The organism is Pseudonocardia yunnanensis (assembly GCF_039534065.1).
Taxonomy (GTDB): Bacteria; Actinomycetota; Actinomycetes; order Mycobacteriales; family Pseudonocardiaceae; genus Pseudonocardia; species Pseudonocardia yunnanensis.
In genome coordinates, this window is sequence record NZ_BAAAUS010000047.1 from 1 (window position 1) to 56,839 (window position 56,839).

General features: G+C 71.3%; 52 protein-coding genes and 1 tRNA gene (1 of these 53 cut by a window edge). 36 read left to right on the top strand and 17 right to left on the bottom strand.

The window, feature by feature from the left end; translation table 11 throughout:
* Positions 1-189: 189 nt before the first annotated feature.
* Both ABD743_RS36010 and ABD743_RS36015 read right to left on the bottom strand, forming a co-directional pair.
* Entirely contained in the window at positions 190-1,404 is a 1,215-nt protein-coding gene (locus ABD743_RS36010) for an NADP-dependent isocitrate dehydrogenase (protein WP_344727820.1), read from the bottom strand.
* A 36-nt stretch (positions 1,405-1,440) separates the two neighbouring features.
* Positions 1,441-2,703, bottom strand: a complete 1,263-nt coding sequence (locus ABD743_RS36015; protein WP_344727822.1) for a citrate/2-methylcitrate synthase — start codon at positions 2,701-2,703, stop codon at positions 1,441-1,443.
* Positions 2,704-2,857: 154 nt separating this feature from the next.
* Here ABD743_RS36015 and ABD743_RS36020 point away from each other — a divergent pair, with 154 nt between their 5' ends.
* The 7 genes from ABD743_RS36020 (at position 2,858) to ilvD (ending at position 11,187) form a co-directional block, all read left to right on the top strand.
* The gene (locus ABD743_RS36020) at positions 2,858-3,931 is read left to right on the top strand and encodes an isocitrate/isopropylmalate dehydrogenase family protein (RefSeq protein ID WP_344727823.1); all 1,074 of its coding nucleotides are present in this window, start codon (positions 2,858-2,860) and stop codon (positions 3,929-3,931) included.
* A gap of 58 nt (positions 3,932-3,989) precedes the next feature.
* A complete protein-coding gene (locus ABD743_RS36025; RefSeq protein WP_344727824.1) occupies positions 3,990-5,354 on the top strand; it encodes an MFS transporter in 1,365 nt (454 codons plus the stop codon).
* Complete coding sequence (locus ABD743_RS36030; protein ID WP_344727826.1) at positions 5,351-6,136, top strand: MBL fold metallo-hydrolase; 786 nt, start codon at positions 5,351-5,353, stop codon at positions 6,134-6,136. The genes ABD743_RS36025 and ABD743_RS36030 overlap by 4 nt, the downstream gene beginning before the upstream one ends.
* Positions 6,136-7,173, top strand: a complete 1,038-nt coding sequence (locus ABD743_RS36035; RefSeq protein WP_344727827.1) for an Ldh family oxidoreductase — start codon at positions 6,136-6,138, stop codon at positions 7,171-7,173. Before ABD743_RS36030 ends, ABD743_RS36035 begins: the two co-directional genes overlap by 1 nt.
* The gene (locus ABD743_RS36040; RefSeq protein ID WP_344727829.1) at positions 7,170-8,024 is read left to right on the top strand and encodes an amidohydrolase family protein; all 855 of its coding nucleotides are present in this window, start codon (positions 7,170-7,172) and stop codon (positions 8,022-8,024) included. The genes ABD743_RS36035 and ABD743_RS36040 overlap by 4 nt, the downstream gene beginning before the upstream one ends.
* A 90-nt stretch (positions 8,025-8,114) precedes the next feature.
* Positions 8,115-9,464, top strand: coding sequence for an MFS transporter (locus ABD743_RS36045; protein ID WP_344727830.1), 1,350 nt, complete (start codon positions 8,115-8,117; stop codon positions 9,462-9,464).
* A gap of 40 nt (positions 9,465-9,504) precedes the next feature.
* Positions 9,505-11,187, top strand: a complete 1,683-nt coding sequence (gene ilvD / locus ABD743_RS36050; RefSeq protein ID WP_344727831.1) for a dihydroxy-acid dehydratase — start codon at positions 9,505-9,507, stop codon at positions 11,185-11,187.
* A 72-nt stretch (positions 11,188-11,259) separates the two neighbouring features.
* On the opposite strand, the gene ABD743_RS36055 is transcribed toward ilvD, so the two are convergent.
* Together ABD743_RS36055 and ABD743_RS36060 are read right to left on the bottom strand one after the other, a co-directional pair.
* Complete coding sequence (locus tag ABD743_RS36055; RefSeq protein ID WP_344727833.1) at positions 11,260-11,967, bottom strand: DsbA family oxidoreductase; 708 nt, start codon at positions 11,965-11,967, stop codon at positions 11,260-11,262.
* A 7-nt stretch (positions 11,968-11,974) separates the two neighbouring features.
* A complete protein-coding gene (locus tag ABD743_RS36060) occupies positions 11,975-13,348 on the bottom strand; it encodes a PLP-dependent cysteine synthase family protein (protein WP_344727834.1) in 1,374 nt (457 codons plus the stop codon).
* 54 nt (positions 13,349-13,402) lie between these two features.
* Between ABD743_RS36060 and ABD743_RS36065 the strand changes: the two genes are divergently transcribed.
* Complete coding sequence (locus tag ABD743_RS36065; protein WP_344727835.1) at positions 13,403-13,984, top strand: class I SAM-dependent methyltransferase; 582 nt, start codon at positions 13,403-13,405, stop codon at positions 13,982-13,984.
* 1,614 nt (positions 13,985-15,598) lie between these two features.
* Here ABD743_RS36065 and ABD743_RS36070 read toward each other — a convergent pair.
* Positions 15,599-16,429 carry a shikimate dehydrogenase gene (locus tag ABD743_RS36070; protein WP_344727837.1) on the bottom strand — a complete coding sequence of 277 codons (831 nt, stop codon included), beginning with the start codon at positions 16,427-16,429 and terminating at the stop codon, positions 15,599-15,601.
* 252 nt (positions 16,430-16,681) lie between these two features.
* Here ABD743_RS36070 and dprE2 point away from each other — a divergent pair, with 252 nt between their 5' ends.
* From dprE2 to ABD743_RS36115, 9 genes are all read left to right on the top strand, one after another.
* Positions 16,682-17,419 carry a decaprenylphospho-beta-D-erythro-pentofuranosid-2-ulose 2-reductase gene (gene dprE2 / locus ABD743_RS36075; RefSeq protein WP_344727902.1) on the top strand — a complete coding sequence of 246 codons (738 nt, stop codon included), beginning with the start codon at positions 16,682-16,684 and terminating at the stop codon, positions 17,417-17,419.
* Positions 17,420-17,485: 66 nt separating this feature from the next.
* Positions 17,486-18,694, top strand: a complete 1,209-nt coding sequence (locus ABD743_RS36080) for a PucR family transcriptional regulator (RefSeq protein WP_344727838.1) — start codon at positions 17,486-17,488, stop codon at positions 18,692-18,694.
* A 119-nt stretch (positions 18,695-18,813) separates the two neighbouring features.
* On the top strand, positions 18,814-19,884 hold the full coding sequence (gene pdhA / locus ABD743_RS36085) for a pyruvate dehydrogenase (acetyl-transferring) E1 component subunit alpha (RefSeq protein WP_344727839.1): 1,071 nt from the start codon (positions 18,814-18,816) through the stop codon (positions 19,882-19,884).
* A 13-nt stretch (positions 19,885-19,897) separates the two neighbouring features.
* Positions 19,898-20,890, top strand: a complete 993-nt coding sequence (locus ABD743_RS36090; protein ID WP_344727841.1) for an alpha-ketoacid dehydrogenase subunit beta — start codon at positions 19,898-19,900, stop codon at positions 20,888-20,890.
* 34 nt (positions 20,891-20,924) lie between these two features.
* Positions 20,925-22,226: a dihydrolipoamide acetyltransferase family protein gene (locus ABD743_RS36095; RefSeq protein ID WP_344727842.1), complete on the top strand. Its 1,302-nt coding sequence runs from the start codon at positions 20,925-20,927 to the stop codon at positions 22,224-22,226.
* Between the two features lie 142 nt (positions 22,227-22,368).
* Positions 22,369-23,238 (top strand): ABC transporter permease, encoded by an 870-nt coding sequence (locus ABD743_RS36100; RefSeq protein WP_344727843.1) that lies wholly within the window; start codon positions 22,369-22,371, stop codon positions 23,236-23,238.
* The gene (locus ABD743_RS36105) at positions 23,235-24,020 is read left to right on the top strand and encodes an ABC transporter ATP-binding protein (RefSeq protein WP_344727845.1); all 786 of its coding nucleotides are present in this window, start codon (positions 23,235-23,237) and stop codon (positions 24,018-24,020) included. The genes ABD743_RS36100 and ABD743_RS36105 overlap by 4 nt, the downstream gene beginning before the upstream one ends.
* A complete protein-coding gene (locus ABD743_RS36110) occupies positions 24,017-24,835 on the top strand; it encodes an ABC transporter permease (protein ID WP_344727846.1) in 819 nt (272 codons plus the stop codon). The genes ABD743_RS36105 and ABD743_RS36110 overlap by 4 nt, the downstream gene beginning before the upstream one ends.
* Before the next feature lie 22 nt (positions 24,836-24,857).
* The gene (locus ABD743_RS36115; protein ID WP_344727847.1) at positions 24,858-26,024 is read left to right on the top strand and encodes an ABC transporter substrate-binding protein; all 1,167 of its coding nucleotides are present in this window, start codon (positions 24,858-24,860) and stop codon (positions 26,022-26,024) included.
* Here the strand turns inward: ABD743_RS36115 and ABD743_RS36120 are convergent.
* Positions 26,005-27,162 carry a GNAT family N-acetyltransferase gene (locus ABD743_RS36120; protein ID WP_344727849.1) on the bottom strand — a complete coding sequence of 386 codons (1,158 nt, stop codon included), beginning with the start codon at positions 27,160-27,162 and terminating at the stop codon, positions 26,005-26,007. The two genes, ABD743_RS36115 and ABD743_RS36120, sit on opposite strands and share 20 nt — an antisense overlap.
* A 40-nt stretch (positions 27,163-27,202) precedes the next feature.
* Positions 27,203-27,697: a DUF309 domain-containing protein gene (locus ABD743_RS36125; RefSeq protein WP_344727850.1), complete on the bottom strand. Its 495-nt coding sequence runs from the start codon at positions 27,695-27,697 to the stop codon at positions 27,203-27,205.
* Between the two features lie 56 nt (positions 27,698-27,753).
* Here ABD743_RS36125 and ABD743_RS36130 point away from each other — a divergent pair, with 56 nt between their 5' ends.
* Positions 27,754-28,884, top strand: coding sequence for a dipeptidase (locus ABD743_RS36130; RefSeq protein WP_344727852.1), 1,131 nt, complete (start codon positions 27,754-27,756; stop codon positions 28,882-28,884).
* 10 nt (positions 28,885-28,894) lie between these two features.
* Here ABD743_RS36130 and ABD743_RS36135 read toward each other — a convergent pair whose 3' ends face one another.
* Positions 28,895-30,226: a protein-glutamine glutaminase family protein gene (locus ABD743_RS36135; protein WP_344727854.1), complete on the bottom strand. Its 1,332-nt coding sequence runs from the start codon at positions 30,224-30,226 to the stop codon at positions 28,895-28,897.
* Positions 30,227-30,431: 205 nt separating this feature from the next.
* Positions 30,432-30,830, bottom strand: a complete 399-nt coding sequence (locus ABD743_RS36140; protein WP_344727856.1) for an OsmC family protein — start codon at positions 30,828-30,830, stop codon at positions 30,432-30,434.
* 113 nt (positions 30,831-30,943) lie between these two features.
* Here ABD743_RS36140 and ABD743_RS36145 point away from each other — a divergent pair, with 113 nt between their 5' ends.
* From ABD743_RS36145 to argH, 6 genes are all read left to right on the top strand, one after another.
* Complete coding sequence (locus tag ABD743_RS36145) at positions 30,944-31,291, top strand: hypothetical protein (protein WP_344727858.1); 348 nt, start codon at positions 30,944-30,946, stop codon at positions 31,289-31,291.
* Between the two features lie 66 nt (positions 31,292-31,357).
* Positions 31,358-32,143, top strand: a complete 786-nt coding sequence (locus ABD743_RS36150; protein ID WP_344727860.1) for a phosphosulfolactate synthase — start codon at positions 31,358-31,360, stop codon at positions 32,141-32,143.
* Complete coding sequence (locus ABD743_RS36155) at positions 32,140-33,069, top strand: XcbA family protein (RefSeq protein ID WP_344727862.1); 930 nt, start codon at positions 32,140-32,142, stop codon at positions 33,067-33,069. The genes ABD743_RS36150 and ABD743_RS36155 overlap by 4 nt, the downstream gene beginning before the upstream one ends.
* The gene (locus tag ABD743_RS36160; protein WP_344727864.1) at positions 33,054-34,415 is read left to right on the top strand and encodes a class-II fumarase/aspartase family protein; all 1,362 of its coding nucleotides are present in this window, start codon (positions 33,054-33,056) and stop codon (positions 34,413-34,415) included. The genes ABD743_RS36155 and ABD743_RS36160 overlap by 16 nt, the downstream gene beginning before the upstream one ends.
* Positions 34,412-35,437, top strand: a complete 1,026-nt coding sequence (locus ABD743_RS36165) for a 1-aminocyclopropane-1-carboxylate deaminase/D-cysteine desulfhydrase (protein ID WP_344727866.1) — start codon at positions 34,412-34,414, stop codon at positions 35,435-35,437. Before ABD743_RS36160 ends, ABD743_RS36165 begins: the two co-directional genes overlap by 4 nt.
* The gene (argH, locus tag ABD743_RS36170; protein WP_344727868.1) at positions 35,434-36,957 is read left to right on the top strand and encodes an argininosuccinate lyase; all 1,524 of its coding nucleotides are present in this window, start codon (positions 35,434-35,436) and stop codon (positions 36,955-36,957) included. The genes ABD743_RS36165 and argH overlap by 4 nt, the downstream gene beginning before the upstream one ends.
* A 4-nt stretch (positions 36,958-36,961) precedes the next feature.
* Here the strand turns inward: argH and ABD743_RS36175 are convergent, their stop codons facing one another.
* On the bottom strand, positions 36,962-37,549 hold the full coding sequence (locus ABD743_RS36175; RefSeq protein ID WP_344727870.1) for a helix-turn-helix domain-containing protein: 588 nt from the start codon (positions 37,547-37,549) through the stop codon (positions 36,962-36,964).
* A 116-nt stretch (positions 37,550-37,665) separates the two neighbouring features.
* On the opposite strand from ABD743_RS36175, the gene ABD743_RS36180 reads away from it, so the two are divergent.
* The 5 genes from ABD743_RS36180 (at position 37,666) to ABD743_RS36200 (ending at position 41,035) form a co-directional block, all read left to right on the top strand.
* A complete protein-coding gene (locus tag ABD743_RS36180; RefSeq protein ID WP_344727872.1) occupies positions 37,666-39,015 on the top strand; it encodes an FAD-dependent oxidoreductase in 1,350 nt (449 codons plus the stop codon).
* 6 nt (positions 39,016-39,021) lie between these two features.
* Positions 39,022-39,282: a hypothetical protein gene (locus ABD743_RS36185; RefSeq protein ID WP_344727874.1), complete on the top strand. Its 261-nt coding sequence runs from the start codon at positions 39,022-39,024 to the stop codon at positions 39,280-39,282.
* A 36-nt stretch (positions 39,283-39,318) separates the two neighbouring features.
* Positions 39,319-39,804, top strand: a complete 486-nt coding sequence (locus tag ABD743_RS36190; RefSeq protein WP_241041215.1) for an MSMEG_0572/Sll0783 family nitrogen starvation response protein — start codon at positions 39,319-39,321, stop codon at positions 39,802-39,804.
* Between the two features lie 110 nt (positions 39,805-39,914).
* The gene (locus ABD743_RS36195; RefSeq protein ID WP_344727876.1) at positions 39,915-40,556 is read left to right on the top strand and encodes a hypothetical protein; all 642 of its coding nucleotides are present in this window, start codon (positions 39,915-39,917) and stop codon (positions 40,554-40,556) included.
* Positions 40,553-41,035 carry an MSMEG_0567/Sll0786 family nitrogen starvation N-acetyltransferase gene (locus ABD743_RS36200; protein WP_344727878.1) on the top strand — a complete coding sequence of 161 codons (483 nt, stop codon included), beginning with the start codon at positions 40,553-40,555 and terminating at the stop codon, positions 41,033-41,035. The genes ABD743_RS36195 and ABD743_RS36200 overlap by 4 nt, the downstream gene beginning before the upstream one ends.
* 310 nt (positions 41,036-41,345) lie before the next feature.
* On the opposite strand, the gene ABD743_RS36205 is transcribed toward ABD743_RS36200, so the two are convergent.
* Positions 41,346-42,527 carry a nitroreductase family protein gene (locus ABD743_RS36205; protein WP_344727880.1) on the bottom strand — a complete coding sequence of 394 codons (1,182 nt, stop codon included), beginning with the start codon at positions 42,525-42,527 and terminating at the stop codon, positions 41,346-41,348.
* Between the two features lie 165 nt (positions 42,528-42,692).
* A complete protein-coding gene (locus ABD743_RS36210) occupies positions 42,693-45,869 on the bottom strand; it encodes an ATP-binding protein (RefSeq protein ID WP_344727882.1) in 3,177 nt (1,058 codons plus the stop codon).
* Positions 45,870-45,989: 120 nt separating this feature from the next.
* On the opposite strand from ABD743_RS36210, the gene ABD743_RS36215 reads away from it, so the two are divergent.
* Genes ABD743_RS36215 through ABD743_RS36225 form a run of 3 tightly spaced genes read left to right on the top strand, consistent with a single transcriptional unit; the run spans position 45,990 to position 49,653 of the window.
* The gene (locus tag ABD743_RS36215) at positions 45,990-46,964 is read left to right on the top strand and encodes a carbamate kinase (protein WP_344727883.1); all 975 of its coding nucleotides are present in this window, start codon (positions 45,990-45,992) and stop codon (positions 46,962-46,964) included.
* Positions 46,961-48,496 carry an AllF/FdrA family protein gene (locus tag ABD743_RS36220; protein ID WP_344727884.1) on the top strand — a complete coding sequence of 512 codons (1,536 nt, stop codon included), beginning with the start codon at positions 46,961-46,963 and terminating at the stop codon, positions 48,494-48,496. The genes ABD743_RS36215 and ABD743_RS36220 overlap by 4 nt, the downstream gene beginning before the upstream one ends.
* Complete coding sequence (locus tag ABD743_RS36225; protein ID WP_344727886.1) at positions 48,493-49,653, top strand: MSMEG_0565 family glycosyltransferase; 1,161 nt, start codon at positions 48,493-48,495, stop codon at positions 49,651-49,653. Before ABD743_RS36220 ends, ABD743_RS36225 begins: the two co-directional genes overlap by 4 nt.
* A 54-nt stretch (positions 49,654-49,707) precedes the next feature.
* On the opposite strand, the gene ABD743_RS36230 is transcribed toward ABD743_RS36225, so the two are convergent.
* From ABD743_RS36230 to ABD743_RS36245, 4 genes are read right to left on the bottom strand one after another with little or no spacing between them, the layout of a single operon-like run.
* Complete coding sequence (locus ABD743_RS36230; protein WP_344727888.1) at positions 49,708-50,088, bottom strand: nitrile hydratase accessory protein; 381 nt, start codon at positions 50,086-50,088, stop codon at positions 49,708-49,710.
* Positions 50,085-50,675 carry a nitrile hydratase subunit alpha gene (gene nthA, locus ABD743_RS36235; RefSeq protein ID WP_344727889.1) on the bottom strand — a complete coding sequence of 197 codons (591 nt, stop codon included), beginning with the start codon at positions 50,673-50,675 and terminating at the stop codon, positions 50,085-50,087. The genes ABD743_RS36230 and nthA overlap by 4 nt, the downstream gene beginning before the upstream one ends.
* Entirely contained in the window at positions 50,672-51,340 is a 669-nt protein-coding gene (gene nthB / locus ABD743_RS36240; RefSeq protein ID WP_344727890.1) for a nitrile hydratase subunit beta, read from the bottom strand. The genes nthA and nthB overlap by 4 nt, the downstream gene beginning before the upstream one ends.
* A 59-nt stretch (positions 51,341-51,399) precedes the next feature.
* The gene (locus tag ABD743_RS36245; protein ID WP_344727891.1) at positions 51,400-52,806 is read right to left on the bottom strand and encodes a YlbE family protein; all 1,407 of its coding nucleotides are present in this window, start codon (positions 52,804-52,806) and stop codon (positions 51,400-51,402) included.
* 109 nt (positions 52,807-52,915) lie between these two features.
* On the opposite strand from ABD743_RS36245, the gene ABD743_RS36250 reads away from it, so the two are divergent.
* Complete coding sequence (locus ABD743_RS36250) at positions 52,916-54,109, top strand: MSMEG_0568 family radical SAM protein (RefSeq protein ID WP_344727893.1); 1,194 nt, start codon at positions 52,916-52,918, stop codon at positions 54,107-54,109.
* A gap of 36 nt (positions 54,110-54,145) precedes the next feature.
* Here the strand turns inward: ABD743_RS36250 and ABD743_RS36255 are convergent.
* A tRNA-Leu gene (locus tag ABD743_RS36255) sits at positions 54,146-54,219 on the bottom strand.
* Between the two features lie 146 nt (positions 54,220-54,365).
* Here ABD743_RS36255 and ABD743_RS36260 point away from each other — a divergent pair.
* The 3 genes from ABD743_RS36260 to ABD743_RS36270 form a co-directional block, all read left to right on the top strand.
* The gene (locus ABD743_RS36260; RefSeq protein ID WP_379659487.1) at positions 54,366-55,001 is read left to right on the top strand and encodes an ANTAR domain-containing response regulator; all 636 of its coding nucleotides are present in this window, start codon (positions 54,366-54,368) and stop codon (positions 54,999-55,001) included.
* Between the two features lie 183 nt (positions 55,002-55,184).
* A complete protein-coding gene (locus tag ABD743_RS36265; RefSeq protein WP_344727894.1) occupies positions 55,185-56,420 on the top strand; it encodes a branched-chain amino acid ABC transporter substrate-binding protein in 1,236 nt (411 codons plus the stop codon).
* A gap of 76 nt (positions 56,421-56,496) precedes the next feature.
* On the top strand, positions 56,497-56,839 hold the 5' end (the start) of the coding sequence (locus ABD743_RS36270; RefSeq protein ID WP_344727895.1) for a branched-chain amino acid ABC transporter permease. It continues 587 nt past the right edge of the window; 343 of the gene's 930 nt are visible here — the first part of the coding sequence; its start codon is at positions 56,497-56,499; its stop codon lies off the right edge, out of view.

Here is a 56,839-nt window from a genome sequence, read left to right on the forward strand (position 1 = left end):
TGGTGGTCAAGTGGGCACCGCTCCACCCTGCCCACTTGACAACCACGGCTACATATCAGGTCTGGATGGGCGGGCCGTTCGTCCAGCAGGGCCCGGGTCCCGTCCGCATCGCAGGCTTGCTCGTGGATCGCACCAACGGCGCGTTGGTCCGGATCGGCGGGGCCGTTCGTCGCGGGTGCGGTGTGCCGTTCAGGCCAGTGTGCTCCGGAGGTTGTCCGCCACCGTGGCCAGGAACTCCTCCGTGGTCCGGTGCGGTGTGCTCTCGCCGATCAGTCGTGCGAGGTCCTGAGTCATGTGCCCGGCCTGCACGGTGTCGATGACCACGCGCTCGAGCGTCTCGGCGAAGCCGATCAGCGCGGCGTTGCCGTCCAGTTCTCCGCGGTGCGCGAGGCCGCGGGTCCAGGCGTAGATCGACGCGATCGGGTTCGTCGAGACCTGTTCGCCCTGCTGGTAGCGGCGGTAGTGGCGGGTGACGGTGCCATGGGCGGCCTCGGTCTCGACGGTGCGCCCGTCGGGCGAGACCAGGATCGACGCCATCAGGCCGGGGGAGCCGAAGCCCTGCGCCACGATGTCGGACTGGACGTCGCCGTCGTAGTTCTTGCACGCCCAGACGTAGCCGCCCTCCCATTTCAGGGCCGAGGCGACCATGTCGTCGATCAGGCGGTGCTCGTAGGTGATGCCCGCGGCGGCGAAGCGGTCCTTGAACTCGGTGTCGAAGACCTCGTCGAACAGGTCCTTGAAGCGGCCGTCGTAGCGCTCGAGGACCGTGTTCTTGGTGGAGAGGTACACCGGGTAGCCGCGGCCCAGCCCGACGTTCAGGGAAGCGCGTGCGAAGTCGCGGATCGACGAGTCGAGGTTGTACATCGCGAGCGCCACACCGGCGCCAGGGGCCTGGTAGACCTCGTGCTCGATCGGCGCGGAGCCGTCCTCCGGGGTGAAGGTGACGGTGAGCCTGCCCGGTCCCGGGAAGCGGAAGTCCGTGGCGCGGTACTGGTCGCCGAAGGCGTGCCGCCCGACGATGATCGGCTTCGTCCAGCCCGGCACGAGCCGCGGAACGGCGGGGACGACGATGGGCTCGCGGAAGATCACCCCGCCGAGGATGTTGCGGATGGTGCCGTTGGGGGAGCGCCACGACTGCTTGAGGCCGAACTCCTCCACGCGCGCCTGGTTCGGCGTGATCGTGGCGCACTTGATGCCGACACCGTGCTTCTTGATCGCCTCGGCCGCGGCCACGGTGACCTGGTCGTCGGATGCGTCCCGCTCCTTGATCGCCAGGTCGTGGTAGTCGATCTGGAGGGCGAGATGGGGGAGGATCAGCATGTCCTTGATCCAGTGCCACATCACCCGGGCCATCTCGTCGCCATCGATCTCGACGACCGTGCCGTCGACCGTGATCTTCGCCATTCGGCAGCCTTCCTATTCGTGTCGTGCCGGTCCTGATCAGGTGCGGGAGAGCGGAGCGTGTGGCCCCGGCGTGGCCTCGTACTCCTCCACGGCGTGGGCGATCCAGCCGGCGCAGCGCGCGATCACGAGGACCGCTTCGCCCGCACCCCGTGGCATGCCGTGCACGAAGCACATCGCCCCGAGCGCGAACTCTGCGTTGGGTGCGAGGCCCCGCCGCTCACGCACCGCAGCGACGACGGCCGTGACGATGCGCTGGCGTTCCGGGTCGCCCTGGCTCGCCGCGAGCAGTTCGAGCAGCAGCGCGGCCCGCGGGTCGGGAACGCGGTAGCGGGGCTGGCCGAAGCCCGAGATCTTGTCGCCGCGCAGCAACCGGTCGGCGAGCACCCGGGACACCGCGGCCACCGTGTCGATCTCCTCCAGCCACGCCTGGACCGCCAACGACGATCCGCCACCCAGGAGCAGGCCGCTGGCCACGCTCATCCCGGCGAGCACCACGGAGTACGGGTCCGCCGCGCTGGCGGCGGCTTCGCGGGCCGCGCGAGTGGACGGTCCGAGGCCGTGCTCGGCGAGCAGCACGAGCGCCGCCGACAGCAGTGCCAGCTGCGCCTCGCGGGGCCGGGCAGGGGTGAGCCGGGACCACAGCCGGGTGGCGAGGTCGTCGGAGCCGTCGACGTCACCGTCGTCGGGCGCCTCCGTCGTGGCGAGCAGGGGCAGCGACTCGACGAACGCGGGGGCAAGAGTGCGAGCCGCGGAGAGGACCGCGGGGCGGGACAGGTCGTAGCGGAACGGGTCGGCGGCCCCGAGCAGGATCGCGGTCGCCTTCAGGCGGTCCAGCGGGAGGCTCGAGCCGGGCATCGCCGCCTGTGTGCGCTGGATCGAGCGGCGCAGCCGGGCGTCGAGGCGGTGGAGACGACCGGGAGCGATGACGCCGGTCCACAGCAGCTCGGCCACCTCCGCGTACGGGACGGACACCGCGAGCTCGGTGGCGTCGAGGCCGCGGAAGAGCAGTCGGTCGTCGGCGATCCAGCCGACGGACGTTTCCGCAGGCGCGGTGCTCGCCGCCTCGGGTAGTCGAAGGTCGAGCGGGAGCGGAGCCGCCAGCGGCCGGGCGCCGCGCCGCCGCGCGAACTCCTCGACCTCGGTGCGCGAGAGCCAGCTGCGCCGGTCGTCGGGGAGGCGGCTGCTGCTGAGCTGGCCGCGGCTGATGTAGGCGTACACGGTGGCCGGCTTGACCCCCAGCAAGCCGGCCGCCTGGGCGATCGAGATGACGTCGCTGCGCGGACCAGCGGAGGTTGACAACGGTGGCCTCCTTCGTCGGTCAGAACGTTGATTAATCAATACACCAGAATGCACGTTTCGTCGACACGGCCGAGTTTGACACCCGCACGAGCAGGTGCTTACGGTCGACACACCAACATTACTCAATGTTGATTGTGTTGATTGTGGAGGTTCAATGCCACGGCACGAGATCGCCGTGATCCGCGGAGACGGCATCGGCCCCGAGCTCGTCGAGGCTGCTCTCACCGTGCTCACCGCGGTGGCGGACCGGGCCGGGCTGGAGTTCGCCCTCACCGAGGTGGACGCGGGGGCGGACGCCTACCGCCGGACCGGTGTCGCCTGCTCGCCACAGGATCTCGAGCTCATGCGCAACGGCGTGGAGGCGACGCTCAAGGGACCGGTCGGCCTCCCCGACGTGCGGCTGCCCGACGGCACAGAGGCGGGGCTGCTGGGTGGCATCCTGCGCGGCGGGCTCGACGCGTACGCCAACGTCCGGCCGGTGCTCGCGCTCCCCGGCATCGATCCGGTCCTGGCCCGTGCCGGGCACATCGACTACGTACTGGTGCGCGAGAACACCGAGGGTCTCTACGCGTCGAGGGGCAAGGGCGTCGGCAACAGGTGGGCGGTGGCCGACACCACGATGACCACCCGCGAGGGAACCCTGCGCGTGTGCCGGCGCGCCTTCGAGATCGCCCGCACCCGCACGGGCGCCCCGGCCGACGGCGTCCGACGGGTCACCTGCGTCGACAAGAGCAACGTGCTGCGCAGCCATGCGCTGTTCCGCGAGATCTTCGGCGAGGTCGCCGCGGCATACCCGGAGATCGCCACCGAGTACCTCTACGCGGACGCCGCTGCTCAGGCGCTCGTCCTGCGCCCGGAGGAGTTCGATGTGCTGGTCATGGAGAACCTCCTCGGCGACGTGCTCAGCGATCTGGGCGGGGCGACCATCGGGGGGATCTCGCTCTGCGCGTCGGGCAACATCGGTGACGGCGCCGCCTACTTCGAGCCCATTCACGGAAGCGCCCCGTCGATCGCCGGGCGGGGTCTGGCGAACCCGGTCGGGCAGATCCTCGCCGCCGCGATGATGCTCGACCACCTCGGTCACCAGCGTTCCGCTGCGGATGTGCGCGTGGCCGTGACCGCCGCTCTCGCCGCCGGGGAGGCCTGTATCGGTTCCGACGGATCGGCTCTCGGCGGCCCGGGCGCGATCGCCGCCGCCGTGGTCGAACACCTGCCCGCTTCGTCCTGACGGGCGTGGCTCTCCCGTCCGCCCCGCCCGCTCCCTGTCCGAAGGAGACGACTCGACGATGAGTTCCCCAGAGCTCGAGTTCACCGGTCGCCGCAGACGTCGCATCATTCTCGCCGCTTCGGCCGGGAACTTCGCGGAATGGTACGACTGGGGCGTCTACGGAGTGGTCGCGACGATCATCGCGACGCAGTTCTTCCCACCGGGCGATGCCGTGGTGGGGCTGCTCAGCACCTACGCCGTTTTCGCGCTCGGTTATCTGGCGCGGCCGTTCGGCGGGATCGTGTTCGGCCGCATCGGCGACAAGTTCGGGCGTAAGCGGGCCCTGTCGCTGACGATCCTGGTGACGTGCGGCGGCACCGCGGCGATGGGTGTGCTCCCGACCTTCGCCCAGATCGGGCTGATAGCCCCGGTACTGCTGGTGATCTGCCGCATGGCCCAGTCGATGGGCGCGGGTGGTGAGTACGCGAGCGCCATCAGCTTCGTCTACGAGCACAGCCCGCTCGGACACCGTGCCCGCAATGTCGCCCAGCTCGTGGCCACCACGTTCGTCGGCATCATGACCGGCACCGTGCTCGCACGTGTCGCCTCCGCCGTGATGAGCAAAGAGGCCTATAACGCCTACGGCTGGCGGATCCTGTTCTTCGTCGCCGTCCCGCTAGCCGCGTTCGGCTTCTACCTCCGGTCCCGGGTGGAGGAGACGCCGGAGTTCGAGGAGCTGGCCCGCGTGCGCCGCGAGACCGCGTCCGAGGCGTCGCCGGTGCGCTCGACCCTGCGTCAGCAGTGGCCCGCGATGACGGTGCTCCTGGTCTGTACGGCCAGCTACGCGCTGATCAGCACCACGATCACCTCCTACCTCACCACCTTCCTGATCGACGTCAACGGGCTCTCCACCGACGACGCCTACAACGCGACGATCCTCAGCAACATCGCGGTGATCATCGCGACCCTGGTGATGGGTGTCGTCTGTGATCGGATCGGGCTCCGCCGCACCCTCACGATCGCCGGCGTCGTGGTCGCCGTCGCCGCGGTGCCCGTGCTGGCACTGGCGGCCCACGGTCTCGCGGGAGGGCTCATCGGTGGGTTCCTCATCGGCGCCTGCAAGGGGCTGCTCGCGGTGCCGGCGCTGCTCGCGCTGAGCGCGATCTTCCCCTCGGCGGTCCGGGTGACGGCCGGTGCGCTGGCCTACAACGTCGCCCAGTCCCTGTTCGGCGGCACCGGCCCGTTCATCGGCGTCTGGCTCAACGACACCACCGGCAGCCCCTACGGCTTCGGCGTGTACCTCGCGGTGCTCGCGCTGGTCACCGTCGTCGGGTCCATCGTGGGCCGCCGGGTGTTCGACCGCCGGTACCCCTCATCGCGCGACACACTCGACGGGCCGGGCCGCAGTGGTCCGGCGGCGCAGCGGATGGCGGACACGGCATGAACAACGACACCTTCGAGGTCATCGAGATCGTCCAGGGTTTTCCCGGACGCAGCACCCGGCACGGCGGGCTCGGCTGGAGCAGTGTCACGCTCCTGCGCGGGACGGACCGGCTGGTGCTGGTCGACTCGGGCAGCTTCGGGATGCGACCGATGCTCGCGGGGCGCCTGCGTGAGCAGGGCGTCGACCCGGCGGACGTGACCGACGTGCTGCTCAGCCACGCCCACTACGACCATGCGGCGAACTACCTGCTGTTTCCCGCGGCCGCGGTGCACATCGGCGCCGACGAGCTGACCTGGGCGCAGGCCACCGGGGCCGCGTTCATCCCGCTCCCCGAGCTGTACGCCAACGACCTGGCCGAGAACCCGCGCACCCACCGGATCCAGCCAGGGCCGGACGGACGTGCGGAGGTCCTGCCGGGGATCACCGCCGTGGCCGCGCCTGGGCACACGCCGGGCAGCCTGGTGTTCCGGGTGAGCGGCGCCGCCGGTCCCGTCCTGTTCACCGGCGACGCCGCGAAGAACCGTGCCGAGCTGTTGTCCGGCGACGTCGACATGACGCTCGACCGCGACGCCAGCAAGCGCACGCTCGCGATGATCCGCGGCCTGTGGCGCGAGGTCCCGGGCACCGTCGTCGTCCCGGGGCACGACGTGCCCATGACCTGGCCGGAGGGGAGCGAGGGCCCGCAGTACGCCGGAGTTCGGCAGGCGGGGATCCAGGCGTGGTTCGGCGACGACCTCGAGAGCACCCACGACGTCGACCTGAGCCGTACCGAGGAGTCCTGATGAACGAGACCACGATCCTGCCCGTCGACGAGCTCGGGGAGCTGGCCGAGGCCGCCCTCCGGGCGTCCGGCGTACCGGCCGGAGACGCCGGTGAGATCGCGCAGGTGCTGGTACTGGCCGACCTGTTCGGGATCCGCACCCACGGCGTCCAGCGGATTCCGCAATACGTCGACCGCGCGCGCCTCGGCGGACTGTCTCCCACGGCAACGGTCACCGTGGAACGCGTCGCGCCTGCGCTCGCCCGGGTCGACGGGGGCAACGGGATCGGTCCGCTCGTCGGTGCGCGGGCTCTGGCGGCGGCTGTCGAGGGGGCCCGCGACGCCGGCATCGGTGCGGCCTTCGCCCGGCACAGCAACCACTTCGGGCCGGTGATGCCGTACCTGTTCCAGGCCACGGAACAGGGCTTCGCGGCGATCATCGCCAGCAACGCCACCACGACCATCGCCCCGTCGGGCGGGCGCGAGGCGCGGGTCGGCAACAACCCGCTCGGCATCGGCGTCCCCGCGCCGGGTGGCGACCCCGTCCTGCTGGACATGGCCATGAGCGTGGTCGCCCGAGCCAAGATCCGTCAGGCCGCCAAGGCCGGCGAGAGCATCCCGGCCACGTGGGCGACCGACCGCGAGGGCGCCCCGACCACCGACCCCGCGGCCGCGCTCGACGGCTTCCTGCTCCCGATCGGCGGGTACAAGGGCTACGGGCTGTCGCTGATGGTCGACCTGTTCGCCGGGCTCCTGTCCGGTGCCGCGTACCTGGACCACGTCAGCTCCTGGAGCGCCGACCCGGGGCGTGCCCAGGACCTCGGGCACGTGTTCATCCTCATCGACACCGCCCGCCTGATGGGTTCCGCCGACCTGGCCGCACGGATGTCGGACTTCGCCGGAATCCTCCACGACACACCGCCGTCCGACCCGGCCACGCCGGTACGGCTCCCCGGCGAGGCCGAGCTCGCGGCCTACCGCCGGCAGCAGCGCGAGGGCGTCGAGGTGTTGCGCGAGGACGTGGCCGCGCTGCGTGAGATGGCGGCGGGATCGGCGTGACGGCGCCCGCGCCCCCGTCGGGTGCCTTCGACTGCCACACCCACGTCTTCGGGCCTTTCGACCGCTTCCCGCTGGCCGCCGACCGCACGTACACACCAGGTCCGGCAGGTGTGACACAGCTGCGCACCCACCTGGACGCCCTCGGTTTCGTGCACGTCGTGCTGGTCCAGCCCAGCCCCTACGGGTCGGACAACTCGTGCCTGGTCGATGCCCTCTCCCAGCTCGGGCCCCGCGCCCGCGGGGTGGCGGTGACCGACCCCGGCGCGACGGATGCCGAGCTGGGCGCCCTGCACCGGGCCGGCGTGCGTGGGGTCCGGGTCAACCTGCACAGCCGGGGTAACGGCCCAGCGATCAGCGACCTGCTGCCCGCCGCCGGTGAGCGCGTCGCAGCGCTCGGGTGGCACGTGCAGGTGTTCGCCGACGCGGAGACGCTGCTCGAGGCCGCCGGGACCATCGCCGGGATGCCGGTTCCGGTCGTCATCGACCATCTCGGGTTGCTCCCCGGACCAGGCCGGGCGCTCGACGCGATGTGCGAGCTTCTGGAAGAGGCGCACGTCTGGATCAAGATGTCCGCCCCCGAACGTGCCACCGACAACGCAGACGGCCCCGAGGCGGCCGCGGTCGCGCGCGCCCTGCTGGCAGCCGCCCCCGACCGTACGGTGTGGGCGTCGGACTGGCCGCACACCGACGGGCGGGACCGGCGGGATCCGCTCGCCGTCGAACCCTTCCGTGAGGTGGACGACCGGGCGGCTCTCGACCGGCTGTGGCGCTGGTGCGCAGGCGAGCAGGCCTGGCAGGCCGTGCTCGCCGACAACCCGGGGCGCCTCTACGGGAGCTCGATCCCGGGCTGATGCCGCTGCTCGGGCCTCGCTCGCGCCCATCGGTTGTCGTTTCCCGGTGGCCGATGTAGGAGTTGACCTTCGCGAGCTCGAGGGGGAGAAATGGCCGAGGTGGACGCCGCAACGGACCGGGTGGTCGAGGGGGCGGTGCGCAAGGCCATGTGGCGGCTGCTGCCGTTCCTCGGCCTGTGCTACCTGCTGAACTACGTGGACCGCGTGAACGTCGGGTTCGCCGCGCTGAAGATGAACCCCGACCTCGGACTCTCCGCGGCCGCGTACGGCCTCGGCGCCGGGCTGTTCTTCATCGGCTACTTCTTCTTCGAGGTGCCCAGCAACGTCATCCTGCACCGCGTCGGTGCTCGCATCTGGATCGCCCGAATCATGATCACGTGGGGCGTGGTCGCCTCCGCCACGGCATTCGTGCAGGGCGAGATCAGCTTCTACATCGTGCGATTCCTGCTCGGCATCGCCGAGGCCGGCTTCTTCCCGGGCATCATCCTGTACCTGACCTACTGGTTCCCGCGGGCACAGCGGGCGAAGGTCGTGGCGCTGTTCTTCCTGGCGGTGCCGCTGTCGTCGGTGCTCGGGGCGCCGATCTCCACGCTGCTCATCCAGAACGGTGACGGGGCGCTCGGGTTCGACGCGGGGTGGCGGTTCATGTTCTTCGTCGAGGGCATCCCGGCGCTGCTCGTGGGCGTGCTGGTCCTCGTGCTGCTGCCGGACCGCCCGACGCGGGCCCGCTGGCTCTCCGGAACGGAGCAGCAGGCACTGGAGCGGCGGATCGCCGACGAGGATGCCGCCCAGGTGCCGCAGGAGACGGGGCTGCTCGCCGGCCTGCGGGACCGGCGGGTCGTCGCGCTCTCGGTCATCTACTTCGGGGTCGTGTTCGGGCTCTACGTGCTCGCGTTCTTCCTTCCGCAGGTGGTGTCGGACCTGCAGGAACAGTTCGGCGTCCGGTTCTCGCTCGTCGAGATCGGGCTGATCACGGCCGTGCCGTACGTCGTCGCGTCGGTGGTCATGGTGCTGAACGCCCGGCACTCCGACCACACTGGCGAGCGGCGGTTGCACGTCGCTGTGCCAGCGTTCCTCGGGGCGGCGGGCGTCGCGGTGGCGCTGTACCTCGACTCGCCCTACCTCGTGATGGCGGCGATGACGCTGTGCGCTGTGGGCGTCTACTCGGCGATCCCCGTGATCTGGCAGCTGCCGAGCGCGTTCCTCACCGGCGTCGGGGCGGCGGCGGGGATCGCGCTGATCAACTCGTTCGGGAACCTGAGCGGCTTCGTCGGCCCGTACCTCACCGGCTGGCTGCAGGACCTCACCGGGAGCTTCCGGGCGGGCATGTTCGTGGTGGCCGCGTTCATGGTGCTGGCCGGAGTGATCGTCCTGCTGGTCGGGCGTGAGCCGAACGAGGGGGCCGCCGGTGCGACCGGCAGGGCGGTGGGGCGAGGATGACGGCGGGAGGGCCACCACCACCGCACGGGAGGACCAACCGATGACCCAGACGCCCGATCTCCAGCCGCGCAGCCGCGATGTCACGCAGGGGCTCGAACGCGCGGCCGCGCGCGGGATGCTGCGGGCCGTCGGTATGCGCGACGAGGACTTCTCCAAGCCGCAGATCGGCATCGCCTCGAGCTGGAACGAGATCACGCCCTGCAACCTCTCCCTGCAGCGCCTCGGCGTCGCGTCGAAGGAGGGTGTGCACCGGGCGGGCGGCTTCCCGATGGAGTTCGGCACGATCTCGGTGTCCGACGGCATCTCGATGGGCCACATCGGCATGCACTGGTCGCTCGTGAGCCGCGAGATCATCGCCGACTCCGTCGAGACGGTCGTGCAGGCCGAGCGGCTCGACGGCACGGTGCTGCTCGCCGGGTGCGACAAGAGCCTGCCCGGGATGCTGATGGCGGCCGCGCGGCTCGACCTCGCCGCGGTGTTCGTCTACGCGGGCTCGATCCTCCCCGGCTACGTGAACGGCCGCGAGGTCAACATCGCCGACGCGTTCGAGGCGGTCGGTGCGTGCGCCCGCGGCCTGATCTCCCGCGAGGAGGTCGACGCGATCGAGCGCGCGATCTGCCCCGGCGAGGGCGCCTGCGGCGGCATGTACACGGCCAACACCATGGCGTCGGCCGCCGAGGCGCTCGGCATGGCTCTGCCCGGGTCGGCGAGCCCGCCCGCGGTGGACCGGCGGCGGGACGGGATCGCGCGCGCGTCGGGTGAGGCCGTCGTCGCGATGATCGAGAAGGGCATCACCGCCCGGCAGATCCTCACCCGTGAGGCCTTCGAGAACGCGATCGCCGTGGTGATGGCCTTCGGCGGCTCGACGAACGCGGTGCTGCACCTGCTCGCGATCGCCCACGAGGCGGGCGTCCCGCTGGAGCTCGACGACTTCAACCGCATCGGCGACCGCGTGCCCCACCTGGCCGACGTCAAGCCGTTCGGGGCGCACGTGATGTCCACGGTCGACCAGGTCGGCGGCGTGCCGGTGGTGATGAAGGCGCTGCTGGAGGCGGGGCTGCTGCACGGCGACGCGCTCACGGTCACCGGCGCCACGCTTGCGGAGAATCTCGCCGCGATCGACCCGCCCGACCTCGACGGCACCATCCTGCGGGCCCTCGACAACCCGATCCACCCCACCGGCGGCATCACGATCCTGCGCGGCTCGCTCGCCCCGGAGGGGGCCGTGGTGAAGAGCGCGGGCTTCGACTCGTCGCGGTTCGAGGGCACGGCGCGGGTGTTCGACGGAGAGCAGGGCGCGATGACGGCCGTCGAGGACGGCACGCTCCAGCCCGGCGACGTCGTCGTGATCCGCTACGAAGGCCCGCGCGGGGGTCCGGGCATGCGGGAGATGCTGGCCGTCACCGGCGCGATCAAGGGCGCCGGGCTGGGCAAGGACGTCCTGCTGCTCACCGACGGCCGGTTCTCCGGCGCCACCACCGGGCTCTGCGTCGGGCACGTGGCACCGGAGGCCACCGACGGCGGCCCGATCGCCTTCGTTCAGGACGGCGACACGGTCGTGCTCGACATGCAGCGGCGCACCCTGGACCTGCTGGTGGACGACGCCGAACTAGCCCGTCGCCGCGAGGCATGGTCACCGCCCGAGCCGACACTGCGCACGGGAGTGCTGGGCAAATACGCAAAGCTGGTCGGCTCCGCAGCCCAGGGAGCCGTCTGCACCTAGTCGCATCGTGGAGCCGTAATGCTGTGACTTGCCGCGTCTGAACAGCACTACGGCTCCAACATGCGGGTCTACTTAGACGGCGCAGGAGCCGTCCGTGCAGGCACTGCCGTCGGGCCCGCCAGCCGGGGTCAGTACCTGTCGCGGGTGGCTCTTTGCCCACGCCGTGTCCAGCACTTCGAGCAGCGTCTCGGCAGGCTGGGCGCCGGACACGCCGTACGTGCGGTCGATCACGAAGAACGGCACCCCGTTGATGCCGAACGCCTGGGCCTGGCGCTCGTCGGCGCGCACCTCGTCGGCGAAGCGGTCGGACGCGAGGACCGCCCGGGCCTCGTCGGCGTCCAATCCGGCCTCGGCGCCGATCCGCACCAGCGTCTCGGGGTCGCCGATGCGCTCGCCCTCCGTGAGGTAGGCGCGGAACAGCCGTTCCTTCACGGCGTCCTGGACGCCGCGCTCCGCTCCGAGGTGGATCAGCCGGTGGGCGTCGAAGGTGTTGCCGCCGCGGGCGTGCTCGAAGTGGAACTCCCAGCCGTCCGCCGCGGCGGTCTCCGTCATCTGGCGGTGCATCCCGTCGGCCTGCTCCCGCGAGACGCCGTACTTGGACGCCAGGTGCTCGGCCAGGTCACCCTCGCGCTCCTGGGGCGCGCCCGGGTCGAGCTCGAAGCTCCGCCACGTGACCTCGACCTCGTCACGGTGCGCAAACTGCGCGAGCGCCTTCTCGAACCGGCGCTTCCCGATCGCACACCACGGGCAGACGACGTCCGACCAGATCTCCACCTTCATGCCGGGATCAACCGGGCGTGGCGGACGCTTGTTCCAACACCCCCCGCGGGACCAGGGTGATCGCCCGGCCGTCGACGAGCACCAGCACCGGACCGTCACCGTCGAGCCGTGCCCTGGCGTCCGCGAGGTTCTCACCGGCGCCGACCGCGGCGGGTGCGGGCCCAGCGTGCGTGGCCACGTCGTCGCCGGCGTGGGCGGGGTCGGCAGCCACGAGTGTGCGCAGGTGGGCGGGCTCGACCACGCCGAGCACCTCCGGCGCGGAGCGCGTCGGCGCGTCGGACTCGCGCGCGACGACGACGGCCACGAGCCCCTCGGGATGCGCATCGAGGACGGCAGCGACCGTATGCCCCGCATGCGCGACCGCGAGGCCCCGCTGCGCCACGACGTCGCGCACGAACGGACCCTGCGGGGCGTCGAGGAACCCCAGGCGTGTCATCCAGTCGTCGTCGAAGTACTTGGAGAGATAGCTGCGCCCGGAGTCGGGCAGGATCGCCACCACCACGTCCTCGGGACCCAGCGCCGCTGCCACCCGCAGCGCCGCGGCCACCGCCGTGCCGGCCGAGCCGCCGACGAGCAGCCCCTCCTCACGCGCGAGTCTGCGCGCCACCAGCAGCGACTCCCGGTCGGGAATGCGCTCGAACCTGTCGACCACGCCCTGGTCGTAGGCGGTCGGCCACACGTCCACCGGGGAGGCCGGGTGCAGGTAGTGCCCGATGCTCTCCACGAAGTACGGGCTACCGTCGCCGCCGGAATACACCGACGTGGCAGGGTCAGCGCCGATCACGGTGACCCCGTGCTGCTTGAGGTAGCGCCCGGTGCCGCTGATCGTGCCGCCGGTGCCGACGCCCGCAACGAGGTGCGTGACCCGCCCGCCGGTCTGCTTCCAGATCTCCGGCCCGGTGGTCAACTCGTGGATCCGCGGGTTGGCCGGGTTGTCGTACTGGTTGGCGTGCCACCCGCCGGGCGTCTCCTCGGCGATGCGCCGGGCCATGTTGTTGACATGGTCGGGGTGATCGCGCGGCACCCTGCCCGAGGTCTGCACGACCTCCGCGCCGTACGCCCGCAGCAGTGCCACCTTCTCCCGCGCGATCGTGTCGGGAACCACGACGATCGTCCGGTAGCCGTGCTGGGCGGCCACCATGGCGAGCCCGACGCCGGTATTGCCCGAGGACCCCTCGACGATCACGCCCCCGGGCCGCAGATCACCGAGCCGCTCGGCTTCCCGGATCATGGCCAGCGCGGCCCGGTCCTTCACGCTGCCGCCGGGGTTGGCGAACTCGACCTTGACGTAGACGGCGGCCGGGAGCCCCTCGGTGATCCGGTTGAGCCGGAACAGAGGAGTGTCACCGACGGCGTCGAGCACGGACTCGTGAACGCTCACGATGGCCAATTGTCCCTCCGAATGGACGCCCGGGACCGTCGTAGCGTGGAAAAGGTGACCCAACTTCCAGAGGACTGGGACCAATGGCGTAAGCAGGTCGACCTCGACCACTACGACGAGCGCTGGCAACGGATGGCCGCTGCCGGGGAGAACCCGCACGGCGAGGCAGACCTGATCGCGTCCTTCCAGCCGGCATCCGTGCTGGACGGGGGCTGCGGCACGGGGCGCGTCGGGATCGAGCTCGCGCGCCGCGGGATCGCGGTACTGGGCGTGGACGTCGACGAGGACATGATTGCCGCCGCACGGGTCAAAGCGCCCGACCTGGAATGGGTGGCGAGTGGCCTCGGGGAGCTGGCGCGACCGGAGCGGTTCGACGTGGTCGCCCTGGCCGGCAACGTCATTCCGTACGTCGCGGCCGGAGGCCATGCGGACGTGGTGCGGGCTTGCGCCCAGCACCTACGGACGGGCGGACGGCTCGTCGCGGGCTTCCAGCTCCAGGACGGCTGGCCCACGCTCGCCGAGTACGACGGCTGGTGTGACGCGGCGGACCTGGAACCGGAGCAGCGGTTCGCGACGTGGGACCGCGAGCCGTACGCGGGAGGGAACTACGCGGTGTCGGTGCACCGGCGCCGCTGAGCGCGGTCCGCATCCCGCTCGCTGCGTCTGATCGCGGTGGAGGCCGACCTCCGTTGTTCACTGTCGACCTCGGCGAGCAGTTCGGTTGTAGCGGTCGGTCTTGGACGTGAGGATCTGCTCCTCGCGCAACACGGTGCGCAGCCGCTGAACGACGCGGTCGACCTGCTCGGCTGGGAGCCGCTCGGTGGTGACAACTCACGACGCAGCCCTGCACCTGCCGCCGCCGCAACCGCCACTGCCGCCGCCGCTTCTGCCACATCCGCGCTGCCCGCTGCCGCGCCGGTCGCTCACCTCGTCGCGGCTGCCGCCCACGGTGATCCCGAGCGACTCGGCGAGCAGTGGCGGCGGCGTCCAGCGTTATCCCGGGAGTGAACGCCCGCGTGAGCGCATCCCCCCGGGATGCGCATCGGGGTCGATCGGAGTCACGAGGTCTCGTCGATGTCGAAAATCGCGTGTGGAACCGCTGTCGCTCGAGACTGAAGGATGTACGAGTGGTGTTTTCAGTCGAAAGCGTTCATTTCTGATCATGTCAGCCGTTCGCATCAGCTGTTCGCACCGATAATTTTCGGACGTGAAGGACGCGGGCCGGCTCCTGGTGCGCGGCGCCCACCGTGCGAGATCCCGGGGATTCGTTGCGGCTTGCGACACTCGTCTATCGACAGCCGTCGCACGACCGCGCTCGGTTGACGATCCGAAACGCCTCTCGGGCACCCGGCGCAGATATCAATCACAATCGCCACGAGCAGGTCGGCGGCGTCGCTGCTCCACACCGGCGCAGCCCGCTTCATCCGCCCGCGGTAGTGCGGCACGGCTTCGGCGTCGTTGCCGAGTGGTGCCGCTCCACAGACCAAAGATATCGAGCAACACCCGTGCTAACCCAGGGCGGCAGCGGCGCCGGCCGGCACGAAATGACATAGCAGCTTCTCCTCGCCATCGCAGATCCGGATCGGCGATCTCTCATATAAGAGATCGTCGTTCGCTTTCGTTGTGATCTGGCAGATGACTGACCTCGTGACCTAATGGCCGCATCGACCGTGAGGGTGTCCTCGATGGCAGACAGTTCGCCGTCGTGGCCGATCAGCAGTCGCGATAGTGACCCGGGGTGCGGCCGCCCCAACTCGTAGCCTTGGTTGTGGCTTCTCGTCCTAGCTGGGCTGGTTCACCGAACGACGACCGAATTCTGTGGCTCTATGCGTGCGCGATCGCATTCTCGGCCTGCCTGGGGCAGTCGGCGAACCGAACCCGGGCTGAATGGACCAGCGCGCAGAGCTTGCAATGAGGGTGGCCCTGTACACGCTGTTCTGCTTGCTCCGTCCCGGAGCATGGCCGGTAAGTCGCCGCCGCAGTCGTTCGACAGATCCCTGCAGAGGCAAACGGTGGTTGCCTCGCAGTTGGCGTCGCCAATCAGGGGCACTCCATGTCTGAGCCTGAACGGGACGGTGTGTACGTCCGATATGGGCCGTGCTGAGCGGGCGGCTGGGGCACTCCGGCACGGCACGGTGTGGATCAACAACTGCCGCCCGTACATCCGGGGGTGAAGGGGCGACTCGCGGGCCCGTTTCGGGCGACTCGCGGGTGGGTTCGGGCGGGGTGGATGGCTCGCGGCGGTGCCGCTCAGGTTCGCACGGCTACCGCGGCGTCCAGGGCGGCGCGCATCTGATCCACCGGCCCGGGATGGCCGGTCATCAGTTCCACCTGCGCGACGGCCTGGTGCAGCAGCATCTCCAGTCCGCTCACGACGTGCGCTCCGGCGGCCGCGGCGGTGGCGGCGAACACCGTGGGCCAGGGCGCGTAGACCACGTCCAGCAGCACGGTTCCCGCGCCGGCACCGGCGAGGTTGTCGGCGGCTCCGGCCGGCAGCGTGGAGATCACGACGTCGGCGCCGGTGATCGCGGCGCTGGTCAGGGCCGGGTCGGCCAGTGTGGCGCTGACGGTGGGGGACACGCCGATCCTCTCGGCTGCCGCGCGCAGCTCTCCCGTCCTTTCGAGGGAGCGCACGAGCACGTCCACCTCGGGGACTCCCAGTTCACGCAGCGCCGCGAGCGAGGCCTGGGCCGTGCCGCCCGCGCCCAGCACCACGGCCCGCCGGGCAGGCCCCACCTCGCCCACACCCGCTCCGCGCAGAGCGGCGACGAGTCCGGCCACGTCGGTGTTGTCGGCGAACCGGCGCCCCTCGCGCAGGACGAGCGTGTTGGCGGCGCCGGTGGCCGAGGCCAGCGGCGAGACCTCGGCGGCGACCTCCAGGGCCACCCGCTTCAGCGGCATCGTCAGGGACAACCCGGCCCACTCACCGTCGAGACCGGCGACGAAGCCGGCCAGTCCGGCCTCGTCGCATTCGTGCAGCTCGTAGTGCCAGTCGTCCAGACCCAGTGCGGCATACGCGGCGGTGTGCAGCACGGGCGACAACGAGTGGGCGACCGGAGAGCCGAGGACGGCGGCGCGCATCGGACCAGTATCTGGCAGTCGCCGGTCGGGGACCACGCGGGTCGACCGCTCCAGGCGTGCCGGGCCGCTGACTCCGGACGAATTCGGTCACGGGACAGAACCCGTCGGCCGTCCGGAACTCCTCGACGACGAGGGACGGCGGGCAGTGCAGCGGCGCCGACCCGCCGGCGGAACCGGATTCAGAGGAGCGTTTCGGGCATTCGTCAACGCTGGATCGGCGTTGTCGCGGCGATATGTCAGGCTGCGCCGATGATGGGGGAGACGGTTCTCGTCCTCGGGGGACGGAGCGAAATCGGACTGGCCGTGGCGCGCAGGCTCGCGCCCGAATCGACGGTCGTGCTGGCCGCGCGCCGAAGTGCGGATCTCGATGCCGAGGAGAAGTCACTGCTCGATGCCGGGGCCACCGCGGTGGACCGGGTCGAGTTCGACGCCGACGACCTGGCGTCGCACCGTGCGGTGCTGCTCGACGTCGTGCGCCGCCACCACAGGCTCGACACCGTGGTGGTCGCGTTCGGCGTGCTCGGCGACCAGGCGCGCGCCGAGCTCGACCCGGATCACGCGGTGGAGATCGTGCACACCGACTACGTCGCGCACGTTGCCGTGCTCACGCAGCTCGCGGCCGTGATGCGCACGCAGGGGAAGGGCACGCTCGTCGTCTTCTCGTCGGTCGCCGGCGCGCGGGTCCGCCGCGCGAATTACGTGTACGGCTCGGCGAAGGCCGGCCTGGACGGTTTCGCGAGCGGGCTGTCCGACGCGCTGCGGGGCAGCGGCGTGCGGTTGCTGCTGGTGCGGCCGGGGTTCGTGGTGGGCCGGATGACGGAGGGGATGACGCCGGCCCCGTTCTCGTCCACACCGGACCAGGTGGCGGACGCGACGGTGCGTGCGCTGCGCAGCGGCCGGGGCGAGGTGTGGGTGCCGGCTGTGCTGCGGCCGATCTTCGCTGTTCTGCGGCACGCTCCTCGCGCGCTGTGGCGCCGTATGCCCCGCTGAACGGGCGTGCGGCAGGCGCCGGCAGCGGCGGTCCGACCAGGGTGCCCGGCGGTACGGTCGACGGTCATGGGAGCCGACGGTTCGGCCACCACGAGCCCGGTCCGGCCGATCGCGGCCGCGTGGCTCGCCGATGTCGACGTGCTCACCGACCGGCTGATGTCGGCGATCTTCACCGACAATCCCGAGTGGACCGACTACGGGGTGGTGCCCCGTGAGGCTCTCCGGGACGGCAGCCGGCGCTACCTGACGCGGGTCCTGGAGATCCTCGGCGGTGCCCGGTCCATGGCCGTGGACGACGATGTCGCCGCGCAGATCGGGCGTCAACGCGCCGAGCAGGGCGTTTCGCTGGAAGTGATACTGCGGACGTTCCGGCTCGGCGGCCGCATCGTCTGGGAGGCGTTGCTGGAACGGGCGGGCGGCGCGGAGATCGAGCCCGGGGCCATCGGTGCCACCGCAACAGCGATGTGGACGGTCGTCGACGGTCTGTCGTCGGCGCTGTCCACCTCGTACCGGCAGGCCCAGCTCGAACGGTTGCGCGGCGACGAACAGCACAAGCATGCGCTGGTCGAGGAGGTCCTGGCCGGCCGGGCCATGGACGGCGGGTTCGGTCAGCGGGTCGCCGACCAGCTCGAGCTCCCGGTCGGCGGCGACTACCTGGTCGTCGTCGCCGACCTCGGCGCCGATGGCTCCGCTGCTCTGCGCAATCCGCAGACGGCGCTGGCCGCCGTGGGCGTCCGGTCGGTCTGGCACGTCCGCGCGGACACGCTCGTCGGCCTGATCCCGCTGGACGGGCACGATGTCCAGTTCGTGCTCGATCGGCTCGGGCCGCTGGCGCGTGGCCGGGCGGCCGCCGCGTCGACGTCCCGTGGGCTCGCCGACGTCGGGCTCGCGCACCGGCTCGCCGTGGTCGCGTTGGGCACATTGCCCAGAGGCACCGTCGGGCTGGTGCCGATCGAGGACCGCTACCCCGAGTCGCTCCTGCTCAGCGAGCCGGAGCTCCGCAGGCGGTTGGTGCGCACATGGCTCGGGCCGATCCTCGAGCTCCCGGCCCGGGAGCGCGACCTGCTGCTGGAGACGCTCGCGGGCTGGCTGGACGCGGACAGATCGGCAGGAGCCGCGGCAACGCTGCTCTACTGCCACCGCAACACCGTGCTCAACCGCCTGCAGCGGATCTCGACGCTCGTCGGACGTGACCTGTCGGGGCGCCAGGCCTACGTCGAGCTCTCGCTGGCGCTCACCGCGATCGGCCTGCCCGGCGACGCCTTCTCGCGCTGACCTCCAGGGGTTGGGCAATCTGCCCAATCCGGTGCCTCCAGACGTGGGCGTCCGATCATGGTGGCCAGCTCCGCCGCCGACGACAGTGAGCTGTGCAGGCGCTGATCGAAGGAGCGGGTATGGCGGCGAGGACGTCCGAACGTGCGCGACGCACGTCGGCGAAGGCAGGCTCTCCTCTCGACGCCGAGGATCCGGAGACGCTGCGCGAGTACTTCCGCCGGATGGTCCTGATCCGGCGGTTCGAGGAGCGCGCAGCGCAGGGCTACACCCAGGCGAAGATCGGCGGCTACTGCCACCTGAACCTCGGTGAGGAGGCGACGGTCGTCGGTCTCATGGCCGCACTTCGGCCGACCGACTACCTGTTCGCGAACTACCGCGAGCACGGTTACGCCATCGCCAAGGGGATCGCGCCCGGCCGGGTGATGGCCGAGCTCTACGGCCGCACCACCGGCACCTCCAAGGGGTGGGGCGGGTCGATGCACATGTTCGACCGCGATACGCGCCTGCTCGGCGGCTACGGCGTCGTCGGTGGCCAGGTGCCGCTGGCTACCGGCGCCGCACTGGCGATCGACTACCGCGGCGGCGACGAGGTCGTCATGTGCCAGATGGGGGACGGGACCACCAACATCGGTGCCTTCCACGAGTCGCTGAACATCGCCGCGCTCTGGAACCTCCCGATCGTCTTCGTGATCGTCAACAACGGGCTCGGCATGGGCACCGTCGTCGAGCGGGCCTCGGCCGAGCCGGAGCTCTACAAACGCGCGGCCGCCTACCGCATGCACGGTGAGCGGGTGGACGGAAACGACGTGCTGGCCGTCCGGGAAGCGGCCCACCGCCTCGTGGAACGGGCCCGGACCGAGGGGCGGCCCGCCCTGCTCGAGACGGTCAGCACCCGGCTCAAGGGCCACTCGGTCGTCGACCCCGCGAGGTACCGCACCGAGGCCGACAACACGGCTGCGCGTGACGCCGACCCGGTGGCGCGGTTGCGCGCCGCCCTGATCACCGCGCAGGTCGCCGACGAGGACGAGCTGGCCGGGATCGAGGCCGACGCGCGGGCCGAGGCCGATGCGGCCGTCTCCTTCGCCGACGCGAGCCCGCACCCGGACGTCTCGACGCTCTTCGACTACACCTACGCCACCCCGGTCGCCGGTGACTCCCGCCGGCTCCCGGCAGACCCCCTCTTCCGATGATCGAGGACGACCAGTGCCCGTCATGACCTACCGCGAGGCCCTCCGCACCACCCTGCGCGAGGAGCTGATCCGCGACGACGACGTCTTCCTGATCGGGGAAGAGATCGGCGTCTTCGAGGGGTCGTACAAGATCACCGCCGGCCTGCTCACCGAGTTCGGCGAGAAGCGGGTGCGCGACACCCCGATCGCCGAAACCGGGTTCGTCGGGGCGGCGATCGGCGCAGCCATGCTCGGGCTGCGGCCGGTCGTCGAGATCATGACGATCAACTTCTCGCTGCTCGCGCTCGACCAGATCGTCAACCACGCGGCGAAGATCTACGGGATGTTCGGTGGCCAGACGAGCGTGCCGATGGTCATCAGGACTCCCGGCGGAGGCGGCCAGCAGCTCGGCGCCACGCACTCGCAGAACATCGAGCTCTACTACGCGTTCGTCCCGGGGCTGAAGGTCGTCGCGCCGAGCACGCCCGCCGACGCGAAGGCGCTCCTGCTCGCCGCGATCCGCGACGACGATCCGGTGTTGTTCCTGGAGAACCTCGCGCTCTACAACTCCAGTGGAGAGGTGCCCGACGACCTCGGTCCGGCCGAGATCGGCCGCGCGGCGGTGACCCGCGAGGGCACGGACATCACGATCGTCGGGTACTCCCGGATGGCGGCGGTGGCCCAGCAGGTTGCCGACCAGCTCGCAGGGTCCGGGATCTCGGCCGAGGTCGTGGACCTGCGCAGCCTTCGCCCCCTCGACCGCGACACGATCGTCGCGTCGGTACGCAAGACCGGATGCGCCGTGGTGGCCGAGGACGACTGGCTCACCTACGGGATCGGTGCCGAGATCGCCGCGACGATCTCGGACGGTGCGTTCGACTACCTCGACGCCCCGGTGCGCCGCGTCGCCGCGGCGGAGGTGCCGCTGCCCTACGCCAAGCCGCTCGAACAGGCCGCGCTGCCCTCGGCCGACTCCCTGGTGACCGCCGTGCGGGAAACCCTCGCCGCGGTGGGCCGACGCCGCTGACCAGACCCAACGCCACCCGGAACGGACCCGCCCGATGCCCGACATCACCATGCCCCGCCTCTCCGACACCATGGAGGAGGGCGTCATCGCGACCTGGCGCAAGAAGGTGGGCGACACGATCACCGCCGGGGACGTCCTCGTCGAGGTCGAGACCGACAAGGCGATCATGGAGCTCGAGGCCTACGACGACGGCGTGCTCGAGCGCGTCCTCGTCGGAGACGGCGAGAGCGCGCCGATCGGCACGCCGATCGGGGTGATCGGCGACGGCAGCGGGGCCGCGGCCACACCGTCCGAACCCGCCCTCGCGGCCGCTCCCGCTCCGGATGCACCGGAGGCAGGGGTACCGGCGGGAGCGCGGCCGGTCGAGCCGGCTCCGGAGCCCTCCGCCCTGCCCCGCGACGGCCGCCCGCTGGCGTCGCCGCTGGCTCGCCGACTCGCCCGCGAGCGCGGCGTCGACCTGCGCAACGTCCGTGGCACGGGTCCCCACGGCCGCATCATCCGGGCCGACATCATCGCTGTCGCGGAATCCACACCCGAGACGGCCTCGGAGCCGTCCGGAGCGCAGGCGACCTCCGGCGCAGCCGGTCCGGGTCCGGTCGAGGTTGAGCCGGTCGCGGCGCCTGCGGGTGGATCCGAGGTCGAGCAGGACGTCGTCGAGGTGCCGCTCTCCACGATGCAGCGCGTGGCCGCCGCCCGGCTGACGCGCAGCATGCAGGAGGCGCCGCACTTCTTCCTGACCAGCGCCGTCGACGTCACCGATCTGATCGAGTTCCGGACCACGCTCAACGCGACGCTGACGGCCGCCGGTGGGCCGAAGGTCAGCCTGAACGACCTCGTCGTCAAGGCGGTGGCCACCGCCGTCCGCGCGCACCCGGAGGTCAACGTCTCCTACGCGGGTGATTTCCTGCGCCGCCACCTGCGGGTCAACGTCGGTGTGGCGGTCGCCGTCCCGGCAGGCCTGCTGGTGCCGGTCGTCCGCGATGCGGACCGCAAGAGCGTGTCCGAGATCGCCACGGAGACCCGCGAGAAGTCGGTCCGCGCCCGCGACGGCGGGCTCCGGGCCGACGAGATGAGCGGCGGGACGATCACCGTCTCGAACCTCGGGATGTACGGGATCGAACAGTTCACCGCTGTCATCAACCCGCCCGAGGCGGTGATCCTCGCGGTCGGTGCTGCGTCCGAGGAGATCCGCCCCCGCGACGGTGAGGCCGTCGTCCGGTCGATCCTTCGCCTCACGCTCTCCTGCGATCACCGCGTGGTGGACGGTGCCACGGGTGCGTTGTTCCTGCAGACGCTCGTGGCACTGCTCGAGAACCCCCTGCGCATCCTCGCCTGAGGAGAAGCCGTCCGAAAAGGAGCTAATACGACGGCTTCGGCTGGATGCAGCATTGCTCCCGTAACGCTACGGTCATCCGCGTTTCGCAGTATGGCCTTCCGCCGGGCAACCGCCGGGCCGGTCGAGCGTCAGGAGCGTGCGGATGGGAAGTCGGTCGCGCGCGGTTGCCACCACCGTCGCGGCGTTCGTCCTGCTCATCGCGGTGTGGGAGCTGGCGAAGCTCGTGCTGCCCGCCGCCGGTGTCACGATCGGCGACACCAGGGTGCTGCCCCGCGCCGACGACTCGGCGATGCCCCACGTGTGGACGGTGCTCGGGCGGCTCACCGAACCTGAGGTCGCCGGAGCCGCCACCACGCGCAGCGTCGCCACCGCGGTGGCCTCCGGCGCGCTGTTCACCCTCGGTCTCGCCCTCGGTGGGCTCCTGATCGGAGGCGTGTTCGGGGTGCTGCTGGCCGTGGCGATGCAACGGTTCGGACTCCTGGAGCGGGCCGCGCTGCCCTACGTGGTGGCGTCGCAGACGGTGCCGCTCATCGCGATCGCCCCGCTCGTGGCCGGGTGGGGCGGCAACATCGCGATCCTCGGGTGGTCGTGGCAACCCTGGGCCAGCGTCATGGTCATCTCCGCGTACCTGGCGTTCTTCCCGATCGCCGTGGGGATGCTGCGGGGGCTCACCTCGCCGGCCCGGGCCGACGTGGAGCTCTTCCGCACGCTGGCGGCCGGCTGGTGGACCACGCTGGTGCGCCTGCGGCTGCCCGCATCGGTCCCGCACGTCGTGCCCGCGGTCCGGCTCGCCGCCGCGGCCGCCGTGGTGGGCGCGATCGTCGCGGAGATCTCCACCGGCACACGCGGAGGGATCGGCCGGTTGATCATCGAGTACGCGCAGTCCGCCACCGGCGACCCATCGCGCATGTACACGGCGATCCTCGGCGCAGCGGTGCTCGGGCTCGTCGCCGCGGGTGCAGTGGGGCTGCTGGACGTCGGCTTGCGCCGCTACCGCGGGAGCGTCCGATGACCGCGGCCGTCACGCTCAGCGGCGTCGACAAGCGGTTCGGCGACGTCCACGCGCTCGACGGCATCGACCTCGACGTGGGCGCAGGCGAGTTCGTGTCGCTGATCGGGCCGTCGGGCTGCGGCAAGTCGACGCTGCTGCGCGTCGTCGCCGATCTCGAGCAGCCCACCGGCGGCGCCGTTCTCGTCGGGGGCAAGTCGCCGCAGCAGGCCCGGCTGGACCAGGACTACGGGATCGCTTTCCAGCAGGCCGGGTTGCTGGAGTGGCGCACGGTCGCCGAGAACGTCGAGCTGCCGCTGCACGTCCACCGCGTCGCCAAGGCGGAGCGCCGGGCGCGGGCGGCGGAGCTGCTGGCACTCGTCGGGCTGCACGAGTTCGCCGGGGCCCGGCCGAGCGAGCTGTCCGGCGGGATGCAGCAGCGCGTCGCGATCGCCCGCGCGCTCGCCCCCAGTCCGCGGCTGCTGCTGATGGACGAGCCGTTCGGGGCGCTGGACGAGATGACCCGCGAGCGGATGCAGGCCGAGCTGCTGCGGATCGTGGGAGAGACCGGCGCGGCCGTGCTGTTCGTGACCCACTCGATCCCCGAGGCCGTGGTGCTCTCGAACAGGGTCGTCGTCATGTCCCCGCGGCCGGGCCGGATCACCGAGATCGTCGACGGGCGCAGGCCGGGCACCGCGGTGGTCAGCGATCTCGAGCCCGAGGACGTCGAGGACGTCCGCGAGTCCGGGTCGTTCTTCGCCGCGATCACGGCGGTGCGCGAGGCGCTGCGCAAGGGGCACGAGTGAGCCGGGCGGGCGCGGTGCCCGGCGCGGCGGGCGTGGGTGCGGGTCCCGGGGAGCGGCGGGGCGCGCTGCGGCTGGCCCGGGTGTGGCCTGCCGTCGCCTTCGGGATCGCTGTGCTCGTGCTCTGGGAGCTGGTGGTGGTGCTGGGCCGCGTGCCCGCGTTCCTGCTGCCTCCGCCGAGCGCGATCGGGGCGCAGATCGGCGCTCAGGCCCCGGTCATCGTCTCCACCGCCGCGGTCACCGGCGGCAACGCGGCGGTCGGGCTCGTGGCCGGTTTCGTGCTCGGTGTGGCGCTGGCGCTGCTCGCGGCGCGGTCGCGGCTGGTGCAGGAGCTCGCCACCCCGGTGGTGCTCGCCGCGAGCGCGGTGCCGATCGTGGCGCTCGCGCCGGTGTTCAACACGATGTTCGGCTCCACCACGGAGGTCGCGCGCCGGCTCGTCGTCACGGTCGTGGTGATCGTGCCCGTGTTCGTCTCCACGATGCGCGGGCTGCGCCAGGTGCAGCCGGTGCACGCCGAGCTGATGACGGCGCTGGCCGCCACGCCGTGGCAGCACGCGCGGTTCGTCCGGTTGCCCGGTGCGGTGCCCTACATCATGACCGGCTTGCGGCTGGCCGCACCCGCCGCGGTGATCGCGGCGATCGTCGCGGAGTACTTCGGCGGCCTGCAGAACGGCCTGGGCAGCCGGATCTCCTCCGCCGCCGCCAACACCGCCTACGCGCGAGCGTGGGCCTTCGTCGCCGCCGCCATCGCTGTGGGGCTGCTGTTCCATCTCGCCGGGCTGCTCGCCGAGCGCCTGGTGACCCGCGGTCGGTCGTGATCGACAACCCCCGGAGGTCCCCATGAACGGACGAGCAACGGCCGCACGGCCACCGTCTCGACGACTGCTGCGATCGCTCGCCGTGGTGGCTGCGCTCGCGCTCTCCGTCGCCGCGTGCACGACGACGGGGCCGGGCGGGGGCAGCTCGGGTGACGGCCCGCAGCGGGTGACGTTGCAGCTGCAGTGGTCCACCCAGGGGCAGTTCGCCGGCTACCTGGCGGCCGTCGACCAGGGCTTCTACGCGAAGCGCGGGCTCGACGTGCAGATCAAGGAGGGCGGTGTCGACATCGTCCCGCAGACGGTGCTGGCACAGGGCCAGGCCGACTACGCGATCGCCTGGGTGCCGAAGGCGCTCGCCTCGCGGGAGCAGGGCGCCGCGATCACCGACGTCGCCCAGATCTTCCAGCGCTCGGGCACCTACCAGGTGGCGTTCGCCGACAAGGGCATCACGTCCGCGGAGGACCTCCGCGGCAAGCGGGTGGGCAACTGGGGCTTCGGCAACGAGTTCGAGCTCTTCGCCGGCATGACCGCGGCCGGGCTCACGCCGGCCAGCGACGTCACGCTGGTGCAGCAGCAGTTCGACATGCAGGCGCTGCTGTCCGGCGAGATCGACGCCGCGCAGGCCATGTCCTACAACGAGTACGCGCAGGTGCTCGAGGCACGGAACCCCGCAACGGGTCAGCTCTACACGCCGGCGGACTTCTCGGTGATCAACTGGAACGACACCGGCACCGCGATGCTGCAGGACGCCATCTGGGCAAGCACGGAGCGGCTCTCCGACCCCACCTACGAGGACACCACCACCCGTTTCATCGCCGGCTCGATCGAGGGCTGGGCGTACTGCCGGGACAACGTCGAGTCCTGCCGCGACATCGTCGTCAAGGCGGGATCGACACTCGGCGCCAGCCATCAGCTGTGGCAGGTGAACGAGGTGAACAAGCTGATCTGGCCCTCTCCCGCGGCGGGCGCAGGCACGATCGACCCCGCGGCCTGGGAACAGACCGTGCGGGTGGCGCGCACCGCCGTGAACGCCGACGGGCAGACGGTGCTCACGCGCGACCCCGACCCTGAGGCCTACACCAACACCTACGTCGAGCGGGCGATCGGCATGTTGAAGTCCGAGGGCGTCGACGTGGTGGGCGCCGGGTACACGCCCACCACGGTCACGCTCAACCCCGGGGGTTCGTGAGCGCCGACCCCCCGCCGTCAGCGAGACGCTCGTACCACGCGCCGTCGTCCACGCTGCGGGTCTCGCCGAAGCCGATCACGCCGTCCTGGCGGTAGCGGGCGACAAGGGTGAACCCGGCCCGCTCGGCGACGTGGCGGCTGGCGGTGTTCGACCAGGCGGCGCCGATCTGCAACCGGTGCCGGCCGAGTCCTCCGGCCGTCACCGGAGCGAATGCGTGGGCCACCGCGAGATCGACGGCCTCACTCACGATCCCGCGACTCCGCGCGTCCGGGTGTGCCCAGTAGCCGATCTCGCCGCCGGTGGGGCTGAAGGGGTCGTCGAGCCCGAAGGCGGCGACGTTGGCGAGCAGCCGGTCGTCATCCCGGTCGGCCACCGCCCACGTCACCGACTGCCCGAGCGACTCGCCGAGCCGCTTCGCGCGGATGAACTCTCGCGCCGACTGCTCGGTGTACGGGTCGGGCAGCGTGGCCAGCCAGTAGCGCGACCGCTCGTCCGAGCAGGCCTCGACGATCCGTGGAACGTCGGCCTCGGTGTACGCCCGCAACCGGACGCGCTCGCCGTCCAGCACGGGCACGGGCCACCAGGTCGTGCGCGGTGACTGCTCGTCGCCCGGGCGCAGTGAGGCGTACCAACCGTCGTGCAGCATCCCGCGCTGCGGCAGGGCCAGTGGCCGCTCGCCGTGGAAGGTGAAGCCACAGGCGTGGGCCACCCGCCAGGACGCGACGTGACCGGCGAAGGCCGACCAGTGCACGATCGGCAGCCCGGCCTTGTCGAACGCCCAGCGGGTGGCCAGGCGTACCGCACGCGTCATCAGACCGCGCCGCCTGGCCCATGGCGCTGCGGCGAATCCGATCTCCGCAGGCGGGCCGGTGCGGATGTCGACGTTGCCGGCGAAGCGCGGCTCTCCTCCGTCCTCGGACGCCTCGATCGCCCAGCCGAAGGACGTGCCGTCGTGCCACCCGGCCGGCATCTTCTCGAGCACCCAGTCCTCCGCGTGGTGGCGCTCGTAGGGCACCGGCACGGTCGTCCAGCGGACGGTCTCCGGGTCGGTTCCCATCGTGACCAGAGCATCGATGTCGGCGGTGGTGTGCGGGCGCAGGGTGACGACGTCGTCGGTCAGGACAGGTGTGATGGGCACGGGGCATGATCGCCGGGCCGGGAGGGCAGCGGCGAGCGGATTACACCGCACCTTCGCGTAGGCGCGGGCTCAGGTCGCGCTCGGTGACGCCCGACAGGCCGTCGCGCTCGATCCGGCGGGCCAGCGCCTCGGCGTGGGCCAGCAGACCGCGGACGTCCAGTCCGGCGGGCACCGGACCCACGCAGCGGGCGAGGTTGCCCGCTCCGCGGTCGAGCAGTGCGACCGCTCCGCGGGCGTTGCCGCGCTGGGCGTGGGTCAGGCCGACAGCGAGCTGGGCGAGGGCGCGCCACAGCTCCCGGTCCGGCTCGTCGGCCGCCTTCCACGCGCCTTCGAGCACCTCGTGCGCGGTGAACGGGCGGCCTGCGTCGAGGAGCTCCTGAGCCCGTGTCACGGCCTCGTCGGGCGTGAGGACCAGGTCGTCGGGTACCCGCTCGACGCCCTCGGCGGCGCCGCGGGGGAGCGGGCGCCCGGACGCGTCACGGGGACGGGCGTTGCGGGCCCGTCCTGCGGCGTCACGGTCGCGGGGGGTGGTCACGAGAAGACGGTGCCACGTCGGAGCACCGGTCGGGCCCCGGGGGTGATACTCGGGTAGTGGATCAGCGCGCGATCGACCTGCTCACACGTCACCCCCTCGTCGACGGCCACAACGACCTGCCATGGGCGCTGCGGCGCCTCGCCGGGCCCGATCCCGCCGACGCCGTCGCGGGCACGGACCTCACGGCGGGGCTGCCCCAGCTGCAGACGGACCTGCCGCGGCTGCGCGCGGGCCGGGTGGGCATCCAGTTCTGGTCGGTGTACGTGCCGTGCTCGTTCGAGGGCGCCGACGCCGTCACAGCGGTGCTGGAGCAGGTGGAGCTGGTGCACCGGCTCACCGAGCGGTACCCGACGGATCTCGGGGCGGCCACCACCGCCGACGACGCGGAAGCGGCCTTTGCGGCAGGGCGGGTGGCCTCGCTGATGGGCGCCGAGGGCGGCCACTGCATCGGCGACTCGCTCGGCGTGCTGCGGATCCTGCGGCGCCTGGGCGTCCGCTATCTGACGCTCACCCACAACCTGAACACCGCCTGGGCCGACTCGGCCACCGACGAGCCCGTGCACGGCGGGCTCACCGACTTCGGGCGCGACGTGGTGCGGGAGATGAACCGGATCGGGATGGTCGTCGACCTCTCCCACGTGGCGGCCACGACGATGCGCGACGCGCTCGCCACCACCACGGCCCCGGTGCTGTTCACCCACTCGTCGTGCCGTGCGGTCACCGACCACCCCCGCAACGTGCCCGACGACGTGCTGGGCGCGCTCGCGTCCAACGGCGGGGTCTGCATGGTCACGTTCGTCCCACGGTTCGTCTCGGCCGCCGCCGTGGCGTGGGACGCACAGCTGCAGGACGCCATGACCGCCGCCGGGCTGGACCACCGGGACCTGCGGGCCCGCGACAGGTTCGCCGCCGACTGGGACGGGCCTCCGAGCCCCGTCGCCACGCTCGACGACGTCGTCGCGCACGTGGAGCACGCCCGCGAGGTGGCGGGCATCGACCACATCGGCATCGGCGGGGACTTCGACGGCACCAGGGAGCTGCCGGTGGGGCTGGAGGACGTCTCCCGGTACCCGGCGTTGTTCGCCGCTCTGCTGGAGCGCGGCTGGAGCGAGGGCGACTGCGCGAAGCTCGCAGGCCGCAACGCCCTGCGCGTGCTGCGGGCGGTCGACGACGTGGCGGTCGGCTGAACACCCTGTTTCATGACCGGCGCCGGCGTGCCTCCTCGACCTGCTTCTCGAGGACGTGGCGTCTCTCGAGGAATGCCGCGTCGGCGTCGTCCATCGTGAATCCCGGCGGGCCTTCCTGCGGGTTGCGGTGTGTCCGGGTGGCCGGGTTCACCTGCGGGTAGTGGTACGCCTCCGGTTCGAGACAGAACACGGAGACGTGGTCCTCGGGATAGCCCTCGCCATTCTGAGGAACATTGCGAAATCCCTGGAGCGATGACACTACTTCCCGGTGGCTCTCGCCGAGCACAAGTATCTCGTCCTCTGCGACATGCATGGCCGCCAGCCAACTCCCGATCGTGATCGGGCCGCCTGGGTCGATGCTCGGGTCGAAGACCCTCTCCTCGATTCCGCCGTCGTCTCGTCGCACCTGCACCGTGACCGCGGTGTGAAAGCCGAATCCGATACGCGCTGGTGATCCGGGTCGGCCGTCCCCAGCCGCCTCCGATTCGATCCACAATCCCTCGTCGGTCTCCTCCGGCTCGGCCGTGCAGACGGCAAAGACTCTCCTGCAGGGCACACCCGCGGACATGAGCAGCCGGGCCGTGAGGTGGGCCCGCTCGGAGCAGCCGTTCTCGACCTGGTCCCACGGGATTTCCTGCATCTGTCCGGTCGAGGTGACGAATCGGTTCCGCTTCACGACGTCGAAGAGGTTCTCGGCCTGCTCCTCGGTGAGCAGTCCGTCCCCTGACGCCGCCCCGGGATCCGACTGAGCAGATGTCGGCGACGAGGCCCGTGTCGGAATATCGGAGGAGTCGTCCAATACGAAGTCGTCGACCCAGTCCTCCGACTCGTGCGAGTCGGGCTGCAGTGCCGGAGCAGGCGCCGCGGCAGCCATGTGGAGCGACTCGAGATTCCGGAGCGTGAGATTCGGGCCGGGAAGCCCGTGAGTCGCGCCGGCAGGGCTCATGACCGTCCAGCCCATCGGGGAGCCGAACCCGTCGTGCTGAACCTCCGCCTCGCCCGTGGCAGCCGGGTAGGCCGCGTGAAAGCCGGAATGGACGGCAACCGCTGCCAGGTCCAGAACCGGGCGTTGGAGAACCACAACGCTCCCTGCCGGGACAGCTGCCAGGTACGAGGCGAGCTGCTGGCCCGTCGTGCCGGCGGGTACGAACGCCACCAGCAGGTTGCCTGCGGTGAAGGTCGCGATCCCGCCCGCCGGTGCCACTTGTGCGTACGCCCCGGGACCGGACTCTGCTCGTTGCACGGTCGGCATGTGGTGGGCGCTCTCGTCGCGCTGGTCTTGGCGGCTCTGCTGGATCAGGCGTGTCACGGCGGCGTTGCCGATGCTCCGTTGCAACGCCATCACACGACCTACCGCAGGAGCCCCAGGAGGTGTGTGCGTCGTGGCTCGGCCGGATACCTCGCCACTTGTGCGGCCACGGGCGTACATCGATCCGTCCCCTCGTCGCGGGTTTCGTTTACAGCCATTGGACGTAACCGAAGCCTGGCAGAGGTTGATCGACATCGACAGACCGCGTCTTCCTCCTCACAACCCGTGTTGATCGTTCTCAGCCGACCACCACGTCGATGTCCGGCGGCTCCGCCAGGGTCCGCGTGACGTAGCAGACGCGCCTCGCCGCCGCGATCACCGCGTCGAGCTCCGCGCCGGGCGCGACGTCGGTGTGCACGACGATCCGGAACGCCGTGAAGCGCGGTCCGTCGTAGGAGCCGGTCACCTCGACCCGCAGGTCGGTGAGGGCGACTCCGCGCTTGGCGGCGCTGTGGGCCACGGCGAGGGTGAAGCAGGACGCGATCGAGGCCAGCAACAGTTCGGTCGGCTGCGGGCCGCTCCCGGTGCCACCGAAGGCTTCCGGCTCGTCGGCGACCAGGGGGAAACCGCCGGCGTCGACCTCCGCCCGCATGCCACCCGTCCATCGGGCGGCCACACTCCGCTGGACGGCTGTCATCCGTTCAGTCCGTCTGCAACACCGGTGCAACCGGAAACGGGCAGAGTGCTCCATATCACAGTGCCGAAGCGCGCGGCTTCGGCGGCGATGTCCGAATACGCCGGGAGCATCCGATGACCGCTGTCGCTCATGCACCGCTCCGCTTGGTCACCTGCCGGCAGGGTTGCCCGGCCGACTCGCGCCGAGCCCATCACGACAGGTTGCTCCGCGTCGACAGAGATCCCGACGCGTTGCTGGAACTCGTCGAACTCGCGGTGACGTGGCACGAGCTCGACTACTCGCACGAGACGCTCGTGCCGCCGAGCGAGTGGTCGGGCTTCGTCGAGCGCCACGACTGGGAACGCCCCGACCGTGCGGGGGCCGCCTTCATGCTCGCGCTGGACATCGTGCACCGGGGCGCGCACCGCGCCCGGCCTGCACGTTCCGGCCCGGCGACGATGTTCGACGTGGTGCCGGGCTGAGCAACAGGGCCGGGTCACGTATCGGATAGTAGAATTCCGTTGCCGATCAGATCTAGGGTGGGGATCGTGCCCGTCGCCGACTTCCTCGATCTCGTGGCCCGCCCCGCCCGGCCCCGCACCGCCGGGATCACTCACGTGCTCGATCCCGGAGTCGGTCCGGGCGCGCTGACGGATGTCCTGGCCGGGGCCGGCCACCTGATCGACATCTGGAAGGTCGGGTGGGGTACCGCCTACGTCGATGCGGCCCTCGATGCGAAGGTCGCGCAGCTGTCCGGTGCCGGCATCGACCTGTGCCTGGGCGGCACGATGCTGGAGATCGCCTGGGCGCAGGGCCACACCGAGAAGTGCCTCGCCTGGGCGAAGGCCGCCGGGTTCACCCGCGTCGAGGTCTCACGCGGAACCGTGCCGATGACTCTCGCCGAGAAGAGAGCCCTGATCACCCGTGCGGCGCGGGACTTCGCCGTGCTCGCCGAGGTCGGGTCGAAAGCACCCGGTGAGATGCACCCGGCGCGCCACTGGCCCGTCGAGTGCTGTTCGGACCTGGACGCGGGCGCGTCGCTGGTGGTCACGGAGGGGCGCCAGAGCGGCACCGTCGGAACGTTCGACGAGCAGGGCCGGGTACGGCCGGAGGTGGTGGAGTCCGTCGTCGCGGCCGTGGGCGTCGAGCGAGTGGTGTTCGAGGCACCCCGGTCGAGCCAGCAGGCCTGGTTCGTGCGCCGCTTCGGGCCGGAGGTCAACCTCGGGAACGTCGTTCCCGGCGACGTCCTGTCGGTCGAGACGCTGCGCCTCGGCCTGCGTTCGGACACGGCTGTGCTGTCGGTTCCTTCCCTGGCCGGTGCGGAGCCCGCGTGACCGACGGGCGGGAGCGGCCGGGGCCGAACTTCGTCCCCCTGCGCTACCGCGGGGTCTCGGTCGCCACGGTTCCGCCGGACGTGGCGCTCGACGAGGCCGCGTTGCGCGCTCACTTCACAGGTCGCGACGCCTACCGCCGCACTCGGTTCGTCGTGGCGCGCCGCGATCCCGACACTCCGGGACCGACCGCGCTGCTCCGGATCGGCCGCGCCGCGGAAGGCCCCCTGTTCTCGCCGGTCGTCGCCGTGTCGATGCTCGCCGGACCGCAGGAATGCGTCTACGTCGTCGAGCCCGACGCCGACACCGGCATCCCCTCCGTCCTGGCGGCGGTGGCGGCCGAGCGGGCGCCCGGGGCGTACGCGGTGGTGGTCCAGGGCCGGTACTCGCACGTCAACTTCATCATCGACCCGCGGCCGTTGCGCATCGTCGTGCGTGATGTCGTGCCGCCGGAACCCGCCAAGCTCGTGGACCAGGCCCGTCGGGTCGTCGCGGTGGCGGAGGACCTTCCGCCCGTCGAGATCGTGCCGGAGCCGGTCCGGTTGGCCGACCTGGCCGGGCAACGGCCCGCAGGCCACTACCTGCTGCCGTGCCGAGGCTCCGGCGCGGAGGTGCCGGGAGCGCAGGTGTCCTACCTCGACGAGCACCCGGAACGGGCGGACTGGACGTTGCTCGGATGCACACGGTCGCAGCAGATCCACCGGCACTTCTACGGTGGCGACGTCCCGACCGTCGACTTCTGCCCGAAGCTGGCACTGGCCGGCACCCGCCCTCCGCAGCCGGTCCTCGCCAAGTGCTGCCTGCAGGAGGAACACATCGAGGTCGGGGACGGCTGGGCGACGGTGCCGTGGGGGTCCTCGCTGGACCTGGTGCGTGAGGCGCTCCGCGGCCTCGCCGAGCGGGAGGCCCCGTCGTGGCGACCAGGCTGAGCTCGTCGCGCCTCTACGGGCACCTGTGGGGCACCGCGGAGACGGACGCCCTGTTCGACGAGCCGGCGATGCTCCAGACGTGGCTCGACATCCTCGTCGGGCTGGCTCGCGCCCAGGCGTCGCTCGGCATCGTCCCGGCCGATGCGGCGCAGGAGATCGCGGTCCGCGCGCGAGTCGAGGCGCTCGACCTGGAGTTCGTGGCCGAGCAGACCAGGCTCACGTCGCACTCGACGCTCGGCCTGATCCGCGGCCTGCAACGGGTGCTGCCGGAGGGTGCACGCGAGCACGTCTACGTGGGCGCGACCGTCCAGGACATCACCGACACCTGGTTCGGCACGCTGATGCGCGACGTCGGGGCCATCGTCTGGCGCGATCTGCGGGCCTGCGAGGCGCGGCTGCTGGAGCTCGCGGCGCAGCACCGCGACACCGTCATGGCCGGACGCACGCACGGGCAGCCCGGATCGCCGATCACGTTCGGCTTCAAGGTCGCGTCCTGGGCGGACGAGGTGCGCCGCCACGTCGACCGCATGCGCGAGGGACGGGACCGCTGGTGCGCCGGGCAGCTCGCCGGTGCCGTTGGGGCACTGGCGTTCTACGGGCCCGACGGGCCGGAGCTGCGTGGCCGGTTCTGCGCCGAGGTCGGCCTGCAGGACCCCGGGATCTCATGGCTCACCGCGCGGGACCGCGTGGCCGAGTTCGGCACGGTGCTCGCGATGATCTGCGGGACCCTGGCCCGGATCGGCGTCGAGGTCTACGAGCTGTCCCGGCCGGAGATCGGCGAGCTGGCCGAGCCCGCACCCAGCGGTGCGGTCAGCAGCATCACGATGCCGCACAAGCGCAACCCGGAGGCGAGCGAGCATCTCGACACACTCGCGCGGCTCGCGCGGGCGTCGTCCGCGGTGCTGGTGGAGGGCATGGTCGGCGGCCACGAGCGTGACGGGCGGTCGTGGAAGGCGGAGTGGATCGCGCTGCCGGAGGTCTGCCAGCTCACGGCGGTGGCGTTGCAGCTGGCCCGGCGCCTGCTGGACGGGCTCGAGGTGCATCCGGAGGCGATGGCCGCCGCCGTCGAACGGTTCGGCGGGCTCGGCTCCGAGCGGGTCCTCGCCGGCCTGACCACGCGCCTGGGCAGGTACCAGGCCCAGCAGGCCCTGCACGAGGTGTTGCGCGAGCAGGGCACCACGGTCGTGGATCTGCCGAACGCCCTGGCTCGCCGGGGACTTGCCACTGCGGAGGAGGTGCGGGGCTGGGGCACCTCGGCAGGCGTCGAGACGGCCGGGCGGATGGTCGACGGTGTGCTCTCCCGGGCCCGCGCGGCGCGGGCGGCCGAACCGGAGAGCTGGCGATGACCGCGCGGCCGGGTGAGCTGCCGCAGCGGTTCCCTCTGGCCGTGCTGCCGACCCCGCTGGTACGTGCCGAACGGCTGGAGGCCGTACTGGGCTGCGGGCCGCTGCTCGTGAAGCGGGACGACCTGACCGGGTTCGGCGTCGCGGGCAACAAGGCGCGCGCCCTGGAGTACCTGGTCGGCGCCGCACTCGCGCAGGGCGCCGAGGTGCTGGTCACCGCCGGAGGTCCCGGCTCGAACTTCGTGCCCGCCGCGGCGCTCGCGGCCCGGGCTGCGGGGCTGGACTGCGAGATCGTGCTCTGGGGCGACCCACGCGGGGCACCCAACGTCGCGATCGCCGAGGCGGCAGGAGCGCGCATCCTTCCCACCGGCCGGTTCGACCGCGAGGAGGTCGACGCGCTGGCTGCGGAACGGGCGGCGGAGCTGACCCTGGCCGGTCGGCCCGCCACCGCGGTGCCCCGTGGCGGCTCCACGCCGGTCGGAGCGCTCGGGTTCGCGGACGCGGCGGCCGAGCTGATGGAGCAGCTCTCGGGAGCGCCGCAGCCCGTGGAGGTCGTGCTGCCGCTGGGCTCGGGCGGCAGCTGCGCGGGGTTGCTGGCGGGACTCTCCGCCGCCGGTGCCGCCTTCCCGGTCGTCGCGGTCTCGGTGAGCCGCCCGCCCGACGAGGTGCGGCGGACGGTACTGGCGATGGCCCGTGAGTGTGCGGCCTTGCGCGGCACCACGGCGCCCGCGCCCGACCAGCTCGAACTCATCGACGCGCGCGGCGAGGGTTTCGGCACGGCGACGGAACAGGAACGGCGACGAGCCCGGCTGGCTCTGCACACCGAGGGCCTGCTCCTCGACACCACCTACGGCGCGGAGGCGTTCAGCGTGGCGGTGGACCGGCTGCTCGGCAGGCCGCCGGGACCCGTGGTGTGGTGGCACACCGGTGGGCTCGTGCCCGCTGTCGCTCATGTGACGGGCGCAGGCTCGTCCGGAGGCGCCTCGGCTCCCGCGATGGAACTCGACGGAGGAGCACGACGATGAGCACGTCCGCCAGACCCGTCCGCCGGTCGCGTCCGGAGGGCTTCCCCGAGAACGGCCCGGCGCCCGAGCTGATCGAGTCGGGGTTCGCGCTGGAGAACGCCGACGCGGCCTTCCTGCACCACGGGCTCAACCTCGCCGACCTCGCGCACGTGCTCGACCTGGCCCGTCGGGGCATCATCCCGGCCGACGCACGGCGGGCGTTGCTGGCCGCGCTGCTCGACGTCGTCGAGATCGCGCCGGAGGACTTCCCCTACGACCCCGCGTACGGGGAGCCCTACAACTCACGCGAGCGCTACCTCGTGTCCCGGCTCGGCGACGTCGCAGGCTGGCTTCATGCCGGACGGCCCCGCCGGGAGGCTGCGCGGGTGGCGCTGCGGCTGCACCTGCGCGCGCAGCTCGCCGACCTCGTCCGGCTGACGGTCGGCACCGTCTCGGACATCGTCGACCGAGCCGAGGAGCACGCGGCGACGCTGCTGCCGGACCAGACCTACCTGCAACAGGCGCAGCCGTCGACGTTCGGGCACTACCTCCTCTCCTTCGCCTACCCCGCGGTGCGCGACGCCCGCCGCCTGCTCGACGAGCTGGACGGCATCGACACCAGCCCGGGCGGCGCAGGCTGCGTGAACGGCACCCGGCTGCTCGACGACCGTGATCCGGTGGCGGCCGCGCTGGGATTCCGCGAGGTCATCGCGCACACCCGGGACGCGATGTGGCAGGTCGATGGCCTGATCCACATTCTGGCGACGACGTCGAGCCTGCTCTCGAACTTCTCGAAGGTGGCAGAGGACCTGGAGATCTTCTCCTCGAGCGAGTTCGACTTCGTCGACCTCGACGACGCCTACAGCCGCTCCAGCATCCTCATGCCGCAAAAACGCAACCCCTACTCGCTGGCGATCATCCGGGGCGCGTCCGGCGTGGTCATCGGCAGGCTCACGGGCTTCCTTGCGGTGACCAAGAGCCCGTCCGCACGCAGCGACAACCTGATCTTCGCCTACGGCGAGGTGCCGCGCGCGCTCGACCTGAGCCAGCGCATCACCAGGCTGACCGGGGGAGTGATCCGCACGTTGCGGGTCAACCCGGAACGGATGCGGGAGGAGCTCGACCGCGGATACACGCAGGCGACGGACCTGGCCGAGCACCTGGTCGGGCTGGTCGGGGTGGACTATCGGACGGCGTACGTGGTGGTCGGCAACACGGTGCGCCAGGCGTCGCGCTCCGGCATCCCCGGCCACGCGATCACCGGGGTGATGCTCGACGAGGCCGCGTTGGCGCACACCGGGCGCAGCTGGGGGCTCGCGGACGTCGATCTCGCGGACGTTCTCGATCCGCGGTCGATCGTCGCGTCCCGGCGAGCCGAGGGCGGCGCCGCGCCGGCAGCGCTGGCCGCGATGATCGGCAACCTGCGGGACGTGCTCGTGGAGCTCGGGGCCGCTGCCGACCAGCGGACCGCGGGCTTCGCGGCGGCCGAGGCGGCGCTCCTGGCGAGTGCCCGAGCGTCGGCGGCGGAACCGGCCGGCTGACCGCTCAAGCGTCCGGCACGTCGACGGCGACGATCTCCGCGGTCGTCTCGCCGGAGTTGCGGCACCGATGCTCGAGCCACGAGGGGAAGTGCAGTGCCTCGCCCGCCGCGACGACGTAGCGGGCCTCGGCGACCTCCACGTCGAGGCGGCCCTCGAGGACCACGAGCAGGGTCTCGCCTGCCCGGCGCAGCCCGGGGCGCTCTTCGCCGGGTTCCAGGCGTGCGACGGTGCCGCTCGACCGGAAACGGTCGGGCGGGCCGGTGATGACGACGGGCCCCGTCCGGACGGCGTCGCCGAACCGGGTGTGCACGGCGGCGTGGGTCGGCTCGCTGTCCTCGACGAAGAACCGCACCGGCACCGCGAGGGCTCCGGCGATCTTGAGCAGCGTGGTGACGGTGGGCACCATGTCGCCACGTTCGACCTTGTGCACCGAGGCCGTGGACACGTCCGCCGCGTGCGCGAGCTGCTGGAGCGTCAGGCCGCGCTCCCGGCGCAGCGCGCGGACCTTCGGGCCGATGGAGCCCACCACGGCCTCCCACCCGGCTGACGCGTCCCGCGCGGTGTCGGGAGCGGCGAGCGGGTCGGTGGACATGGGTCCTCCAAGGTTTGACACGGCATTCCGTTTGAGTATCGTAGAATTCTGTTTCCCATAGTGCGTGCCGGTAGCGAAGCCTGTCCAGCAGGCGACCATGGTGAAAGGTTGCCACGTTGTCCCCAGCGCCGCGTAAGACGGTGATCATCGGTGGAGGAGCGGCCGGTCTCGGTGCTGCGGGTGGCGTGAAGGCCGCCGACCCGAGTGCCGACGTCGTGGTCTACACGGAGTACGAGGACGTCGCCTACAGCCCCTGCGGAATCCCCTACGTCCACGGCGGCGAGATTCCCGACTTCGAGAGGCTCTTCCTCGCGGGCAAGCAGGCCTACGTGGACGCCGGGATCGACGTGCACTACGAGACCGCGGTGACCGCCGTCGACACCGCCGCCCACACGGTCACGGTGGACGGGGAGGGCACGGTCCCCTACGACACCCTGATCATCGCCACGGGCTGGAACTACGCCGACCCGGGCGTGCCCGGTGGTGACCTCGAAGGCCTGTACTTCGTCAAGAACATCCGCAAGGCGATGGAGTGGGACAAGGTCATCTCCGAGACGAAGTCCGCCGTGGTCGTCGAGGCCGGGCCGCTCGGGCTGGAGATGGTGACGGCACTCGCGCACCGGGGAGTCGAGACCCACCTCATCGACCCGAACCCGTACGCGCTGGCGATGATGGCCGACCCGGACATCATGGCGCCGGTGGAGGAGTCCTGGCGGGAGCTGGGCGCGCATCTGCATTTCAACACCACGCTCGAGGCCTTCGTCGGGAACGGGTCGGGCAAGGTGCGGGCCGTCGCCACCTCGGGCGGGGAGATCCCGGCCGACCTGGTCGTCGTCGCGACCCACAAGGTGCCCAACAACGCCCTCGCCCAGGCCGCCGGGCTCAAGATCGGCTCGACCGGCGGGATCATCGTCGACGAGCGCATGAAGACCTCCGCGCCTGACGTGTGGGCCGCCGGTGACGCCGTCGAGATCCCGCACGGGCTCACCCGGACCCCGCTCCAGGGACTCACCGGATCGCACGCCTACGCGCAGGGAAAGACGGCGGGAACGAACGCCGGTGGTGGCGACCGTGCCTACCGGGCCGTGTACGTGCCGTGGGCGACCCCGGCCGGGAAGTGGGTGATCGGTGGGGCCTCGTTCGGGGAGACCACTGCGACAGCGCTCGGGATCCCCTACGTCCTCGCGGTCGCCGAGGGGATCTCGCGGGCCCGCTACTACCCGGGCGTGCAGAAGGTGAAGATCAAGCTACTGGCCGAGCCAGGCACGCTGCGCCTCATCGGCGCCCAGATGATCGGTGGCGGCGAGGGAATCAAGGAGCGGGCGGACTTCCTCGCCCAGGCCATCCGGTTCGGGATGACGCTGCACGACCTCGCCACGATGGAGAACGTCTACTCGCCCGCCATCGGTGCGCTGAACGAGCCCATCGTGCTCGCGGCCACCAACGGCCTCACGGCGGGGAAGTAGACCTCGATGGCGTCCTTCTTCGGCTGGCTGCGTGAGAACTCCGAGCACTACCTGCTCGTGGCCGCGCACCACAAGCTCGCCCGCACACAGGGCGCGCCGGCGCCGCGTCCCCCACGGGGGGCGAAGGAGTTCTTCTGGCTCCGGGTGTTCGCGCCGACGTACGCCGCCCTGCCCTGGCCGCTGCGCAACCGCATCATGCGCGCCATGCCGGGCAGCCACCGCCGGACGTGGGCGCCGCCGCCCCGTCCCCCAGGACCCGCGGTCTGACCGCGGAAGATCCACCGAGATTCAAAGGAGAACATCGTGGCCCAGATCGTCGGACAGCGTGCCCACCAGGGCGACGCGATCGTCGACTACGACGAAAAGCTCTTCGAGGACATCCAGGCCAACGAGGGCGAGAAGGCCTACGTCTTCATGCACACCGTTCCCTACGAGGGCTCGGTGGGCCTGGTCAACATGCTGACCACCACCCGCATCAACAGGAAGGGCTTCGACACCACGCTCGTGCTGTACGGGCCGGGCGTGCTGATGGCCTCGGCCACGCGCGGTTTCCCGACCGTCGGCGCGGAGGCCTTCCCTGGACACATGGCCTACAACAACCAGCTGCAGACCTTCCTGAAGGAGGGCGGCAAGGTTCTGGCCTGCCGGTTCGCGATGGCGGCTCTGTACGGCATGCGCGAGACCGACGTGATCGAGGGCGTCCAGCCGATTCACCCGCTCGACGTCCTGGACTGCCAGCTCACGGCTCGCCGGGAGGGCGCGCTGGTCCTCCAGACCTGGACGTTGTAGCCCGGTCCCGCGCGCTCCGCGTACGGGCCGCGGCTCCGCGGCAGCCAGTTCGGACCGGGACCCGCTGCAGCCTGTGGCTGGTCCCGGTCGGCGAGGCAGAGGAGCAGGAGATGAACCCGTTCACGGTGACGCCGCCGCCCGACGGGGAACAGCCGACCGTCGAAGTGGCGCGTCGCCGCGAACAGTGGCGCGCCGCCGGACAGTCGTTGTTCCCGACGCTCGTCGCCGACCCCGTCTCCTACGCGCGCGCCGTCGAGACGATCGGGGTGCTGGCCGCCGAGCTGGGACGCCGCCGCGCCGGGCTGGAGGATCTCGCTCAGGTGATGGCCGACCCCGAGGGCTTCGTCGCCCAGGCAGGCCAGGGGCCACCGGGCCCCGTACCGCTCTCGTTGCTCGTCGGGGTCGCGTGCGGGATGCGCGAGCGGGAGCTCATCGCGGAGCAGGTCCGCTGCGGCCACCGAGCCGCGATCGAGCGCGCCCGGGCGATCGGCAGCGAGTGGGCCGTGCTCAACGGGCCCGAGTGCATCGAGGATCTGACGGGTGGAACGACCGGCGTCGGCAGCTGTACGCATTTGCACATCCCGTCGGGCACCGAGCTGCGGGCGACTCTCGACGCGTGGTCGCCCGAGCCGTACCGGGTGGACGTCATCGGGCCGGCGGGCGTCTCGCCGGACGGCGGCTCGTTCACCCGCCGTGAGCCGTGGATCGAGACGTTCCGGCGCTACCGGGCCGAGATCGGTGGCGGGTCGTGACGGTCCGGGAGGACATTCGGCGGACCGGGCAGGTCCGCGACCGGGAGACCTGCCGCATCGCGGTCGAGCCGGCTGAGCTCACGGCTCACCACCTCGTCCGTGAGGCGGTGTTCGTGCACGAGCAGCGCCTCTTCCCCGGCTCGGACCGTGATGCCGTCGACGACGATCCCGCAACGGTGCACGTCCTCGGGTTCGTCGATGACCATCCGGTGGGCAGCGTGCGCCTCTACGAGCGCGGCCCGGGCGAATGGAAGGGTGACCGCCTCGCGGTGCTCCCCAGCCGCCGAGCCGGTCACCTCGGCGCGGCGCTCGTCCGGTTCGCGGTCGCGACGGCTCGTGAGCGCGGGGGCCACGTCATGATCGCCTACGTCCAGCAGCCCAACGAGTCCTTCTTCCGGCGCCTGGGGTGGACGCGGGTCGGCGAGCCGTTCGACTACGTCGGGCAGCCGCACGTCCGGATGGACATCGCCCTGCGCTGACGGACGAGCGGCGCGTTCGTTCCGGCTCGGGGTTGCTCCCCTGCCCGTTCACTCCGGACGAGCGGCCCGTTGGTGCGGGCCTATTGGACCGCCGGGTCAATCGTGCGGCTCCTGACTGCGGGGCGGGCCCCGCGGTGTGCCAGCCCGAGTGGACGAGCGGCGCGTTGGCATGGATCTATCGGATGGATGTGCCGCTCGTCCGGCTCGCAGTTGCGGGCGGGTTCTGCGGTGGGGCAACCCCGGGTGGACGAGCGGCACGATCGTGCAGATCTATCGGATCGGTGGGCCGTTCGTCCGGTGGGCAGGTGGCTCAGCTCTCGGCGAGTGCCTTGATGCCGGCGAGGGTGGCGGCGATGTTCGTCCGGATACAGCGGAGCCGCCCCGCATAGATCGACTCCATCTGATCGGGATTTTGCTGGGCGACGATCGACGTGCCGGAGTTCCCCGGCCCGACCAGCATCGAGTGAGTGAGTCGGGTGGTGCCGCCGAGCATCGGTTGCACGCGGAACGCCCAGCGGGCCGACGGGCTTTCGGGGTCGCCGACGCTGTAGCCGAACTCGTGCGGCGGGTCCCAGCGCTCGACCTGGCAGGACGTGGTCCAGGACAGCCTGCCGTCCATCAGCTGGTTGATCGCTGGGTGCCCGGCGTCGTCGCAGGCGTTCGAGCCGTGGAACCGCGCGCCCGGCCCGGGTTGCTGATCCTCGTCCCACGTGGCGCCCGCGGCCTCGGAGCTGAATCGTGACGGGAGCGTGATATCGCTGATCAGCGGCCACAATCGTTCGGCCGGAGCCTGCACGTCGACGTCGAGGCTCACCCCTCGTCCCTCGCCGGGATGGGCTCGCTGCTGCTCGGGCACTGTGCTCGTGGTGAATCCCCATTGGTCGAAGAATGTGATCTCGCCGGCCGGACGTCGGGGGGCGGGCCGGAAATCGCCGCCGGTCGTATAGGCCACCGGGAGCAACACGATCTGCGTGACACCGTCCGGAATGCCCAGCAGTTCGGCCACCTCCTGCGCGCGGTGCAGGTGCAGCGTCGTCCACGAGGTCCCGATTCCGCGAGCCCGGGCGGCGAGGCAGAAGCTCCACGCCGCCTGGATCACCGAATCGAAGAGACCGGGCTTACCGCTGCCGTCGTACGTGCCGTAGATCGTGGCGATGACCAGCGCAGGCACCCGCTCCAGGTTCTCGGCGAGGTGGATCGCCGAGCTGAACACCCGGCGGCTGTGTTCGTCCGCGTCGCCGGCCGCCGACCCGGTGAACAGGCCCGATCCGGCCTCTCGGTACAGCTGGGCGATGCGCTCCTTGGTGGCCGGGTCGCGCACGACGACCCACCGCCTGCTGGCCTGGTTGGAGCCGGACGGTGTCTGTTCGGCCAGGTCGATCAACCGCAGCAACACGTCGTCGGGCACCGGCCGGTCGACGTCGAGGCGTTTCCGCACCGCCCGCGTGGTGCTGAGGAGGTGGTCGATCTGATCGAGGTCGAAGGACGTCATCCGATGCCACTCCCGACGGGTGCTCAACTGGATGCCTGTGACTCTGGCACTCCTGATCCGCCCTCTCAACGTGATCCGACCGTCAGCTGTTTATTGACGACTGATCGCGCATTTGTCGCGTATAACGCGCGAAAAGGCGTTTTCTGATGCCGTGCGCTGCGCTCGTCAGCGCAGGGGACGGGGCGGTGTGAGGAGCCGGCCCGATGTGACGAACGAGTGCCGCAGCGCAGTCGGCAGTGACCCGGCGATCCGGTCCCTGGCACTGGCGCGGTCCTCGGGACTCCCGAGCTGTGCGATCAGCAGATCCGAACGGGTACCGGCCGCCAGCGCGGCGGCTTCGTCGGGTCTGTCCAGGTGGCTCAGGGCGAGCGCCTCGTATTTCGGTGAGGAGCTGCTGCGGGCCAGCACCAGCAACCGCTCCGCCTCCGTGCGGTCCCAGCGGGCCCGCATCTCCACCAGGCGCATGGCCGCCCTCGGCCGGAACGGCAGTGACCGCTCCAGCATCGGGGTGGCGGTCTCCACCGCTGCGGCGGCATCGTCGGGACGGCCGAGGAGGAGATCGCAGTCGGCCACCGCGAGGAGGGCGTGCAGTTCCTGCTCCAGCTCCAGTGCGCCCCCGCCCCGGTGGGCGAGCTCGACACCGAGTGTCGCGTGCTCGCGGGCCCGGTCGACCTCGCCGAGCTCCTGCCAGATCCACGACGAAGTCGTCTCGATCCCGGCCCGGTAGAAGCTGAGGTTCTCCGCGTCGATGAGCCGGCGGGCACTGTCGAGCGCGCGCAGTGCCCCGGCGAAATCACCGGAATCGCCGCGCGCCAAAGCGGTGAAGAACAACGTCTGCAGCAGCGGCCGGAACTCCCCACTGCGCCGGCAGAGGACGGCTGCCCTGGCCAGCACCTTCTTGGCCTCGTCGAACCGGTCCTGGTGCTGGAGCAGCGCACCCCGGTATGCGAGCGCGACCGCCGTGATGGCGTTCTCGGGAGAGGTGTCGAGGACGTCGTCGTACGCCGCGGCCGCCGCGGCATAGTCGCCGTCCCAGTGGCGGACCCGCCCGAGCAGCAAAGTGGCGCTCGGTGCAGCTCCCGGAGCGGCCGCAGCGGATTCGGCGAGATGGGTGGCCTGTTCGGCGAAGTCGACGGCGACGGGCGCGTCGCGCGCGTAGAACGCCGTCCAGCCCAGCTGTTCCAGTGCTCGTGCCTCGAGTTCGAGGTCACCGAGCTCGCGGGTCAGCTCGAGCGCCGTCTGGTGGTCGTCGTGGGCGTCGGCATGCCGACCGAGGTCGCGGCGCACTTGACCGCGCCGCAGGTGGGTGGTGATCTGCTGGGCGACGTCGCCGCCGCGCCGGGCAGCTTCGACGGCCCGGTCGAGCAGGCGTTCGGCGTCGATGTGGGCGAAGGACATGTGGGCGGCGTGGGCCGCCTCCAGCCAGGCGTCCGCTGCGCCGCGCGCGTCCCCTGCCGCCGCGAGCTGCTGGGCCGCGGCCTCGGGGCGGCCGGCGAGCAAGCGCGCCGCACGGCGGTGGCGGCTCACCCGGATCGGCTCGGGAACCGACTCGTAGGCGACGAGGCGCACGATGTCGTTGGCGAAGCGGAAGTTCTCGCCCTGCGTCGTGAGCAGCCCCGCCCGTATCGCCCGGGCGGCTCGGGTGGCGCACTCCTCCACGTCGAGCCCACCGAGGGCGGCCACGTCGTCGAGGGAGAAGCTGGTGCCGAGCAGCGCGCCGTGGGACAGCAGGTAGGCCACGGCGTCCCCGGCGTGGTCGATGCGGGCGGCGACGGCGTCCTGCAGCGTCGGCGGCACCGTGGGCGGGTCGCCGGGTGCCCGCGATCCCGCTGGTAGGCGCAGCACCTCCGTGAGGAACAGCGGCGAGCCCCCGGTCCACGACCAGATGACATCCGGGTCGTTGCCGGGCGCGGAGCGTTCCACCAGCTCCGCGACGTCCGAGCGGGACAACGGGCCGAGCCGGAGACACGTGGCGACGTCGCGCAGCTGCGCGGTGACAACGGGAGTCTCCGTGGTGCGTTCGGTGAGCACGACCATCGTCCGGCTGCCCTGCCAGTGTCCGGCCAGGACGTGCAACGCCTCCATGGTCGACTGCCCGGCGTGCTGCATGTCCTCGACGATCAGCAGCACGGGCCGACGCACTCCCAGGCGGGCGACGAACTCGGCGAAGGCGTCGAGGCTGCCGCGGTGCTCGACCTCCGGGCCCGCGCGCTCGTACGGGATCGGCGTGACGAGATCCGCCAGCTCCGGCACGAGCTCGGTGAGCGTCCCCAACCTGCTGCCGGCGAGCTCCCGGATCTCCGCGGGCGGGATCCGGTGGATCGCCGAGCGGACGAGGTCCACGAGCGGCTGCAGGTACAGCGACCGTTCCGCCTCGAAGCAGGCAGCATCGAGGACGAGGGCTCCGGTGCGTCTGATGTCCGCGACGAGCGCCGCAACCAGGGCGCTCTTGCCGATGCCCGCCTCGCCCGTCACCACGGCCAGCGCGGGGGTGCCCGCCGCGGCCGCGGACCAGAGCCTGCGCAGGTGGGCCAATTCCCCGGCCCGACCGGTGATCGTGGTGGCCGCGGCTTCCGCCTCCGCGGACGGCGTGAGCGGGCTGTCGTCGGCCCGCAGCACGGCGAGGTGCAGCGCCTGGGTGGCGGGGGAGGGGTCGATGCCCAGGTGCTCGGCGAGGGACTCGCGCAGGGATCGGTACGCCTGCAGTGCGCTGCCCGGTCGCCCGGCGCGCTGATGGGCGAGCATGACGGTGCGGCAGGCGTCCTCGTCGAACGGATCGACCTGTAGTGCCGCACCGGCGACCTGAACCGCGGTGTTGAACGTCTCCAGCTCCAGCGCAGCCGCACTCCACACCGTGCGCGCGCGGCGCAACAGTGTGCTGGCGGACATCCGCAGCTCCCGCACCCAGCGGTCCTCGCGTTCCCCGGCCATCGCCACGTCGGCGTCGAGGAGCTTGGCCGCCATCTCTGCGCTGGTGGAGCTCAGCGCGAAGCGGCCGTGGCCGAACTCGAACTCGGCCGTGGCGACGAGATCGGCGGCCTCGTGCAGGTCGACGGCCGCGGCGTCGGTGGGCATCCGGTAGCCGGCGGCCGAGCCCTCGATGAGCTCGCGTCCCAGCGCTGCACGGAGGCGGCTGATCAGCGCGGCGATGTTGCGCTCCGCTCGGGGCGGCGGATGGTCCTCCCAGAGGACGTCAATCAGCGCGTCGATGGTGACGAACTCGCCACGGCGCTGGGCGAGCACCGCCAGCACGCGCCGTGCCTTACCGGTGGGCGTGGTGGCGGCCACCTCTCCCACGACGGTGAAGGAGCCGAGCAGGCAGAGCCGCAGGGGCGGACTCACCTCTGTGATTCTACTCGCACCCTTCCCTCGGGCCAGGTGAACTACCAGGCATATCTATTATGAGAGAAATCCGTCTCCTATTATAGAGAGCGTCGTCAACTTCCGGGAGGCTTCGAGCACATGCGGAAGACCGTCGTCATCGCCCTCGGAGGCAACGCCATAACACGCAGCGGTGAGGCAGGAACCCATGCCGAGCAGGCCGCGAACGCCCGGCGCATGGCCGACTCGGTCTGCCGTGCGCGGGACGCGGGCTGGAGCGTCGTCATCGTCCACGGCAACGGACCGCAGATCGGCAACCTCTCCATCCAGCAGGACGCGGGTGCGAGCCAGGTTCCCGGGCTGCCGCTGTTCTGTCTCGGCGCGATGACCGAGGGACAGCTCGGCAGCCTGCTGAGCCTCGCCCTGCGCGAGGCAGGCGGAGGACGGCTCCCCGGGATCGTCTCGGTCGTCACCCACACCGTCGTCGACGCCGACGATCCGGCGTTCGCCCGGCCCACCAAGCCCATCGGCCCCTTCCTCGACGAGGAGACCGCGCGCCGTCAGGCACAGGAGATGGACTGGACCGTCGGCGAGGACGCGGGCCGCGGCTATCGGCGGTTGGTCGCGTCGCCCGAGCCCCGCCGGATCGTCGAACTCGACGACATCCGCTGCCTGGTCGACCACGGATCCGTCGTCGTCGCCGCCGGTGGCGGTGGGGTGCCGGTCGTCGAGGACAGGCACGTCCTGCGGGGGATCGACGCCGTGATCGACAAGGATCTCGCTGCCGAGCGGCTCGCCAGCGCGCTCAACGCGCATGCGTTGGTGCTGGTCACCGGCGTGCCCCGGGTGATTCTCGACTTCGGCACGCCGGACGCGCGTGACGTCGCGGAGATGACGGTCGACGAAGCCGATGCCCACGCGTCCGAAGGCCAGTTCCCGGAGGGGAGCATGGGCCCGAAGGTGCGGGCCGCCATCCGCTTCGTCACCAGCACGGGTGGCACCGCGATCATCACCGATCCCGAGCGGGTCTGCGCGTCGCTCGATCCCGGCGGCGGCCACGGAGCCACCGGCACCCGCATCGTCCCCAGCCTGTCTCGGCTCGGAGCCGCATCATGATCCACGCTCTGAAGCTCTACCCGGAGACCTACGTCGACTCGATCGTCCAGCTCTCGGGCACGCGCGCGCTGTTCGCGGTGGACGGTGTCGACTGGGCCAGTGCGGCGATGGCGACGCCCGCGAACGTCGAGACGCTGCGCGGCGAGGGCTTCGACGACCCTGCGCTCACCACCGGTGGTGCCAACGACCTCGTCATCGCGGTCCGGGCGGTCTCACACGAGGTGGCGGACGCCGCCAGGGAGGCCGGGGAGAAGGCGATCTTCGCCGCGCCCGCCTCGTCCGGCGCCGTCGCGCAGCAGCCGGCTCGGACGCTCGACGAGGCACTGCGGCGCCAGCCCGCCACCAGCGTGGCGATCGTGTCCGTCCCCGGTGACTACGCGGCTCTGGAGGCCCACAAGGCGCTGTCCGCCGGCCTGCACGTCCTCCTGTTCAGCGACAACGTCTCCGTCGAGGACGAGATCGCCCTCAAGGACCGCGCACGGGATCTGGGCCTGCTCGTGATGGGTCCCGGCGCCGGGACGGCGATGCTCGGGCAGACCTGCCTCGGCTTCGCCAATGTCGTTCACCCAGGACGCGTGGCCGTCGTCGCGGCCGCGGGCACCGGCGCCCAGGAGGCCGCCGCGTTGCTCGACCGCTGGGGCGTCGGGGTCGCCCATGTGATCGGTCTCGGCGGGCGTGATCTGAGCGCGCGGGTCGGCGGCCGCATGGCGATCGCAGCTGTACGCGCCCTCGTGGCCGACGAGGCCACCGACGCCATCCTGCTCGTGTCGAAGCCGCCGGATGCCGAGGTGGCTCGCGAGGTCGTGGCGGCAGCCACCGGAAAGCCGCTCGTCGCGGCACTGATCGGCGTCCAGGATGATGTGAAGGTGCCGCCGGACGTGACGATCACGCGGACGCTCGAGGCGGGCGCCGTGGCGGCGGTCCGTCTCATGGGCGGGCGGGAGCCCGACGTCTCGGACGGGCTGGCGGAGCAGGTGCGCGCGGCGGCGGCCGATCTGCCCGGCCGGAGAACCCTCGTCCGCGGGCTCTTCTCCGGGGGAACGCTCTGCTACGAGTCGCTCGTCGTGCTCGCCGACGTCCTCGGTGACGTGTACTCCAACACCCCGCTGCGTCCGGAGCTCGGCCTGCCTGCGCCCGCGCAGGCGCACACCTGCCTCGACCTCGGCGAGGAGGAGTACACGAAGGGGCGTCCGCACCCCATGATCGATCCGCAGGCACGGATCGAGATGCTCCGCGAGCAGGGCGCGGATCCCGCGGTGGCCGCGATCGTGCTCGACGTCGTGCTGGGGCACGGCGCCCATCCGGACCCGGCCGCCGAGCTGGCCCGGGTCTGCGCGGAGATCACCGCCGCCCGCGGCCCGTGCATCATGGTGTACGTGCTCGGTACCGACCAGGATCCGCAGGGACTCGACCGCCAACGGGACGCCTTCCGGCGGGCCGGATGTCTCGTGACCGAGACGGCCGCTCGTGCGTCGCTCGCGGCCGCCGCGATCGCCCGCCGTGAGCCTGCGCTCGCTGAGAAGGCCCTATGAGCGCGCGCGTAGCCCTGGTCACGCATTCGGTGAAGCCTCGCGGGGGGTTCATCCACACGGTCGGTCTCGCCGAGGCACTGCACCAGGACGGGGTCGAGGTCCATCTCGTGGCGCTGGGCGATCCGGCGGCGGGCCTGCCGCGCGACACTGCGGTGCCACACACGATTCTTCCGGGTCCGTCCCACACGGGCACATCGCTCGAGGACCGGGTGTTCGCCGCCATCGACACCCTGCAGAACGGGCTACAGGAACTGGCCGGCCGGTTCGACATCCTGCACACGCAGGACTGCATCGCCGCGCGTGCTGCCGCCCGGGTGCGGGACGCCGGGGCGCCGGTGACCGTGGTGCGCACGGTCCACCACGTCGACGACTTCACCACCCGGGCCCTCATCGACTGTCAGCGTGCCGCAATCGTGGAACCCGACCGGGTGCTCGTCGTGAGCGAGCAGTGGCGGCGGATCCTGCAGGACGACTACGGGCGCTCGGCCACCGTGGTGCCGAACGGCGTGGACCTCGGTCGGCTCTCTGCGCCGGCACCGCAGCGCCGGGCCGAGCTGCGCGGCCGGATCCCCGACGGTCGTTTCCTGTTCCTCGGCGTGGGCGGGATCGAGCCCCGCAAGGGCACCCGGTACGCGTTCGAGGCTCTGGCGGCGCTCAAGCGGCAGCGGGGTCCGGTCGCCTCGCTCGCCATCGTCGGCGGCCACTCGTTCCAGGACTACACGGCCTATCGGGACGCCGCGCTGGAGTCGCTGCCCTCACTGGGACTGACGCTCGGCGAGGACGTCATTCTGCTGGGCACGGTGTCCGACGCCGACCTCGCAGGCTGGTACCACACCGCCGACGCTCTCTGCTTCCCGTCGCTCAAGGAGGGCTGGGGCCTGGTGGTGCTGGAGGCCATGGCCGCCGGGATCCCCGTGATCGCCTCCGACCTGCCGGTTTTCCAGGAGTACCTGGCCGACGGGGTCAGCGCACTCCTGCCGAGGGCCGGTGACGCCGGCGCGATCGCGGGGGCGATGGAACGGCTGGTCGTCGACGATGTACTGCGCCGACGACTGGTCGACGGTGGCAGGGCGGTGCTACCGGGCTACACCTGGGCGGCCAGCGCGGCGCGCCACCGGTCCGTCTACGAGGAGCTGTGCTCTCCGGTCGCGGGCTGAGTCAGGGCACCGCCCCTCCGGCGAGACCTGGCCGCGGATGGTCGCCGGTGTTCGTCAGTGGCCGTGCCCGTGGCCGTGGCCGTGGCCCGCGGACGACGGCGCGTGGTCGTAGCCGGCGGGCCGCGCTCCGAGCTCCTCGGCTCGGGTGTCCACCTCTTCCGCGGTGACGGTGCCATCGGCGCCGAGGACGTCCTCCAGTGCCCCGAGCCAGTGCTCGTAGTAGCTCCACCCCACGCCGTCCGGATGCGCCGCTTCCCACGCGGCGATCCGCCGGATGAGCGCCGACTGGAACACCGGCCACTCGAAGGCGCCGGTGTCGTGCAGGGTGACCACCATGCCGAAGGCGCGGGACTCCCACGGCTGGGAGAAGACGAGCTCGCCATTGGACCGAGGCGGCGCGGCCGGGCCGTCGTAGGGCAGTGGTGCGGCGGTCACGGAGCCGCGACCTTTGCCACGCCGACCATGGCGTCGCGGGTGATGAGAGGCACCAACTCCTCCTCGGAGAGCTGTTCGGTGCCCGCCGGGCGCTCCGGCAGGACGAGCCAGCGCACCTCGGAACTCGAGTCGCGAACGGTGATCTCGACGTCGTCGGAGAGGTCGAGTCCCATCTCCGAGAGCACCACGCGTGGCTCACGCACCATCCGCGCCCGGTAGGCGGGGTCCTTGTACCAGGACGGTGGCAGTCCCAGCACCGGCCAGGGATAGCACGAGCAGAGCGTGCAGACCGTCACGTTGTGGCGGGTCGGCGTGTTCTCCACGACGACGATGTGTTCGCCCTGCGGCCCGCCGAATCCCAGTTCCTTGATCGCGGCGGTGCCCTCGGCGAGCAGGCGCTTCTTGTACTCCGGGTCGGTCCAGGCCCTCGCGACGACCTTGGCACCGTTGAGCGGGCCGACGTTCTTCTCGTAGTTGGCGATGAAGCCGTCCATCACGTCCGTGGTGACGAGACCTCGTTCGGTGAGCAGTTGCTCGAGGGCCTCGGTGCGAAGGGACGGGGGAAGGCGCTCGGCGGATGTGGTCATGAGGCGGGCTCCAGGTAGCTGTCGAAGAGCTCGATCGTGACGCCGAAGGGCTCGGCCTCCGCGCCCCACAGCTCGCGTGAATCGAAGCGGACGGTGAAGACGCGCTGAGGGTTCTCCCCCTGGAAGTGCGCGTTGGTGTCGGGCAGCACGTGGCCGGGCTGCACGGCCTCGACGGTGCCGACGTGCCCGCGCACGTACCCCGCCAGCCTCGTGTGGCCCGGAGGAGAGATGTTGCGGGCCCGCACCCGGTCTCCCGGGGCGAAGCGCGGTGGCTCGGGCACCTCGCGCAGCGAACCGGGGCCGGTGGGCGAGTAGTCGGGCTTCGCAGGCTCGGGCACCGCGGGTTCGTCGACCTGCTCCCCGCGAATCTCGCAGGCGCGTGCGTCGACCGCACCCGGGGCGAGGATCGCGCTGTCGACGAGCATGAGCTCGGCGGCGTTGAGCCAGCGCCCGTAGTAGCCGTCGTCCAGGTATGCGCGGCGGTCGAGGCGTTCCAGCGCGTGCCGGAAGGCGTCGATGTTCTGGCCCGAGACCCGGCCGATCGTGAGGAGCGTCAGCGCGAAGGCGCGTCCCTCCCACGGCTCGCCGAAGACCGGCTCGTCGCGCGCCGGCACCATGGCGGCTCCCCAGCCGTCGGTTCCACCCATGTCGGCGAGGCCGTCCATGAGGGCTCCTCTCGTCACGATGCAGGAAGAATTTTTACCATAGTGTATGGCGGCGCTCCTCAGACGGCGAGCCGCTCCGCAAGGTCGAACAGGGCGTCGGTGAAGCAGCTCAGAGGCGCGGTGGCGACGCCCGCTCCGACCTGACCGGTTCCCGCGCTCGCGTGCAGGATGCCGGTGGTGATCTTCGGGGTCACCCCGGTCTCCACGACGCGACGCACGTCGACCCCCAGTGGGGTGCCGGCGAACTCCATCGGGGGAAGGGTGAACCGGCTGCTCGTGCCCGCGCAGATCATCCGGAACCCCTCGGTCGCGGCGGCCGCGTCGGCCATGCTCCCGCCGAGGAACGCTGCTGCTGCAGCCGACCCGCCCGCCGCCGGTCCGCCCATTCCGGTCAGCTCCAGCACCGCGCTGTCGCCGATGTCGCGCGCACTCGTCCCGGGACCGAACCCGGAGTAATACAGCGCCTCACCTACCGGCGGTGCCTCGCAGATGTGCCACTGCGCCGACCCCGCGAGCTTGATCCCGAACGTCGTCCCGTTGCGCGACATCGTGGTGACGATGCTCGACCCCTGCACCTGCTCCGCGTGCAGCTGCAGCGACTTGGCCGCGGCCATCGCGAGGTTGAGGAAGAACAGGTGGTTCCTCGAGAGGAACCCGGCGAACGGCTCGCGCAGGCCGTCGGGGAGCGCGGCCATGTGCGGCAGCCAGGTGCGGGTCAGCAGGTTGGTGGCGGCCTGCGTGCGCATGTGGAGGTCGTCCCCCATCGTGATGCCCTGGCTCGCCACCGCGAGGACGTCCAGGGGACCTGCGGTCGACAGGATCGTGGCGAGGGCCGGCCCGGCGACGTCGGCGAGGAAGCGGAGCCGCGCGATCGCGACGTTCGTGTCGCGGCCGAACCAGGGGACCTCGCCCGGTCCCTGGTTGACGGGGGAGAAGGCCTGCGTGCCGCCTTCGGCGTTCGTCACGACGAACACGGGCTGGGACGGGCCGACCGCGCTCGCCATCGGGACGACGGTGTCGTGATGGTTGGCGGCGTCGAGGGCGATCTCCCCACGCTCGAGCAGGGCATGCGCCCCGGCGACGTCGGTGGCCCAGCCTTCCGCCACGGTGGCTGCGCGCATGGACCGCTGCAGCGGGTCGCAGGCCTGCCCGTAGGCGATCGGCGGTCCGCAGTGCAGCAGGGTGCGACCGGTGTAGCCCGGGACGTCTCCGATCGTTGCCATCCGGACCAGCTGGGGAGAGCCCTCGTCCAGCCGGCGGACGACCTCGCGGTTGGCGGCGTCGATCGCGTCGGCATGCGTGCCGCTCAGCAGCGTCAGGGCGCGGACCGCTGTGGGGTCACCACCGGCGGGGATCCGCCAGTCGACCTGCTGGACCGGCCGATCCTGGTCACGGATCGCATCGCCGAACATCGGCAGCCCGATGTTCACCACCGCGATCGTGTCGGGAAGGGTCAGCTCCGTCATCGCAGTGCCTCCCGGCGGTCCTCGGCGCGGCTCATCGACGGCGATCCTGCGCAGGCTCTCCCGTTGTCCACGGTGTGTGACCGGGCATGCCTTCTACTATAGTAGAAATATGGTCGAAGCTCCGAACGACGCGGCATCGGGCCGGACCGAGCCGACCGACATCGCGGGTGTGGCACAGCTGATCATGGATCTACAGGCGGTCGGCCTGCGGATCGACACGGAGCTCGAGACGACCCGCAGGGGCGGGGCGGGGCCCTCGGACTCCGGGATGCTGTGGATCGAGGGCGTACCCGTGACGGTGCCCCCGAGCTCGACCTCGCCCTACCGGCTCCGCGCCGACGACGACGGGCAGAGCATCTATCGCGACGGCGTCAAGCTCGCGTCCGTGTCCGGAACCAGCCGCCCACGGTTCTACGACCTGACCACCGCCGACGGGATCCCGTACCACCAGATCGCGCTCCTGCACCTGGACTCGCTGGCGTCCACCGTCGTGCAGGTCTGCAACTACTGGGGCACCAGCGACCAGTGCGGCTTCTGCGGCATCGAGCTCTCCCTCGACGCCGGCCGCACGATCGCGAAGAAGACGCCGGAGATGCTCGCCGAGGTCGCCGTCGCGGCGAAGGAGCTCGACGGCGCGGTCGACGCGACCCTCACCACCGGCTCGTCCGCAGCGCCCGACCGGGGTGCGCTCTATGTATCCCGGTGCGGGCAGGCGGTGAAGGAGGCGACCGGGCTGCCGGTCGAGGTGCAGTTCGAGCCGCCCCGCCGCCTGGAGATCCTGGATCAGGTCCACGACACCGGGGTCGACGCGGTGGGCATCCACGTCGAGACGTTCGACCCGGCGGTGCTGCAGCGCGTCGCCCCTGGCAAGTTCCGCACCGGCATCGAGACGTACTTCCGCACCTGGGAACGCGCCGTACAGCTCTTCGGCGAGGGACGGGTCTCCACCTACGTCATCCTCGGCATGGGAGAGGACCCGGAGCTCACCGTCGAGATGTGCAAGCGTGCGGTGGACATCGGGGTGTACCCCTTCGTGGTGCCGTTCCGGCCGGTTGCCGGCTCGCTCATGGCGGACCTGCCTGCGCCGTCGCGCGAGTACACGGAGCCGATCTACCGCAAGGTCGCCGCGTTCCTCAGCGAGCGGGGGCTCGGGGCGGACACCGCTGTGGCGGGTTGCGCCCGCTGTCAGGCATGTTCCGCGCTGAATCTCGTGCAGCAGGCCGGTGCGGCCTCGCCCTGCGGATCGGCAGGCCAGGTCGAGGCCACGCCACCGCTGCTACAGATCGGCCGCCGACCGGCCTAGCGGCGCGGCACCACGACCGGTGGTGCCGACGCTCTGTGCCCCCGGTGCGACTCGAACGCACACTGAACGGGACTTGAATCCGTCGCCTCTGCCAATTGGGCTACGGGGGCAGGTTCGTGAGGAGATCGTAGCCGGAGCCGTCGGACGCTCCCGGCCCGCCCCTGTCCCGTGTCCGTCGAGATCACAGCCCTGTCCCGTGGCCGGCCGGTACCCTGAAGGCTTCTGGTCAGACCCTCCGGCAAAGGAGACAAGCCTCGTGGCGCAGCAGGTTTCAGAGCAGGACACGTCCGCGGGCGAGGCCGCCCCGGGCGTCGGTCTGCGGGTGCTCGTGGTGGAGGACGAGGCGCTGATCCGCCTCGACCTCGCCGAGATGCTCACGGAGGAGGGCTACGTCATCGCGGGCGAGGCGGGCGACGGCGAGCAGGCTGTCACTCTGGCGCGCGAGCTGCACCCGGATCTCGTGATCATGGACGTGAAGATGCCGAAGGTCGACGGCATCACGGCCGCGGCATCCATCGTCGAGGAGCGGATCGCCCCTGTGGTCATGCTCACAGCGTTCAGCCAGCGCGACCTCATCGAGCAGGCGCGTGACGCCGGCGCCATGGCCTACCTCGTCAAGCCGTTCGCGCGGCACGAGCTCGTGCCCGCCATCGAGCTGGCCGTCTCCCGGTTCGCCGAGAAGCGTGCGCTGGAGGACGAGGTCGCCACGCTCACCGAGCGGCTCGAGACCCGCAAGGTCGTCGACCGGGCGAAGGGGCTGCTGATGACCCGTCAGGGCATGTCGGAGCCCGAAGCCTTCCGCTGGATCCAGCGCACCGCGATGGATCGCCGCACCACGATGAAGGCCGTTGCGGAGGCCGTCGTGGAAGGACTTGCTGCTCCGAAAGCCTGATACACCCTCCGCTGCACGATCGTCACGATCCGCGCTATCACATTGCGGTCCGGTAAAGGACATGGCGCGGATGGTGACGCCGTCTCGGGCTGTCCTTTACCGTCCGCGACGACTCCCGGCAACCGGGAGTCACGGGCGTGGGCTCGCCTGGGGCACATCGCGCAGTACGGAAGGACAAAAAGCATGACTCGGAGGCGGACAATCGTCACCGCCGCGATCCTCGCCGGGGCTCTCGGGCTCACGGCTTGTGGAACGAACCGCGAGGAAGCGACGGGTACCGGTGGCGGGGCGGCCTGCGACACGAGCAAGGGCACGCTGATCATCGGAATGATCGCGCCCCTCTCGGGTGGCTTGTCCGCTCTCGGTCTCGGTATGAAGAACTCGGCCGACCTCGCTGTGGATCAGGCCAACCAGAAGTGCACCGTGCCGGGCTACCAGCTGGCGTTCCAGCCGGAGGATGACCAGGCCACTCCCCAGATCGCGGGCCAGGCCGCCACGAAGCTGGCCTCGGACCCCAGCGTCGTCGGTGTGGTCGGCACGCTGAACTCGTCCACCGCGCAGGTGGTGCAGCCGATCCTCAGCGAGCGCGACATCCCGATGATCTCGCCTGCCAACACCGGGCCGGCGCTGACCATGGGTGAGAACGCCGCCACTGCGCCGAGTCGGCAGTTCGACAACTACTTCCGGGTCGCCACCACCGACCTCATCCAGGGCCCGTTCGCGGCGAACTACCTGGTGCAGACCGCGGGCAAGAAGAACATCGCCGTGATCGACGACGGCAAGACCTACGGCTCGGGGCTCGCGGAGCAGTTCTCGCAGCAGGCCACCAAGCTGGGGGCCAAGGTCGTCGCCCGCGAGAAGGTCGGTGAGCGCGACACCGACTTCTCCGGCGTGATCACCCGGATCCGCGCGCTCAACCCGGACGCCGTCTACTACGGCGGTGAGTACCCGGTGGCCGGACCGCTGTCGGCGCAGCTCGCGGCCGCCGGTCTGAACGTCCCGCTGATGGGCGGCGACGGCATCGTCGACGCTCAGTTCGTCGCGCTCGGTGGGCGTCCGGGTGACCTCGCCACCAACGTCGGCGCGCCGGCCGCCTCACTGCCCAGCGCGCAGCAGTTCATCAAGGACTACGCCGCCGCGAACTACCCGGAGGAGTTCAGCGCCTACGGCGCCTTCACGTACGACTCCACCAACGTGATCATCGCCGCGCTCGCCAAGGCGCTCGCCAATGGCGACTACAGCGAGGCCAAGCGGGCCGACATCGTGAAGGCCGTGCAGGACACCAAGATCGACGGTGCCGGCGGTCCGATCTCCTTCGACCAGTACGGCGACACCACCAACAAGGTGCTGACGGTCTACACGGTCGAGGGCGACAACTTCGCGCCGGTCGAGGGGTCCACCGGCAGCTTCACGGGCTGACCGACATTCATATCGGCACGACAAGCCGGGGGCGGGGCAACACTCCGCCCCCGGCTCACGTGGAGGGACCACCCGTTTGCTGTCCACGCTGTTGTCCCAGATCGTCAACGGCCTGGTGCTCGGCTCCCTGATCGGGCTGATCGCACTGGGTTACACGATGGTCTACGGGATCATTCAGTTGATCAATTTCGCGCACGGTGAGATCTTCATGGTCGGCGCCTATGGCGGCCTGGCCATGTTCACCTATCTGCTCCCCACGTTCGTCCAGCAGCAGTGGTATCTGGCGTTGCCGCTGTTGTTGATCGCCGGTGCCGCCGTCGCCGTGTGCGTGGCGGTTGCGATGGAACGGTTCGCCTACCGGCCACTGCGCAACGCGCCCCGCTTGGCCCCGCTGATCACCGCGCTCGGTGTCTCGGTGG

Excerpts from the sequence above, each read along its gene's own strand:
- ABD743_RS36245 (WP_344727891.1), bottom strand. The coding sequence starts at position 52,806 with ATGACGGAGCTGACCCTTCCCGACACGATCGCGGTGGTGAACATCGGG.
- ABD743_RS36030 (WP_344727826.1), top strand. The coding sequence starts at position 5,351 with ATGAACAACGACACCTTCGAGGTCATCGAGATCGTCCAGGGTTTTCCC.
- nthA (WP_344727889.1), bottom strand. The coding sequence starts at position 50,675 with ATGACCACATCCGCCGAGCGCCTTCCCCCGTCCCTTCGCACCGAGGCC.
- ABD743_RS36185 (WP_344727874.1), top strand. The coding sequence starts at position 39,022 with ATGGCGTCCTTCTTCGGCTGGCTGCGTGAGAACTCCGAGCACTACCTG.
- pdhA (WP_344727839.1), top strand. The coding sequence starts at position 18,814 with ATGGCGGCGAGGACGTCCGAACGTGCGCGACGCACGTCGGCGAAGGCA.
- nthB (WP_344727890.1), bottom strand. The coding sequence starts at position 51,340 with ATGGACGGCCTCGCCGACATGGGTGGAACCGACGGCTGGGGAGCCGCC.
- ABD743_RS36070 (WP_344727837.1), bottom strand. The coding sequence starts at position 16,429 with ATGCGCGCCGCCGTCCTCGGCTCTCCGGTCGCCCACTCGTTGTCGCCC.
- ilvD (WP_344727831.1), top strand. The coding sequence starts at position 9,505 with ATGACCCAGACGCCCGATCTCCAGCCGCGCAGCCGCGATGTCACGCAG.
- ABD743_RS36035 (WP_344727827.1), top strand. The coding sequence starts at position 6,136 with ATGAACGAGACCACGATCCTGCCCGTCGACGAGCTCGGGGAGCTGGCC.
- ABD743_RS36225 (WP_344727886.1), top strand. The coding sequence starts at position 48,493 with ATGAGCGCGCGCGTAGCCCTGGTCACGCATTCGGTGAAGCCTCGCGGG.
- dprE2 (WP_344727902.1), top strand. The coding sequence starts at position 16,682 with ATGGGGGAGACGGTTCTCGTCCTCGGGGGACGGAGCGAAATCGGACTG.
- ABD743_RS36220 (WP_344727884.1), top strand. The coding sequence starts at position 46,961 with ATGATCCACGCTCTGAAGCTCTACCCGGAGACCTACGTCGACTCGATC.
- ABD743_RS36205 (WP_344727880.1), bottom strand. The coding sequence starts at position 42,527 with ATGACGTCCTTCGACCTCGATCAGATCGACCACCTCCTCAGCACCACG.
- ABD743_RS36145 (WP_344727858.1), top strand. The coding sequence starts at position 30,944 with ATGACCGCTGTCGCTCATGCACCGCTCCGCTTGGTCACCTGCCGGCAG.
- ABD743_RS36165 (WP_344727866.1), top strand. The coding sequence starts at position 34,412 with ATGACCGCGCGGCCGGGTGAGCTGCCGCAGCGGTTCCCTCTGGCCGTG.
- ABD743_RS36105 (WP_344727845.1), top strand. The coding sequence starts at position 23,235 with ATGACCGCGGCCGTCACGCTCAGCGGCGTCGACAAGCGGTTCGGCGAC.
- ABD743_RS36135 (WP_344727854.1), bottom strand. The coding sequence starts at position 30,226 with ATGGCGTTGCAACGGAGCATCGGCAACGCCGCCGTGACACGCCTGATC.
- argH (WP_344727868.1), top strand. The coding sequence starts at position 35,434 with ATGAGCACGTCCGCCAGACCCGTCCGCCGGTCGCGTCCGGAGGGCTTC.
- ABD743_RS36175 (WP_344727870.1), bottom strand. The coding sequence starts at position 37,549 with ATGTCCACCGACCCGCTCGCCGCTCCCGACACCGCGCGGGACGCGTCA.
- ABD743_RS36100 (WP_344727843.1), top strand. The coding sequence starts at position 22,369 with ATGGGAAGTCGGTCGCGCGCGGTTGCCACCACCGTCGCGGCGTTCGTC.
- ABD743_RS36055 (WP_344727833.1), bottom strand. The coding sequence starts at position 11,967 with ATGAAGGTGGAGATCTGGTCGGACGTCGTCTGCCCGTGGTGTGCGATC.
- ABD743_RS36215 (WP_344727883.1), top strand. The coding sequence starts at position 45,990 with ATGCGGAAGACCGTCGTCATCGCCCTCGGAGGCAACGCCATAACACGC.
- ABD743_RS36115 (WP_344727847.1), top strand. The coding sequence starts at position 24,858 with ATGAACGGACGAGCAACGGCCGCACGGCCACCGTCTCGACGACTGCTG.
- ABD743_RS36025 (WP_344727824.1), top strand. The coding sequence starts at position 3,990 with ATGAGTTCCCCAGAGCTCGAGTTCACCGGTCGCCGCAGACGTCGCATC.
- ABD743_RS36195 (WP_344727876.1), top strand. The coding sequence starts at position 39,915 with ATGAACCCGTTCACGGTGACGCCGCCGCCCGACGGGGAACAGCCGACC.
- ABD743_RS36045 (WP_344727830.1), top strand. The coding sequence starts at position 8,115 with ATGGCCGAGGTGGACGCCGCAACGGACCGGGTGGTCGAGGGGGCGGTG.
- ABD743_RS36140 (WP_344727856.1), bottom strand. The coding sequence starts at position 30,830 with ATGACAGCCGTCCAGCGGAGTGTGGCCGCCCGATGGACGGGTGGCATG.
- ABD743_RS36250 (WP_344727893.1), top strand. The coding sequence starts at position 52,916 with ATGGTCGAAGCTCCGAACGACGCGGCATCGGGCCGGACCGAGCCGACC.
- ABD743_RS36080 (WP_344727838.1), top strand. The coding sequence starts at position 17,486 with ATGGGAGCCGACGGTTCGGCCACCACGAGCCCGGTCCGGCCGATCGCG.
- ABD743_RS36095 (WP_344727842.1), top strand. The coding sequence starts at position 20,925 with ATGCCCGACATCACCATGCCCCGCCTCTCCGACACCATGGAGGAGGGC.
- ABD743_RS36010 (WP_344727820.1), bottom strand. The coding sequence starts at position 1,404 with ATGGCGAAGATCACGGTCGACGGCACGGTCGTCGAGATCGATGGCGAC.
- ABD743_RS36020 (WP_344727823.1), top strand. The coding sequence starts at position 2,858 with ATGCCACGGCACGAGATCGCCGTGATCCGCGGAGACGGCATCGGCCCC.
- ABD743_RS36265 (WP_344727894.1), top strand. The coding sequence starts at position 55,185 with ATGACTCGGAGGCGGACAATCGTCACCGCCGCGATCCTCGCCGGGGCT.